The sequence below is a fragment of the Photorhabdus akhurstii genome (assembly GCF_018448925.1).
Taxonomy (GTDB): domain Bacteria; phylum Pseudomonadota; class Gammaproteobacteria; order Enterobacterales; family Enterobacteriaceae; genus Photorhabdus; species Photorhabdus akhurstii.
The window spans coordinates 115,344-173,014 of record NZ_RCWE01000006.1 but is presented as its reverse complement, the minus strand read 5'-3'; the positions used below and the strand labels follow the sequence as shown (position 1 = coordinate 173,014).

Below are 57,671 nucleotides of genomic sequence, written 5' to 3'. Positions count from 1 at the left end.
CGTTCAGGTGAATTGCTGGCAGAAGAGCTGCGTCTGGCACAGCAAGCGCTGAGCGAGATAACGGGTGAGTTTACTTCCGATGATCTGTTAGGAAGGATTTTTTCGAGTTTTTGTATTGGGAAGTGAGTGGTCATTTTTAAAGTGTAACGCTTCAAAAACCATCGTAACATATCAAGCATAACGCACTGTTATATATAAATTTTTACATATACAACAGTGCTTTCTTTTTTACTTCGCTTTGATCTGCTTTACCAGAATTACATCGCGCATTGCAAAGTCATTTTCCGATTACTTTTAAAAAAATGGTGTTGTTTTAAAAGCGTCAAATACAGCGCGGTATACGTTGTTCCAACAGCCACAACATCTATTACCGGAACAAGATTGTTTTTAAATGATCGTCTGTCAAATCAAACTCAGGATCTTTACCTGTTAACGCTTTCGTTAATGGCATAATTTTGGTCCTCACACCCATTCCTCGGTAATCGACATAGCCATAATCACGTAATACTTCCATAACAATGGTATTTCTGGGTGAACGCTGCCCTGCTTTCATTTTTTCTACCGTCATGGAGTTTGGTAACGAACCTGGGCTAATGATTTCAAGCCGGTCGGAATAACTAGAGACCTCAATTTCAACAAAACGCGTCCAATCGCGGTGCGCCAGCGCATTGACCAATGCTTCTCTAACGGCCTCAAGTGGATAAAACCACTGTGTCTCTCGCCTTAACTCTTCATTCACTTGATCAGACTCTTGAGAAATAAAGGGACTCATAGCCTCCATAAATCTCTCAATAACTCCGCCATCGATTAGCCGTTTATCACCATTTTCAAGATCCCAGCGTCCGACCATTGGGCCATCAATGATGTCATCCAATGCAGCTTGGTATTCCTTATCTTCACCATGAAATACCATGACCCGTAAACCCGCTTGTTTGAGATAGCGTCTCGGGCTTTTACCAAATAACACCAAGCCAGCTATTGTGCAGCAAACGCTGCCTGCGGCTTCGGTTAAAAAACCCAGTCCAAGTAGCCTTGTTTGCCATTCATCAGGCGTTTTAGGTACATCGGGATCTCGTAAGATGTCTTTTACATAATTGGTTAAGCGGGCGTCATCCAAACAACTCATATCTGTACGAGGCACAGGCATTACTTCGGTATGCAGCATTCCACCCAATTCAAACAATCGCATCTGCTGTTCTCTAGTTGCTAGCCTCGATGTTGTCCCAACACGAATATAGATTTCCTCTTTTCCGCTATGGCGAACGACGTAGGGCTTCGAAATGCCGATGGGAAAGCTAATGACAGCAACCAGTTTGCCATCATCCAATTTCACCTCTTCGTAAAACGGCAGCATCATCGGATGAATTTTGCCCTGAAAGACATTCATAACCCACTCTTCAAGATCATGCCTTTGCACGCCACTAATAGTGCCGTCATCTTCCACACCCAGCAGTATTCGTCCTCCTTGAAAGTTGGTCATGGCAACAACTTCTTTGGCTAATTGCTCAGGACGTATATCATCTCGCTTAAATTCCACACCTGAGTTTTCGCCATTGGCAATAATTTCCAACAATTCTGTTTTTAACATCGTTCTCTCCCAAGGAAGTAAAGCATTCAGTTAAAGCCGTACTTTTCACGGCGTTGATTAAACGCACTCTTACCACCTTCCAATATATCTGCCGCTAGTTTTTGCACTTCTGGCATATCGATCGCACCCTGTTGTTCTGGCAGGATCAACCCTTTGTTATCTTCCACACTCAGCACACCAATCCATTCCGCGTCACCAAATACCGGAATATTGGCGTTGTGGGTTGCGAACAAGAACTGTCGGCTTAGTTTGGCTCTGCGCAGCTCAGCAACTATACGTTCAGCAATAAAGGCGTTATCAAGGTTATCCTCTGGCTGATCAAGGATAAGCGGATCTTGGTTGTCCAATAGCAACAGGTGCAAAATCGCCGTACATTGTTGGCCGGTCGATAGTTCCCCAATTGGGCGGAAAACGGTCTCGCGTTCACCGTGAGTGATATTCAGCTCAATCGCGATTGTATCGGGAAGCAGCAACTCTTCTAGCTCAAGCAGTTTACTCTCAGGCAAACGGCTTAACGCTCGTACAACGGAATTAGATATACCGAAATTAGAGGTTAATTCAGCCTCACCTTGGCGAATAGTGGCAGCAAGATTAGCTGGTGTGAACTCACCCTCTAAAACCCACGCTAGTCTTTCCTGCCCAACACCTTCCAAGTTGCAATCACTCAAGAAATTCACTAATTCTTGGCGGTTACCTTCAGAATTCAGACTAAGGCGTACCTTCTGATCCAACTTGCGATTGAGCCGTTTAACCGACTTCTGCATGGCGCTAGCATGTGCACTGGTCTGCTGATCTAACTCAAGTAATAGTTTCTTCCGCTGACTATAGAGCTCGTTGAGTTGGGTTTGTCGGTTTTGCAAGGCAGTTTCTTTTGGGCGAATCTGTTCAATTTGCTTTAGTAAGGTTTGATATTCAGTACCAATCTGCCGACCCGTTTTACCCTGACTTGTAGGTATGTCTTTAAACTCATTTTCAAGTTGTTGTTCTTCCGCTTGTAACCTTTCCGACAGTTGTTGCTGTAGAGGAAGTAAATCACTCGAGGCTTTACTGGAGAGCTCTTCAACCCGGATTAAACATTGAGTTAAAGAGCTCTTTAACATTTCTAAAACTTGACGCTTTTGTTTTAAAAGATCTAAGTGTGGCAATCCTTCTAAGCTGGCATCGCTTAAAAATACCGTATCTGGCAAACTGTCTTTTAAGATGTTGATAGCTTCTTTTACTCGAGCAATTTCTTCATTAACTCTCCCACTCAGTTGTTTTTCCTTTTCCAGCTTTGGAATCATTTTCAACTTTTCATCAATACCCAGCGCTTGGAATTGTTTAGCCTGATCCAATAACTTGGGTAAGCGCTCAACTTCTGCTTCAACATCTGCTTTTTGGCTAAGCGCACGAATAATGGTTTCACGATTATCCTTAAGGCTCACTAGCACTTTGGCTATGGCCTTATCAAACTGTTCGTGCTCACCTTCCAAGAATCGTTTAATAAGTAGGTTTCGGCTTTGCTCATCCCGAGTCATTTCATAAATTTCATTCTGACCGTACAGCTCAACGCCAGGCAGTAAATCTTTGGGGTGATAAGGTGAAATTCTGCCGTTTTCATTCACCACTGGCTGGTTTCCATATTTGCGGCTTACCGTAAATACGCGGCCATGCATGGTTGCAGAGCGAATACTTACTTCAACTATACCTTTTTCGATACCTAAGTTATTTTTTACAATAGCGTCATGCTGAGCTTTTGATGCTTTACCAAAAGGTTCTAAATCAAAAGCATAGCGAATACACTCCAGCAGGGTTGATTTGCCCGTACCTCTACCACCAATCACCGTGTTTAAGTGATCCGATAATTCAATATCCATACCATCAAGATAGCCACCGACAAAACGAATACGTTCGATAGCTGACGCATAGTTTTCCGGTTTGTCTGAATTTAGCCGCACTCTGGAGCCAGCATCTAAAAAAGCTTGCTTGAAAGAAGTGAAGCAGGGCTTGGTCATTTTAATTAAACAAGAAGCGCCATTAGCTTTAATCTCTCCAGGCTTTGCCACATCAGCGGCATTGATGGCAGCCATTTCCCGCTCGCGGCGATAGTCATCATTCTTATTCAGGAAAACTTTACGGTAAAAGTCGCTCTCTACGCCCTTTAAGTCCTCAACTGAACCTGGGATCTGAGCAGCCAACAGCCCTTTATGTTGCCAAACATGATTCATCCGCTGCTTTAACACGCCATCATCATTGGTACAGTGGGCCGCGAAAATGAAACCACCCTTATCGTTTACGTAATTAATAATATCCGTGGCAGATTTCTGCACTGGGGCTTCCGGCTGGTTTATATCTACCCCCAGTGCCCCCAAATGCATTTTTATCAAATCAGATGAATCTGATTCATCAAACAGGCAAACGAAGTGAATTTTCTCACTGGAAGCAACTTTAAAGCCGGGGAACACCACGATTCCATGTTGTGCAAAGAGATCTCTGATCTTTTCAAAACCATTCACCGATCCATGATCAGCTAGGCCAATGACTTTAATTCTCATCTCTAGCGAAGCATTTAATAATTGCTGGTTATAGTCATCTTCAGAAAGAGTCGGTTGCTGCCCCCGATGTTTTATGTAGTCTGAAGAATTTACCTGCAATGCACACTTGAAAAAACGTGCTTTAGTGTACTTATTGGTCTGGATAGTCATACTTATACTCCACTTATACAGGCATATTCATCGTTTAGGTCTTGGCAATTTACATCGACAAAATTGTCTTAAAGCAGATCCGTATTAAGTCCTGCGGTTTTCAAACGCTGCGTCAAATTGCGCATTTTACTGAACTCGGTGCCAAAACTTTGGCTAAGCCCAACACCTTCACAAAAATCTTTAGCTGTAATGTTCTTCAACTCATCAGCATACTTAATCATTTGTAGATGTAGCTCAGCCGTGTACTGATTGCGTGGCGCATTTGCTAAAACCTGCTTGATCCTTTCGTAAATATCTTGTTCGTTTATCATAACCTTTACCATTGAACATCTAGCTAATTTAGCTAAATTATATAATTTATATGCGTACCGCAAGGAAACTGTAGTTGCGTTGGTAAACGTTCTAGGCTATTTGCAAATAGATGGGGGATGGTTTTTTATTGATAGCAAGCTATGAGATAATGCTACCATTTAGTTACAAAATCAAAATTCACATAACAAATTGTTTTAATTATATTTTTTACATTCTGTATTGGCAAGTGAATGGGTAAAAGGCAAGAGTGGAACTTTTTTACCGGTTATAACAGGTGAAATTATATTTACCTGCTATAGCGTGTAACAATGAGGTTAACTGTTCAAATTGGTTGACCTCAATATGAAAGTGACTAACTCGAAACAACTCAGCGCATATTTAAAAGATATCAGGCTTAATCTTATCGAACAGATTAAAACAGAGTGTCAATCCTCAACAGGGAAATTTGATCCAGCTCCCAATAATTCAGAAAAATTAAAGAAAAAATAGCTAAGACCGATAAAATATGAAATAAAACTTCAATAAACTATATAATATAGATGGAGTTATAAAATGAAGTATGATCCACGGTTAAAAACATTTGTTGATAATGATTACAGATTAGAAGAACATCTTAATTTTAAAAAACAAATAGAAGATCAAAAATATAACCGTATGTTATTGGAATTGGAGCATCAATTTAAACTAAACCAATAAGTTATTGCTTTATTGACAAAAGATGAAGCCATAGATTATATGGAAATACTAGATCATAATTTCTATAATTCATGGAGAAATAATATTAAAACTATCTACTCATATACTGATCCAGCTTCATCATTTGCTGGTAATATCTATGATTCTTTTGGGATAGCAAGAATAATAAATGATTTAAGAAGTTTCGGTGTGGAAGCAACAGAGTATTTTGGTAAGGATGGAAGAAGATATATAAAGTTATCAGGTTACCCTGGTGTAAGAAACTATTTAAACGCCACAAGATATCTTACTAATAATCCACGTATAGTGTCTTTTGGGGTAGGTACGTTAGGTATTGAAGCTGGAATTGCCCAAGGTGCTAGATTCGGTATAGTATTCTCAGCCGCATATAGACTAGTTGAGTTAATATTTAAAGATGAATATGGATTGGTTGATTTGTTCGTTAATTTAACAATGGATGGTGCAAAATTAGCTATTTCAATAGGTATTGCTACGGCTGCTAATACTCTAATAGTTTCTCCACTCTTAGCTGTAGGAGGAAGTCTTATGCTTGTAGCTCTTGGCGTTTTTGCTATTGGGTTTCTAACTTATCTTTCTTTATATTGGTTAGATGACCACTTTAAAATTAGTGAAACGATAATTAAAAACATAAAGAATAAAAAAACAAATCCGACACCATACCATCCGGATCAGTTTTTTAATATGTGGGGAAGGTTTAGTCGTGGATAATATAAATAAAAATAAAGCAAAATTATATTCTGGAATTTTATTGCTTATTTTTATGGTAGTATTATCTATATTTTTTTCGTTGAATGATTATATCGATTTTTTTAAGCATGATAGTGTTATTACATTCTCATGGAAAAGCGCGGGAGCTATTTGGTTTAGTCCTGTGTTGATTTATATTTCTTTTATTTTATATAGAATCTCATTGGGTAAGGTGAAACGTCTTAATAGTAAAATTGGGGATTATATTTCATGTGTATCAATAATAGGATTTATTCTTACTTTATTTGTATCTTTTTATGTTGATGATAAATTAAAGTTGGAAGGGTATATAACATGTAGTAAATCATCATGGATGGCTCCAAATAAGTATGTTAAGGATATTTCTCTTTGTCACTAAGCATATATTTTTATATGCTTAGTGTTTTATTTTTATTTAATAATTTCTATCTTCCCATATGCTATAAGCAGATGTGCCGACGGTTATATGATTCCGTGATATAGATTTATAATTTAATAAAACTCTTTCATATATTGTACTCTGACATGTAGCAGAATAGCTCACAATAAATAGAGAAAATTCACAATGAAAAAGTAAATAAAAAAATTACAGAAAAAACTCAATACGTTAGGGCTGATTGAAAACTATATCTTTTTGAAAAAACTTATAAAGCACAAGCTGATTGTGGATGAATGGGAACGTATCCAGTATATAGTCTGTTCATTGAGCTGAAAGGCAACAAACCAGAGTACAGTGATCAGGAAACTTCCAAACGCCAGAAGAAACAATCTTACGTTGTCTGCGCTATGTGAGTATAACTGGCCAGTCAAATGTATCTATGCGCTTGAGTACGTGGATAACCAGACATTGAGACAGGTTTGTGCAACAGGCATTGAACCGACTGTACCCGTCTGATAGCCAATTATCTACTGCAACTCGGCACTTGGAGTCATTTACAGTGCCATATAAATATGGCACCTACTCACATGATGATTTTATAACTTACTTTTTACCTGCAACATCTAATTGCTGATAAATATAGTGTTTATAACTTTCCACTAGCGCTTTATCCTGACAATCATCCAACGCTCCCCGGCAGAGATGACGCATTGTCATATTTGCTCGATAAAAAGGTGAAGCATCCAGTTTAGCTCTCTCCATAATCATGCCGCCAAGGAATGAAATATCCGTCAGTTCATCAGTCTGAATAGATTCTCCCTGTTGCAAGTTATCTCGCATAGTAAACTGGGTGATATGACCCGGATTTGAAAATACGCCATTGTACTGGTTTAGGCTGATATTGGGTTGATGATCACCGAAATAGAGGAACATGGTTGGCTTTTCCCGCTTAGCAACAAACTCACTGAAATCTTTAATTGCCGGATCAGAAGCTTTGATTTTCTCCATATAGTGACTGAATTTACCCACTGCCTGTGAATTTTTCACATGTCCGGTAAGCCCGTAATCATCAGAATGATCTTCATCATATGGGCCATGTTCATACATGGTCAGTGAGAAAATAAAGAGCGGCTTATCCGTTTCCTGCGCCAAAATTTCTTTCACATAACCCAACATCTCTTGCGTAGAGATAGTCCACAGATTTTTATCGAGACTGGCGGGATATCCCAATTCCTGTGGCTGAATAATGCGATCAACGCCGAGAGTTTGATAAGCATGACCAGAATGATAAGAGGATTTATTAAATGGCGTCAAAACAACCGTGTAATAACCATTCTGTTTCATTTCATGGAACAAGCTGTATTTCAGGTGATCAACAATAAAATAAAAAACCGCATTCTTACGTGAGCCAAAATCGTCTGTATTTAAGCCGGTCAGAGCGGAAAATTCAGATAACCAGGTACCACCACCGAAAGTTTGCACTCGCATTGGGCTTTGTGCGCTGACACCAGAATCCCGCTGAAACATATAAAGATCGGGTAAATGGGTATCATCAGGCAACTGATAGATATGTGGAGTCACGGTAGATTCTTGTAATAACATCACCACGTCAGGTTTAATCGCTGACTGCGGCACAGGCAGCACGATACTTTTAGCCTGTTGCAGAAAATAATCGGCTGATTGCCCAAATTGAGGCGCATGATATTTGGCATCTTTAGCCGACATCACCATATTAGTGACGGTACCACGTCCTTTTGGTAGTGAAGATTCCCACTGCTCTCTAAATGCATTGGCAGTAGCGCTCACTTCCCATGTACAGAACGCCGCCAGAACCAAGCCGACAGTACGCCATTTGAAGCCACGAAGGGGAGATGATTTTTTCCAGCTCAGCATCATGTTAAAAATCAACCAGATAAACATAGCGACAACGCCCAAACCGGCCAGCCAATAGTGGTGTAATGTTTCCTGATTGGCAGGATCAAACATCAAGTTCAGATCGGAGAACATCAACTGCTCTTTGTAGTAATGAACTTTTATCTGATTGAGGAACTTAAAGATAATAAACAGTGTTCCGGTAAAGGCCGTAGAAAACAGTAACCGGGCAGATACAAAAAACACCAAGCCAAATATCACACCAAACACGCCGACAGCGATCAGTGCCGGGTAAATGTCTTCACTTTTTTCAAAAACCAGTATTAAAGTTGCAATGAACAATAATCCCAGATAAACACCTGATATTATTTTCTTTTTCATATTGTATTCAATCCAGTTAATAGATGGTTCACGGTTGGCAAAAATAGCACAGATCAGTTAAATCGATGAAACAGGGCGGTGATTTTGCTGAAATCATCTATATTTTAAATAAACAAATCATCAGAATAGCCCATTATCTCTGAGAATATGTGACTCAGCCTGACGACGAGTAAAACCACTGCGATCAAAAAATTCCAATATCTGAATAGCCAGTTTACGACCGATACCGAGTTGATCGCGAAAATCCGCAGCGGTAATTGCACCACAATCTTGATTAAATTGGCGAATCAATTCCGCGAACTGCTGAATTCGTTGGCTGCAATAATAACGATCAGGAACAATCGCGATAATATGCCCCAATTGGGCAGATTTTTTCAACAAATTGCGAACGGTTGCCTCTTCTTCTTTTAAGTCAGCAGCCAGATCACGTACCCACCACGGATCATCTGTGAAATAGGGGACTATTCGTTGCCACAATTTTGCCTGTTCATCACTAAAAGACAAACTGTGCTCAGGAAGGTATAACCAACCTCGTAATTGCTTTAGCTGTCCATCACTGAGCAATGCATCTATCAGAGTATAAACCAGTGCTTCATCCAGCGTTGGCATCGCCATCCGTTTCAGACGTGCCCTTCCCAAACCCAATTGGTCAACATGTTGCCGGTGATATTCGGCCAAAACTTGTAGTAACTTCTGCTTTGCTAACCTGGCATTGTTCTGTGACAACATCATCCCATTGGCAATAATCACATCCTTATCAACGATTAGCTGGTGGAGAGTTGCTTCTGTTAACTGACGCGCCCAAGAAAAGCGGTCGAGAGAAAGTGCACCTCGTGGCAGATAAAGAGCTAAATTAGCCGCATGATCTGATGTTTTGGCAAGCTGAGTGAGCCAATGCAAAAATTCTGGCTGGCGTTTACCACGGCGGGGAGAATTTAGGTTTATCACCCGCGCGCCAGCCAGTGTTTTTCTGGCGCTGATATCTCGCAGTATTAGCCGATCATTCTCAACCAACCACAATGGGCTATCAAGTACCAATTCAGCCAGCAGAGGCTTATCAGAAAGCTGATTTAGTAATGAAATCCGCCCCGTTATATGGCTGGCAGCATGATGAATATGAAGTGGTTGCCAGTTTCGCAAAGGTTCATCAGTTTCTACTTCCACCAATACCTTTTCTACATGCTCAAAGGGTTTGTGGGAAAGTAGCCAATCACCACGGGAAACCTGTTCTTTACTGACATCACCAGTAATATTCAGTGCAATACGTTGCCCGGCCTGAGCCGTATCGGTTTGTTGATTCTGAGCATGCAAGCCACGTACTCTGACTTGTTGATCCCGGCCGGTCAGCCAGAGAATATCTCCCACACTGACCCGGCCAGACAATGCTGTTCCCGTTACTACCAGACCCGCTCCTTTTACACTGAAAGCGCGATCTATCGCCAGACGAAAACGTTGATGTAATTTTTCATGTTGCTTATTTTGCTGATGTAACTGCAACAGATGTTGTCTCAAAGGGGCAATGCTTTCTTCATCCGTTGTAGCCGTTACGAATAGAGAAGGGAGGCCCCAACCCTGTGTTGCCAGCTCATATTCAATTTGCTGGCGGACTTCAACTATTCGTTGTGATTCCACGCGATCGGCTTTAGTGAGTGCAACGGTTATGGACGGACAGCCAATCAAACGCAGAATAGCTAAATGTTCTCTTGTTTGAGCCATTACCCCGTCGTCACAGGCAACCACCAATAAAACATGATCGATACCCCCGATCCCTGCCAACATATTGGCGAGGAATTTTTCATGTCCGGGCACATCGATAAAACCAACCGAGGAGCTATCTGGTTGCGGCCAATAGGCATAACCCAAATCGATGGTCATCCCGCGTTTTTTCTCTTCCGGCAAATGGGCTGTATTAACACCGGTAATCGCTTGAATGAGTGTGGTTTTACCATGATCAACATGGCCCGCGGCGGCAAAAATCATAATAGTTTCAGGAGATTATTGTATTTCGGTAAATTATTGTATTTCAGAAAATTACAGTAATAGTGCCTGCAATAGCGCTTTTTCATCTTCGAGACAACGTAAATCCAGCCACAAACGTCCGTCGGAGATACGGCCAATAACGGGTTTGGCTAATTTACGCCAACGCCGGGCTAACCGTTCTAACGAACCCCCCTGACCATCAATAGCGGCGAAAGTCAAAGCCCAACTTGGCAGACGATCGACCGGCAGTGAGCCACTGCCAATCTGTGAATAACATGGCTCATCACGAACAATAAACAGGTCACTGTAACGTGCTTGAAGCTGAGGTAATAATCGTTGTGCCATATCATGCACTTGTTGTTGTGAACGAGTTAATAAACGTAACGTTGGCAACTGCTGGCGAAGCTGTTCGGGGCGCTGATATAACCGCAATGTGGCTTCCAAAGCGGCCAACGTCATCTTATCTGCCCGCAAAGCACGTTTCAGCGGGTGACGCTGGATTGCTTCTATCCAGCGCTTTTTACCGAGAATAATGCCGGCTTGTGGTCCTCCCAGTAATTTATCACCAGAGAAAGTGACCAGATCGATGCCTTGATTCAGATAATCTTGGGGCATAGGTTCGGCTGGCAACCCATATTGCGCCATATTGATCATGGAACCACTGCCCAGATCAATTGCAGTAGGGATTTGCGAGGCTATTCCCAGAGCGGCCAATTCACGGCCGGATACTTCTGCGGTAAAACCTTCAATATTGTAGTTACTGGTATGCACTTTCATGAGGAGAGCGGTCTCTTCATTAATCGCTTGTTGGTAATCTTTCAGGTGAGTGCGGTTCGTGGTGCCGACTTCAACTAGTCGGCATCCTGCTTGAACCATCACATCAGGAATACGGAATGCGCCACCAATTTCCACTAGTTCGCCACGAGAGACCACAACTTGCTTACCGGATGCCACGGTTGCCAATAATAACAGCACAGCCGCTGCATTATTATTAACGATACAGGCATCTTCCGTCCCGGTTAATTCACGCAGTAAATCCGCCAAAGCGTGGTCTCGGTGTCCACGCCCAGCGTCATTGAGGGAATATTCCAATGTTACGGGTGAACGCATCACTTGTGTCACCGCCTCAATAGCCGATTCTGCCATTAATGCTCGGCCAAGATTGGTATGAATCACCGTACCACTGAGATTGAACACTGGCTTTAAAGCCAAAGTTTGTTTCTGTTCCAGTTGCTGACCGAGAGCCAAGGCCCAGTTATCACACCAATCAGGCAGTGCTTGATGCTGCTTGATATAGATTCTGGCCTGCTCCTGCATCCCTCTTAATGTTGCCGTTACCAGCGTCTGTCCATATTGTTCCACGAATGGGGTGATTTGTGGCTCACGCAATAGACGATCAATGGCGGGGAGCTGGCTGTACAACGGGCACGGTTTATATGTCATGGCAATTCCGTCAACTCACTGTTACTCATTTGGGAACAAAAACGGGTTGATACTACTGCGGGCAAAACCTTCCTCTTCCATTTTGGCGTCGAGGATCAGTGAAGCTAAATCGTCAGCAACGGCCTCAACTTTCGGGTCTTTCTCTTGATAGAGGATTTTCAAATAACTACCACAATCGCCGCAACTTTCCGCTTTCACGGCGGCGTGCTCACTATCCAGCGACCAATAATTAAGATCGCGTGTCTGTTCGCAGTTACTGCATTTTACCCGTACCACATGCCATTCACTTTCACACAAACTACAATGCAGATAACGCAGCCCGTTGGTCGTGCCAATCTGAACAACACTTGAGACCGGCATACTGCTGCAAACTGGGCAGAACTGACGATGTTCACCATATTCCGCTTTCGCTTTTCCTGGGATTTGATTTGCCATTTGCGCCCAATAGAGGGAGAGTGCCGCCCAGATAAAAAGTGCTTTTTCAGGGCTGACTTTACTGAATTCATTTTTCAACAAAGCATCGGCCATCTGTTCTAGCTCCTGTTCCGACGCCTTTGCTAGATTATCCAGAGCGGCATGAACATGTTCCGACGCATCCGGCAGTAATTCTGCTATCAGAGAGTGAAGCAATTTCTGCCAGTGTTTAGTGCGTTGGAAGGTTTTGCAATCCAGAGGCGGCTTATCTTCAATAACAGATTTTTCTAAGATATCTGCTATCTCCATTTTCAATGGATTGTCATGCGACGCTTTTTGCTGAGCTTGGGCAACTTGTGCTGAAAAGTTAAGATAATCAATGAACGGACTCTTTTCTGCCAGTTGCTGCAAGCGTTCTGTCCGGCGCTGATAAAGGTTTCTCAGATTAGCAAAAAGCAATGGCGGGATATAATCTGCTGCTTTTTCATTGCTACGATCTTTGCTTAGTTGTTCTTTAGGAACGATGCGAATACTCATTAAGTTCTATCTTCCTGCTATCTGCTTTAGGGCTTTCAGGTTAATAATAATCTTAAGCTTGTTCTTAGCGCTCAGCATAGATCAAAAGAGGTTTCTGAGCTACAGAGATAATGCTGGAAATGATGTGGTCAGAGCAATAACCAATATATTCATGAAATGGTTGCGATTTTTTATAACCATTCACTCTTTATGTGAATTTTTTTCTGAAAGAAAAATATTGTTAAGAAATTTCTTTCAATTTAATGTTAAAAATCCCTAAAAAGAGTTAATTGTGATTTTTAACATTTCTTTCTATCATATTTAATATGGCCTAATGATTAATTGACTCATGCCTAAAAACATATAATTAAAGTGAATAATTAATTGTAAAAAGAGAATTAATTATTCATTACCTCATAAGGAAAAGATAGCAAAGTTAATAATTACATTTTGGTTTAAATGCGTTTCAACTGTATATAGTTAGTCATAGTGGTACTATCTATATTCTATATAATAACCTCATTTAAAGATAAAGAAAGGGTAATTCCATGCTAATTAATCTCATTACGTCATATAGAAAAACAGCCGCAATCTACACTTTTGTTGAGGCGGGTTTATCTATTCACTTTAAAAATGGAACCTATGTAGATATTAACAAACTTGCTGATCAATATGGTATTGATTATTCTAGACTTAATCGACTATGTGATTTCTTAACTGAAATAGGTGTATTGGTTAGCGGCAACGATGGGGTTGCACTTTCTGAAGAATGCAGTGCACTTGCTGATCCTGATAGTTTTGAATTCTTGACAATAAAATATGAAATCAATCGAGAACATTGGGATTCTTGGTTAATGTACCCAAAATCCTTACTGGAAAACAATGGTAAACCGGCATTTGATATGGCGCATGGAAAATCATTCTATGAGATTTGGGATAATGATAAAGTACTAAAATCAAATTTTGACGCTTTAATGTCAAAATATACAAATAAAATAATTAAAGAATTGCTTGTTGTGTATGATTTTAATAAATATAACAGAATATTGGATCTGGGAGGTGGAGATGGAGAGCTTTTGATCAGAATCAGTGAAAAATTCAAAAGAAAAGATTATGCTGTATTGGACAGATATAATGAAATTCCTATTTATGAAGGTATAGATTTCATAAATGGCGATTTTTTTGAGTCAATTCCGTCAGGTTATGATTTATATATTTTAAAGAATGTCCTCCATAACTGGCCTGATAATGACGCAATATCCCTTTTGAAGAATTGCCGAGAAGTGATGGATGATAATGCAAACATCCTGATAATAACCTTAATGAAAAAAACAAAATCCCCAATGGTTAAATCTGTCGATTTATTAATGGATATGCTATATTTAGGGCAAGAGCGTTATTTAAGTGAATTCGAACATCTAGCTAACCAGGCGGGACTCATCGTTCGATATTCTAAAGATATAGATGGAATGTTTTCACTTATCGAATTAGGGGTGAAATAAATTATAGGGATTCATAATCATTTCCAAAGATGATTATATTCATATCCCATCGTTAGGGAATATATATGTGGCATCAATATATTTGATGCCAATTTTTGTTTTATGATAATTAAATATATATATGTAGTAAAATAAAAAGCAGAATTACTCTCTGGCAATAAAACGATTAAAAACCATATTAAACAATCCTATTTGATTTTCGGGATTTATGAGAAGAGTTAATTGTGATCTTTGTCATTTCTTTTTGTCTAATTTAATATAGTCTGATAGTTAAAAATTTTGTCCTAAAAATGCGTTATTAAAGTAAGTGGAGCAATGGGAAAATAAGGAGAATGAAATCTTTATTATCTCACCAAGAAAAGGTAACAAAGCTAATAATCACATATTAGTTGTTGGAATACCCAATTAATCATCATGGTATTTCATGCATTTTAGGTAAAATACTTCATCTCTTTATAAGATAAAGACATAAAGGATAACTCAATGCTAGCCGAACTTATTACGTCATATAGAAAATCAGCTGCAATCTACGCTTTTGTTGATACAGGTTTATCTATTCACTTTAAAAATGGAGCTTATGTAGATATAGACGAACTTTCCCGTCAATGTGGTATTGATTATTCCCGACTTGATCGATTATGTGATTTTTTAATTGAAATTGGGATATTGGTTAATCACGGCCATAGAGTCACTCTTTCTGAAGAATGTAGTGCACTTGCCGATCCTGAAAGTATGGAGTCATTAATTGTAAAATGGGAACTAAGCCCGGATTGCTGGAATGCTTGGTCAATATATTCAAGATCTTTACTTGAAGGTGATGGAAAATCCACATTTGAAATAATGCATGGAAAATCATTCTTTGATTATCTGGCTAGTAATAAATTACTAAAATCAAATTTTGATTCTGCAATGTCAAAAAACTCAGATAAAATCATTGAAAAGCTACTTGATATTTATGATTTTAATCAATACAACAGGATATTAGATGTTGGAGGCGGGGAGGGAAATCTTCTGGTAAGAATCAGTGAGAAGGTAAAAGGAAAACATTACGCTGTATTGGACAGGTATAATGAAATTCCTGTTTTGGAAAATATATATTTTATGAATGGAGATTTTTTTAAATCAATTCCATCAGGTTATGATTTATATATTTTAAAGAATATTCTTCACGATTGGCCCGATGATAAAGCCATATTGATTTTAGAAAATTGCCGTAAGGCAATGGATAGTGGTGCAAAGGTTTTATTGGTGAGTTGTATGAAAAAACCACAATCTAAAGCGGTGCTATATTTAGATATGTTAATGGATGTACTATTTTCAGGAAAAGAACGTAATTTGACGGAATTTGAACGTTTGGCTAACCAGGCAGGATTGGTTATTCAAGATGTTAAGGATATTGATGAGTTATTTTCAATTATCCAATTGGGAATAAAATAACGTAAAGATAATTATATGGATATTACTCTTCTGAGAAAATATGTAATAATCATGGCATCAAAATATTTGATGCCATATTTTTTATATTAATGAAATATATATGGATTAAAACAGAGAGAAAATTTATTCTCCGGGGATGAAAATTATTTAAATAGCAAGAATAAATATATTAAATCATTTTGTTTTGTTTTTAAAACCCCTTTAAAGAGTTAATTGTAATCTTCATTATTTTTCTCTATTATATTTAATATAGTCTGATAAGTAACAATTTGAATCTCTAAAACACAGAATCAAGGTGAGTTAACAAATTGTAAGATAAGGAGAATGATATCAAGTTAATGATTATATTTTAGTTATCAGAATACCTAATAAATCATCATGTATTTTCTGATTTTTAAATCAAACGATTCATCTTTTTATAAAATAAATATAAAGGATAACTAATGCTAGTTGAACTTATTGCGTCATATAGAAAATCAATTGCCATCTATGCTTTTGTTGATACAGGTTTGTCTGTTTACTTTAAAGATGGGGCCTATATGGATATCAATGAACTTGCCAGTCAATATGATATTGATTATTCGCGACTTAATAGATTATGTGATTTATTAATTGAAATTGGAGTATTGGTTAGCAGTAATGATAAAGTTGCACTTTCTGATGGATGCCGTGCGCTTGCCGATCCTGAAAGTATAGAATCGTTAATGATAAAGTGGGAATTTGATTCGGATTTCTGGAACGCTTGGTTAATGTATCCAAAATCCTTGCTTGAAAATAATGGTAGATCGGCATTTGAAATAGCTCATGGAAAACCAATCTTTGAATATTTGGATAGCAATGAATTGCTCAGAGCAAAATTTAATTCTTTAATGTCAAAAAACTCGAATAAAATGATTGAAAAATTATTTGATATTTATGATTTTAGCCAACACGATAAAATATTAGATGTTGGAGGAGGAAGAGGGAATCTTTTGATAAAAATAAGTGAAAGGGTAAAAGGGAAACATTACGCTGTATTGGATAGATATAATAAGAGTCCTACTTACGAAAATATAGATTTTATAGATGGAGATTTTTTCAAATCAATTCCATTAGGTTACGATTTATATATCTTAAAGAATATTATTCATGATTGGTCTGATAATGAATCAATACTCATTTTAGAAAATTGCCGAAAGGCAATGGATAATAATGCAACTATTTTATTAATAACTTTAATGAAAAAACCACAATCTAAATTTGTTAAATATTTAGATATATTGATGGATATGACATCTTTAGGGCAAGAGCGTAACTTAACGGAATTTGAATGTTTGGCTAAACGAGCAGGGTTGATCATTCAAGATGTTAAAGATATCGATGAATCATATTCAATTATTCAACTAGGCGTAAAATAAATTATAGATAATAGGAAGCTTAATTAAATATAATGATATGGATATTGTATTTTTGATAAATATATGGAAAATATGGCGTCGAGATATTTGATGCCATATTTTTACTTTATATCAATAAAATGTTTAAATAGAATGTGGATTTAAATTTTATAATAATCGTGGTTTAATATCAAAATTAAATTATATTTCCTTGTTTAATTTTCAAATATCCAGGAAAGTGTTAATTGTGATCTTTATCATTTATTTTTATCAAATTTAATATAGTATAATAAGTTACGACTAGAAATGGATAATTAAATTGAGTTAACTTGTTGGAAAATAATGGGAATAAAAATTTATTATTTCATGATGAAAAGGTAACAAAACTAATAATCGCAATTTGGTGAAAATATGTTGTTAAAATACTTAATCAATCATCACGGTATTTCTTGGGTTTTATATAAAATACTTCATTTCTTTATGATATAAAGGATAACGCTATGCTAATCGAACTTATTACATCATGTAGGAAATCAACCGCAATTTATGCTTTTGTTGATATGGGGTTGTCTGTTCACTTTAAAGATGGGGCCTGCGTAAATATTAGCGAAATTTCCCGTCAATATGGTCTTGATCATGCTCGCTTTAGCCGGTTATGTGAGTATTTAATCAAAATAGGGGTATTGGTTAACAGCGGTGAAGGAGTTGCACTTTCTGAGGAGTGCCGTGCACTTGCAGACCCGGAAAGTATGGAATCATTAATGATAAGGTGCGAAGTTAGCCCAGAATTCTGGAGCGCTTGGTCAATGTATTCAAAATCCTTATCTGAGAATAATAGTAAAACGGCATTTGAAATAGCGCATGGAAAACCGTTTTTTGAATATTTGGACAATCATGAATTGTTCAGATCAAATTTTGATTCTTTTATGTCAAAAAACTCGGACAAAATAATAGATAAAATACTCGATATTTATGATTTTAGTCAATACAACAGAATATTAGATGTTGGAGGGGGAGAAGGAAAGCTTTTGATAAGAATGAATGAAAAAGTAAAAGGAAAACATTACGCTGTATTGGACAGGTATAATGAAACCCCTGTTTTAGAAGATATTGAATTTATAAATGGAGATTTTTTTAAATCAGTTCCATCTGGTTATGATTTATATATTTTAAAAAATATTATCCATAATTGGTCTGATAATAATGCAGTATTAATTTTGCAGAGCTGTAGAAAAGCTATGGATGATAATGCAACTGTTTTATTGATAAGCACAGTGAAGAAACCACGATTAGAAATAATTGACTCTACGGATATATTAATGGATGTATTATTATTAGGAAAAGAGCGTTATTTGAGTGAATTAGAGGAGTTAGCTTGCCAGGCAGGATTTGTCGTTAAAGGTATTAAAGAGATAAATGAGAAATATTCAATTATAGAACTAGGGGTAAAATAAATTATAGATAATCATGGAACTCCGTAAGAATAATCATATGGATATTGTGCATCTGAAAATAGGTATAACAAGTATGGCATCAAAATATCTGATGCCATATTTTTATCTTATTTTATAAAAACATATAGATATTTGAAATGTAATTCAGATATTTATAATGAACGTAATTTTCATAAGCATTATATTTTTAATATTGGAATTAATTAGTAATAGGTAGGATGTCACTACCCTTCATTGATGATCTTTAGGGTGGAACATCATTGATGTTTCTTTTCCTATTGCCTAAATAACACATTCAAAAAATACCTGTAATTTCTCAGGTTTTATAATTATCATTTTTTTTATAAATGAATGTAAATGGCAATATATGCACTGCGTTATTTTCTGCTATTTAATTTTTAAGGGTTCTGAGAAGAGTTAATTGTGATCTTTGTCATTTCTTTTTATCAAATTTAATATAATCTGATAATTAACATCTTATGCTCAAAAATGCGGATGTAAGATGAATTGAATCTTTGCATGAAAAGATAACAAAGCTAATAATTACATTTTAGTTCAAATGGGTTGTCAGGATATCCAATCTATCATCATGGTATTTCTTGGATTTTTGATAAAATATTTAATTTATTAATAATATATACCCTATGGATTTCAAGATGCATCGCGACGGCAAGGGAGCGAATCCCCGGGAGCATAGATAACTATGTGACTGGGGTGAGTGAGTGCAGCCAACAAAGGGGCAACTTGAAAGATAAGGGTATACAGATATAAAGGATGGCTCAATGCTAACTGAACTGATTGCGTCAAATAGAAGATCAGCTGCAATTCATGCTTTTGTTGATACCGGATTATCTACTCACTTTAAAGATGGAATTTATGTTGATATAAGCGAGCTTTCCCGTAAATCTGGTGTTAATTATGCTCGGTTTAGTCGATTATGTGATTTCTTAGTTGAAATGGGGGTGTTGGTTAGTAAAGATAATAAATTCAGGCTTTCTGATGAGTGCCAGGTGTTTTCCAATCCTGAAAGTTTTGAGACATTCATGATAAAGCTTGAAATTTGCTCATATTACGGTAACGCTTGGTTAATGTATGGAAAATCCTTATTTGAAGATGATGGCAAATCGGCATTTGAAATGGCACATGGCAAGCCATTCTTTGAATATCTGGATGGTAACAAATTTCTCAAATCAAATTTTGATGCTTTAATGACAAGAGTCTCAAATTTAATCGTTGAGGAGTTACTTGGTATTTATGATTTTAATCAGCATAATAGAATATTAGATGTTGGAGGGGGAGAAGGGGAGCTTTTAGCAAGAATTAGTGAAAAGGTAAAAGGAAAACATTACGCTGTATTGGATAGATATAATGAACTTCCCATTTCTGACAATATAGAGTTTATCAATGGAAATTTTCTAAAGTCAATTCCATCCGGTTATGATTTGTATATTTTAAAAAATGTTCTCCATAATTGGTCCGATAGTGACTCAATACTTATTTTGGAGAATTTCCGCAAAGCAATGGATAAAAATTCATCTCTATTATTGATAAATATGGTGAAAGAGCCCGAATTTTCTAGATCTTTCGATATATTAATGGATATGTTATTTTTAGGGAAAGAACGTAGTTCTGCTGAATTCAAATATCTGGCTAACCAAGCTGGACTTGTCGTTCAAGATAATAAAATTGTAGATCAATCATATTCACCATATTCATTTATTGAACTACGGATAAAATAAATTGTAGGAATTACAGATTATTCCCAAAGATGGTTATATGGATATTTTTTTGAGGAATAAATAGATAAAATAAAGCATCAAAAATTTGATGCTTTATTTTATATCAAAGAAATATATAAATTAAAATAGAAAGTGAATTGAATTTAAAAATTGGTGATAAAAAAATAATTTAAACAAAAATAATAAACTTAAAGTCTAATCGTTCCCTGCACTATTCGTACTTAATCAACAATAAGCAGGATATGACTACCCTGCTTATAATTATATTCGAAACGTATTAACGTTTCTCTTCTTGCTGTTCCTGTTTCATCACTTCACGATACCAGCGTGGGTGATGTTTCTTCGCCCAACCACGGGTTACCCAACCTTCAACCATTGCCCGGAGAGATCCTTTCACCCAGAATGCCGCATAAGCGTGAATCATAATTGTCAAGATTAAACCAATAGCTGACATTGAATGAATTAGAAGCGCAATTCGAATTATCGGAATAGAGAAGAGATCAGCAAAATAGGGGCGCCAAATAATAACACCACTGACAGCGAGTAATATCAAGCAAATACTGATAGACCAGTAGACTCCTTTCTGACCTAAGTTATATTGGCCAATATCGCCCGCTTCCTCATTTTTCATAATCTTATGGATGTTTTTCAGCCATACAATGTCATCTTTGTCGATAAAGTTATGTTTAAAATATCTGAAAAACATAAAGATAAATAAAATAAACATCGCTGAACCGACAAATGGATGCAAAATCCGTGACAATTGCGGCGTACCGAAGATATTCATCAGCCAGTTAAACGAGGGGAAAAAGAATCCTAATCCACTAATGGCGGTAAATAGAAAACAGAGAACTACCGCCCAGTGGTTTACTCGCTCAACCGGTGAGTGACGGATAATAATATCTTTCCTGCCTTTCATCGCGGTTCCTCCCCATTGGCTGATTGCTGTGAAGGCTCGGTATCACGACGCGCATTTTCTTCGTCTTCTTCCGTTACCCGGTTCGGACCAATACCCACATAATGGAAGAGGCTGGCAGCGAATGTGGCTGCAAATCCCACTGCGGCCAGCGGTTTCCAAATACCTTTCCAGAAGGTGACGGTCGGGCTAATAGAGGGATTGTCCGGTAGGCCATGATATAGTTGTGGTTTGTTAGCATGGTGCAGTACATACATCACATGGGTACCACCAACACCATCAGGATCGTACAAACCCGCATTCTCATAACCGCGGCCTTTCAACTCACTCACCCGTTCAGCCGCCAAATCCTTCATGGCTTTTTTACTGCCAAAATGGATTGCACCGGTCGGACAGGTTTTCACGCAGGCCGGCTCCTGACCGACGTTAACGCGGTCAACGCACAGAGTGCATTTATATACCCGGTTATCTTCTTTGTTGAGTCGTGGCACATTGAATGGACAACCGGCGATACAGTAGCCACAGCCAATACAGTGTTCCGACTGGAAATCAACAATCCCGTTGGCATACTGAATGATCGCCCCTTCTGCTGGACAAGCCTTCAAGCAACCGGGATCAGCACAGTGCATACAACCATCTTTACGAATCAACCATTCCAGTTTGCCGTTCTCTTCAACCTCTGAGAAGCGCATCACGGTCCATGATTTGGCGGTTAAATCAGCCGGGTTATCATAAACACCAACGTTATAACCGATCTCATCACGGATATCGTTCCACTCAGAACAGGCCACCTGACAAGCTTTACAACCGATACAGGTTGTCACATCAATCAGTTTCGCAACGCCCTCCTGGTCATCCCGCACCCGTGGCGCAGGAGTAAAAGAATTTGTGGCAGAGCGGCGAATGATGTCTTGAGTTTGCAATGACATAATTTTTCCCTTTACACTTTTTCCACATTGACCAAGAACGCTTTGAATTCGGGCGTTTGTGTGTTCGCATCACCAACAAATGGTGTCAAAGTATTGGCAATAAAGCCTTTCTTCGCTGCCCCTTCAAAGCCCCAATGAATCGGAATACCGATAGTATCCACTTCACGACCATGTACATTCAGGGTACGAATACGTTTTGTGACAACCGCTTTCGCTTTGATGTAACCGCGATTAGAGCTAACTTTGACGGTATCACCGTGCTTGATGCCTTTCTTTTCTGCCAGTTTTTCACCGATTTCCACAAACTGTTCAGGTTGGATAATCGAGTTCAACAATGCGTGTTTTGTCCAATAGTGGAAATGTTCTGTCAAACGGTAAGTGGTTCCCACATAAGGGAATTTATCTGCCTTACCCATTGCTTCAAAGTCGCTTTTGAACACTCGGGCAGCCGGGTTGGATACCACATTCGGATGCAATGGATTGGTCCCCAATGGTGTTTCAAAGGGTTCATAGTGTTCAGGGAATGGCCCTTCCGCCATCTTATCAATAGCAAACAGACGTGCCATACCTTCCGGTTGCATGATAAATGGTCCAACATCCGTTTCTGGCGCAGCCACACTATAATCAGCAGTATCGACGCCACCCCACTTAATACCATCCCACGTCAGTAACTGACGTTTCTCATCCCAAGGTTTGCCCTGCGGATCGGCCGATGCGCGATTGTACAAAATACGACGATTTAACGGCCATGCCCATGCCCAACCGAGAGTATTGCCTAATCCTGACGGATCGGCGTTATCACGACGGGCCATCTGGTTACCTTCCGGCGTCCAGCTTCCGGCAAAGATCCAACAACCACTAGCGGTAGTACCATCATCACGTAGCTGCGCAAAAGAGGTTAATTGCTGACCTTGTGTCACTATGACGTTGCCATCAGCATCAATCAGATCAATCAGCGCCCGGCCATTACTCTCTTGGGCCACTTCTTCCGATGTAGGGCTGTCCGGGTTGAAGTAATTCCAGGTCATGCTCAGCAGCGGCTCTGGTGATGCTCCCCCTTCCGCACGGTACATATCCCGCATGCGTTTGAAGATACCGGAGAGGATTTCTCCATCACCGATGGCTTCTCCCGGCGCATCCGCACCTTTCCAGTGCCATTGCAACCAGCGACCAGAGTTAACAATTGAACCGTTTTCCTCTGCGAAGCAGCAGCACGGCAGGCGGAAAACTTCTGTCTGAATTTTGGATGAATCGACATCGTTAAATTCACCGTGGTTCTGCCAGAAAGTTGACGTTTCAGTGTTAAGCGGATCGATAGTGATCAGGAATTTCAGTTTCGACAGGGCGTCAACAACTTTGTTTTTATTCGGAAAAGAAGCTACCGGATTAAAGCCCTGGCAAATATAGCCATTGACTTCACCTTTCGACATCATGTTAAAAAATTGCAGGACGTCATAACTTTTGTCCCACTTCGGCAGCCAATCAAAACCCCAGTCGTTATCTTTACGGGCATTATCACCGTAGAAACTCTTCATCAGGCTGATAAAGAATTTTGGGTAATTCCCCCAATAGTTAACCTGACCCGGCAGCATCGGTTTGGGGGTATTTGCCTGGAGATAAGTTTGTAGATCAGCCTGCTTCTCTGAGGGAAGTGTCAGATATCCCGGCAAGCTTTGCGACAACAACCCTAAGTCAGTCAATCCCTGAATATTCGAGTGACCACGCAATGCATTAACACCGCCACCTGCCATACCCATGTTGCCCAATAGCAGTTGGATCATCGCCATAGTTCGAATGTTCTGTGCACCCACTGAGTGTTGAGTCCAACCCAGTGCGTACAGGAAAGAAGTGGTCTTATCCTTAACACAAGTCTCTGCAATATATTCGCAGACTTTCAGGAAATCCTCTTTTGGCGTACCGCAAATATTACTGACGACATCGGGCGTATAACGGCTAACGTGCTCTTTTAACAAATTCCACACACAACGTGGGTGCTTAAGTGTGATATCACGTTGAGCAAAGCCGTTTTCATCCAGTGCATAGTTCCAACTGGTTTTGTCGTATTGACGTTTTTCTGCGTCATAACCACTGAACAGACCATCATTGAACGAATAATCTTCACGCACGATAAGACTGGCGTTGGTATACGCCTCAACATATTCATGGTTAATCTTATTGTTGGTTAGTAGGTATAAGATTACACCTGACAAGAAAGCAATATCGGTACCAGAACGGATTGGAGTATAGAAATCCGCTACAGATGCTGTACGGGTAAAACGTGGATCAATCACAATTAACTTAGCGTTATTATGGATTTTGGCTTCCATTGCCCAACGGAATCCCACAGGATGCGCTTCGGCAGCGTTACCACCCATAACGACGATCAGATTCGCGTTCTTAATATCAACCCAGTGGTTGGTCATCGCACCGCGACCAAATGTTGGAGCAAGACTTGCTACCGTTGGTCCGTGTCAGACACGTGCTTGGTTGTCTACGGCGAGCATGCCGAGAGCGCGACTAAATTTTTGCGACAGATAACCTGTTTCGTTACTGGAAGCCGATGCACACAGCATGCCGGTTGTCAGCCAGCGATTGACTGTCACGCCTTCTTGATTGGTTTTAATGAAATTGGCGTCACGGTCTGCTTTCATTAACTTAGCGATGCGATCAAATGCCTCATCCCAAGTAATACGTTGCCATTTGTCAGAACCCGCTGCGCGATATTCCGGGTATTTCAGGCGGCTTTCGCTATGGATAAAATCAACTAAGCCAGCCCCTTTAGGACAAAGTGCGCCGCGGTTTACCGGATGATCAGGATCACCTTCAATATGGAAAATAGTTGCTTTCGCGTTTTTTGCGCCATCGCCAAGGCTGTACATCAACAGCCCACAACCGACAGAGCAGTACGTACAGGTATTTCGGGTTTCACGCGCACGCAACAATTTATAGTTACGTGTTTGTGCAAGGGCTGCGGCTGGCGCAAAGCCCAACGCGGCTACCGTTGTACCCGCCATACCGCCAGCGCAGATCTTAAAGAACTGCCTTCTGCTGACTTGCATGGGAATCTCCTCACTCACATTGTCTTAAACAGTATCCATTCCATCATGGGAAAAATTTTGAATGTGTTCTTTTTTATTAAAACCACTTTCCGTAGTGGGATCAGATTTATTGCCTGACAAATAGTATAGACTCTTTTTTCCACACGATTATTATGTCGTAACACTATTAGGAACTCATCTAATGTATAACGTAAAATCAGGGAAGTTGTTACCATTTGGTGTGATCAAGGGGGTAACACGAACGAACGTGCAACAAAAGCACCATCTTGATACATTAAAAGCTGATTGGATTGCAGAAGAAGTTCCTGTTGCTTTAGTTTACAACGGTATTTCACATGTCGTAATGATGGCAAGCCCTAAAGATCTCGAATATTTTGCTATTGGGTTTTCGCTTTCCGAAGGCATTATTGAATCTCAACACGAGATTCGCGGCATTGATATTATCGCTAATTGTAATGGCGGTATTGAGTTGCAAATCGAACTTTCTAGCCGCCGTTTTGCGAGTTTGAAAGAGCGCAGACGTAATCTGTCTGGACGAACAGGCTGTGGCATCTGTGGAACAGAACAACTTTCTGATGTTTTTCGCCCGATTTCCCCGTTGCCTTTTACTCAAACCTTTTCGTTAAGCCAGCTTGATCACGCTCTCTCTCAACTGACTAATGTTCAGGATGTTGGGGCATTGACAGGTTGCACTCATGTGGCAAGTTGGATTGATCCGGAAGGTAAATTATTGGGGGGATGTGAGGATGTAGGTCGTCACGTTGCACTGGATAAAATGCTAGGCATGAAGGCGAAAACAGGTTGGCAGCAAGGCGCTGTTTTGGTATCTAGTCGTGCTAGTTATGAGATGGTACAAAAATCAGCCGTTTGTGGTGTTGAGATTCTGTTTGCGGTTTCAGCAGCAACTTCATTGGCTGTAGAAATCGCTGACCGATGTCATTTGACCTTGGTTGGTTTTTGTAAACCCGGTAAAGCGACTATTTATACCCATGCTGAGAGATTAATAAGTTAAATGCGCATAAAAATAGGCATATCAAGAACGCTCGCATTTTCCTACTGTGATTAATATGAAAAGTTGATTTTTATATTAATCAACCGAGGTTATCGCAATAATTCTGCATCATGCAAGCTGTGAAACATCCATAGGTTGGGTTCAATGTAATAAGCCATTTGCTGTTGTATATCCACCACCAGTGGTACTAAACCACCAGGAATAATATATTGACCACTTTCGGGGAGTTTCATTCCTAGCCATTCCTGCCATTTATCAAGTGTGGCATCTATATGCATTGAGTGTATCGCCGGTCGAATAATCTTCGCTCCCAGACGCCAGTGTGCCCGAATCCAGGGATCAAAAGGTTCATTGTTATCATTTTTCCATTCACAGTATTGTACAAAATCCTGCAATGGATAGTTTTTTTTCAACGTCGGCCTCACGGGAACAACTAATGCTTTAAACCCTGCCTCGATAGCCGCTTGTTTTAAGCTGCCAATAAGCAATGCCGGTATATTCTTACCGCGAAATTCAGGCGCTACCGTTACTGATAATGCCGACAATATTTTTGTGACTATTTTTCCACGAGCAAGCATGCCTCTGCGAAAAACTTCATCCCAACCATTATCCGGCAGTTGCTCCAATGGATCGCCTTCCCAAGGGAAAGGTACCGAATTGGCTGCACCAATTAATTTCTGCTCTTCCCCTTGTTGCAAAATAGCAACTTTCTGAAAATGGCTGAAATCTGGCTCAAATAATTTATTCCAATGTTCATATGTCACAGGGGAGTTCTGCATAAACAAAGGCCAATTATTATAAATAAGCTCATCAGTGGCATTTTTTAAATCAGGTCGTTGTTTGGCGGATTGAATAATGATGTGTGTTTTCAAAGTAGGATTTCCTGTAAAGGTAATTTGTAATATTGATAAGTACTTCATTAGTGGAAAATTTTAATTGTATAGAATAGCAGTAATATTTATGGACATAAATAGATAATATTTTTTAAGTAATTGCTACTAAGAGCCAATTAAATAAATTTTATATTTTTGATTAATTGTTTAACTTGAATTTTTATTTATCTTGCACTGATAATACGCCGTTGGAAATACAATGGAATCAACTCACTGTTTGTCCCAATAGAGTTATTTTATTTGCCGTTGTTGATCATAAAAGTGTTCTTGGGCAGTAATCAGATAAAAATGTTAGCTTTTGAATGCATTTCGCATTTAAATACGGCCGGACGGAAAAGTGATAATACTTTTACCTATTAAATAACTTGTTATAATATTGGGACACTTGGCTTTTTCATTCATTTTGGCTCTCCTCATGAGGCTAATTTCATGAATTAATCAACTTTTTCTATGAGTTTTTATATATTTTGGCAACAATGATTATATGTCACTATTTCACACAGGAATTATTATCGTCCTATGACCGATAAATTGGAAATCAATCACGTTGGTATCACATAATTGATACAGGTTGACTTTTATTGAACCCGATTAATGTTAAAGTATAAGTACTTATTATGTATGTGAATTCGGCAATAATTGCTGCAAGTTTTCTTTCCTAAGTGATTTATCTGTTTCTTTTCCAATTTGATGTGACTATGGCTGATATTTAGGCCGGTAAGAGGAGAGCCTGATGGCGGGTTTACTACCGATTACTGTAATTGGTGCGGCGGCAGGAGATATTGTTCTTAGTTTACCGAGGCTTCCTCGCAGTGGGGCAGATCAGGAAGCTAAAGAAATTGATCGACAGATTGGCGGTTCTGGTTTTAATGTTGCTCGGGCCTTGGTCCGCCTGCAAGTCCCTGTGATCAATGGCATACCCATTGGTAACGGATACTGGGGTAAGCAAGTCACCAAAGAGATGCAAGCCCTTGGGCTTGAGGTCACATTGACCCATTCCTATCTTGATAATGGTTGGTGTTTGGCTATGGTTGAACCGGATGGGGAAAGAAGTTTTGTCTCCGTAAGTGGTTGTGAAGTTGACTGGAATACGGCCATGCTCTCTTCTATTGCTTTGCCGGAAAGGGGATATATCTACTCCAGTGGTTATGTCATGGCGGGTAAATCAACGGCGATTTTATGTGACTGGTTACTGGCGTCACCATCCGGGCAGACGTTATTGCTGGATTTTGGCCCACGTTTACCAGAAATAGATCCTACTTTCCTTGATGCATTACCTGTTGACCGGACCATTCTGACACTGAGTCGTAATGAAGTTGCTATATTGTGCGGGGAAGGCGATCCTGTCGTCCAAGCTAGCCGTTATTCCAGTAAAAGAAAAATCACTATTATTTGTCGGTTAGGTTCACAGGGTACGTGGATATGTCTGCCTGATCGTGAGCCAGAATATGTCGTGGCTTATAAAGTGAAAGTGGTGGATACCATCGGTGCTGGTGATGCTCATAGTAGTGGCATGCTTGCAGGTTTATCGCAGGGAATGTCGTTAAGAGATGCTGTTGAGCTTGGCAATCGTGTTGCTGCCATTGTTGTTAACCGTACTGGTGCTGCGGGCGCACCAACAATCAAAGAACTAGAGGAGTTTGTGTTTGAATAATTATTTCCAGACACTACGCCTCCTAGGCTTTAAGGGGCATAGTTAAAATGAGTGCATTACTTCCAGGTTGGAAAAGTAAAACGGCTTTATTTTTATCAGCTCAAACCATTTCTCTACTGGGGTCTTCCATTGTCCAGTTCTCTATCGTCTGGTATATCACCTTAAATACGTCATCGGGAGAAATGTTGGCTATTTCGGTACTCTGTGCATTTCTTCCTCAGGTATTGATCTCCTTATTTGCTGGTGTCTGGGCGGATACTTATAGCCGTAAGTTGCTCAGTATTGCCTCTGATGCAGCAATTGCATTAGTCACTCTTGGTTTAGCTATCTCTTTTATGCTCGGATTTAAGAGCATTGAGTTGTTATTTGTCGCGTTGATTGTCCGCTCATTCGGGACGGGCATCCAGATGCCGGCTGTTAGTGCTATTATTCCGCAACTTGTGCCGAAAGAGAAATTATTGCGGGTCAATGGTATTAATACGTCTCTGACTTCACTGATGATGTTGGCATCTCCTGCTATTGGCGGCTTTTTATATTCTCAAACTTCAATTGAAAATATTTTTTTGGTGGACGTAACGACTGCCATTATCGGCATCAGTATTGTTGCGTTTATTCCTATTCCTAAAATTGCTTCTGATTCCATACCGGATAATAAATTTCAGGCGATTTTAGCGGGCTTCCGTTATCTGCAAGAGAATAAATTGATCAGAAATCTTTTGATTTTTCTGATTTGTGTCTGCTTTCTGATTAGTCCGGCTGCATTTTTGACGCCTTTATTAGTTAATCGGACATTTGGAGAAGAGCCGTGGCGTTTAGCCGTTAATGAAATGACATTTAGTGCTGGCGCGGTTTTGGGGGGATTGCTGATCTCTTTCTGGAGTGAATATAAAAATAAAATGCGTATAACGGCGGTAGCTTGCGCATTTTTTGGTATATTTATGGTCGCTCTTGGTAATGCCTATTGGTTCCCACTTTATCTCGTACTCAATGTCTTTTTAGGTGTGGTAACACCTTGTTTTAACGCACCGATAACAGCGGTTTTTCAGGAAAGAATAGAACCTGAAATGATGGGTAGGGTATTTAGTTTAGTTCAAATTGCTCTGTCCTGCTCTCTGCCATTGGGTATGGTGCTGTTTGGTCCAATTGCTGACTATATTAGTATTCAATCTCTTTTAATGATATCTGGCGGGTTGATATTACTGACTGGCGCACTGTTTTTTATGTTTAACGGAGAAGACAGCCGAGAAAGTAGCAGAGCAATTTAATCAGGCTTAATGTTGCCAGTTATGCGATAAGCGCAGCGCCGTGAATTGGTGAGCATATACTCCACGCGTTCTACCTGAGCCTGGAGTATATCCCGAAATACGTTGAGTTCAGCGCGGCAAAAGCCTTGGCAAGCGGTGGCGGCAGCACAAATTGGGCAATGATTTTCTACCAGCAAAATGGCGCCATCTTCGGTAGATGACCACTGAGCCATGTAACCTTCACGGCATCGTATGGCAACCAGCCGTTCGACTCGCTCTTGTAGACTGGCTGCGCCATTCATTGCTTGCTGATAATTGATACGGGTTTCCTGCTCGCGGGTATCAATTAATAGATCTACTGCTTTCTCACCTAACTGTTTGCGAATAGTGTCGAGTAATTGTACCGTCAATTCAGCATGTGCATCTGGGAAATGATTATGACCTGCGGCTGTCAGGTGCCAAAGTTGTATTGGACGACCAACGCCTCGTGCTTCTGCAATAGCTTCCACTAGCCCTTCCTTAGCTAACTTCACAAATTGTTGCCGGGCAGCTTCCCCGGTTGTGCCTAGTATTTTTCCGGCGTCGGAAGCTTGTTGAGGACCACGGGTTTTCAATAACATCAGTAACCTTTCACCTACTGATTGGGTTATATTTGTGCTATTTTCAAAGCTTTTTCTTGACATAATCCCTTTCCTCACCTTAATTTATTCCAAGATAATTCTTGTTTAATTTAACGTAAGACTCATATTAACTCAATGCTAATGCAGGATAATGACTGTGATAACAAATGATGAAAGCCGCTGGAGCGATTTGTTCTCCGGTAAAAATGCGGCCAGCGCCTTGGTTTTATCGCTAGGCGTTGCGTTACATGCGATTAATATCTTAATTGCCACCACTATCTTACCTTCGGTTGTACAGGATATTGGGGGCTTGAACCTTTATGCTTGGAATACGACTTTGTTCGTCGTTGCTTCTATTATTGGTTCAGTATTATCTGCATGTCTGCTTAATGCACAGGGGGCACGTAATGCCTATCTGGTTGCTGCGTTGCTGTTCTTCTTTGGCAGCTTGTTATGTGCACTTGCCCCAACAATGGCGGTGATGCTTATTGGGCGAACTGTTCAAGGCTTTGGCGGTGGACTGCTGTTTGCACTCTCCTATGCCATGATCAATCTGGTATTTGAACAGGCGCTTTGGCCGCGGGCGATGGCTCTGATATCCGGTATGTGGGGAGTTGCGACGTTAGTTGGCCCTGCTGTAGGTGGTGTTTTTGCTGAGATGCATGCCTGGCGTTATGCTTTTGGCATCATGCTGCCAATAATGTTGCTGTATGCGGTTTTCACTTGTTTAACTTTGCCAAAAGGTAAACTTCAGGAGCGGAATAAAACAGCGTTACCGTTGGTACAGCTAGTTTTATTGGCAGGAGCTGTATTGATGGTTTCTGCTGGTAGTGTATCCGAAAGTGTGAAGCTGAATTTTGCAGGCATTATGCTGGCATTAGTATTAATAATATTGCTAATTTGTCATGAACGGCGTTCTGTCATACGCCTATTGCCTCATGGCGCATTGCATTGGGGATCACCTCATGCTGTGTTATTTGCCACAATTTCATTATTGGTGGTCGGCATGACTAGCGAAGTGTTTGTTCCGTATTTCCTGCAAATATTGCATGGTCAGTCACCGCTAATTTCTGGTTATATGGCTGCGGCAATGGCAGCCGGTTGGACAATTGCGGAGATAATCAGCGCCGGTTGGCGTGGAGCGGGTATTCGCCGGGCAATTATCATTGGGCCGATATTGGTATTAATCGGTATGCTGATATTGTCATTGATATTATCACAGCCCTCAGTTGGACATTGGCAAGTGATGACACCCATTGTGATTGCACTGACTTTGGTGGGATTTGGTATCGGTTTTGGCTGGCCCCATTTGCTCACTCGCATATTGCAGGTCTCGTCAGATAGAGATAAAGATATTGCTGGCGCTTCAATTACAACTGTGCAGCTATTCGCTACTGCTTTTGGAGCTGCGTTGGCGGGAATGGTGGTGAACCTTTCAGGATTTAATGAACCGGGCGGTGTAATGGGGACAGCTTCCGCTGCATACTGGTTATTCCTGCTATTTGCTATTGCACCCTTGCTGGCGCTGTTTACCGCGTGGAGAGCGGCGAAGATTAGGTTGGTGGCTGAGTAGTTCTGTTTTATGGTGTGAGGGATGGATTATGATATCGACGCTTGTTGATAACACGTCGATATTTTTTGCCTTTTCGACGCACGATTTCCATATGTCGACATGATCGACATATCGCCAAAACGTGTCGAAATTTTTCGATTTTATCGACATGAGATCTTCACGTGTCGATGCCGTCAACATATACTCGCAACGTGTCGAAAAAAATAGGAAATATAAACATGACATGGCAGCCCGATGCGCCTTTTAATGCTATTCCCTTATTGCCGCCAGCCATAAAGGTGATGGAGTCCATTGCGGTACTAAAAGCCTGTATACCTGCCAGAGCTGCACTGGCTGCGCTTAAGCAAGCTGGTGAATTGTTGCCTAATCAGGGGTTACTCATTAACTTGTTGCCATTGCTGGAAGCAAAAGACAGCTCAGAAATCGAAAATATTGTTACTACTTCAGACAAACTGTTCCAATATGCACAAGAAGACAGTCTGGCTGATCCTGCAACGAAAGAAGCACTACGCTACCGCACCGCACTTTATGAAGGGTTTATACAATTAACTCGGCGGCCATTATGCACCAATACAGCTATTGAAGTTTGTAGCCGACTAAAAGCTGTTGATATGAATATTCGCAAAGTTCCCGGTACAACGCTTAGTAATCAGGCAACGGGTGAAATTATTTATACACCGCCAGAAGGGGAATCTCAGATACGTGATTTACTCAGCAATTGGGAACAATTTCTTCATGCAGAAGATGGAATCGATCCATTAATCAAAATGGCCATTGCTCACTACCAGTTTGAAGCTATTCATCCGTTTACTGATGGTAATGGACGTACTGGCCGTATCATTAATATTCTCTATCTTATTGAACAACAGCTTTTGACGCTGCCAATTCTCTATTTAAGTCGTTACATCGTACAACATAAGAGTGATTATTATCGGTTGCTCACTCAAGTCACTGCCGCTGGTAAATGGGAAGAGTGGGTCATCTATATGTTAACCGCAGTAGAGCAAACCGCTAAATGGACTACGGATAAAATTGCTGCGGTAAGAGAACTGATTGAACATACCAGCGAGTATATCAAACAAAGCCTACCTAAGATTTACAGCCATGAGCTGGTGCAGGTGATATTTGAACAACCTTATTGCCGTATTACCAATTTGGTTGAATGTGATATTGCTAAACGTCAAACTGCTTCCGTCTATTTAAAACAGTTGGTCGACATCGGGGTATTACAAGAGAAAGTTGTTGGTAAAGAGAAACTGTTTATCCATCCAAAGTTGATGCGTTTGATGACGCAAGACAACAATGGTTTTACGCATTATGTAAATGGCTAATAGAGGAGGATTAGACTAATAAGTACAATTTTTAATAACGTTTCATTGCTCAATCACTCAATTAAAGCCCATCAACCGTTAGCTGGGAGTTGAAAAGAAATCAGGAAGTAAAAGAATATTGCTCGGAACAGGATCATCTTTTCTGAACTGCATCCAAAAGATGCACATATTCATAATGTTTTTACTACTTAGTACCATGGAAAAATAAAACTGAGGCAGTTGAAATTCAAATACTCCAGTTTTGATAACAATCAAGGCTTAGTAGCTAATAGTTCATAATTTAGTAGTTTTCTGGGCGTAAAACTCTGACAGTCCCAACTAGGCACTTTAAATTCACTATTGTCATATTTTTTTAATAATATTTGAAGATCTTCTTTTCTATCGATACCAAGTAGTATTTTTGCTCTATTAAAATATTTTTTCGATACAGATCTAGAAAACACTTCGAATGCGCTTTCGAAATGTCCAAGATACAATAATAATTCAGGATACCAATTTCTATCGTATATGCTTTCAGATTGAAGATCATCTCTAATAAATGCAATAAAATCAGCTTGCATTAACTGTCTGAATTCAATGCCAATACCAGAGCATCGTTCCTTTAAAATGTCAGCCCGTATAGATAATCTACGTAATCCTAACCGTTGATTCCTATGTCTAAGAGAATCCAGATGCTCCCTGAAAACACTAAAAGTTGATAACTTATTTTTTTCAGAGAATCCATTTTCTGCAATAAAATATTGTTGTTCCAATAAAACATTGGCAACAGAGAATTTTTCATATTTTATAAATATTGCAAGACAATAGATAAAAAGTTCATGAATGATAAATTTGAAATTATCAAAATCGTACTTTGTACATTGATTCATATTTTCTGGCCTTTTTTTGTAATAAATTAGGCTTTCAAAAAATCGATGTATTCTTAACGAAAACTGTTCTGTAGCAGAATACTGAGCTATACATATAAACAACTGAATAATTTCATTGCGATAAGGTTTAAATGATTCGATGTTGTTAATTAGATGTCCGTCGTAGTCACCTTCATAATCGGATATTCTAAAGCGTTCTAAGTTAGAGGAAAAATATGAGCAATATTCATCAAATGCACCATACGCGTAAGATCTATCATTTCTTATTGCATCGATACATCGTTTATATAATGCCGTAGTTCCTAAACTAATTTGAGGCTCATCAGAAAGAAAATTGGGTTTCTTGCCTAGTTCAGGTTTTACATATAGCGGTTTATCAAATACCCATCGAAGTAACTTTTCGAAATTTTCAACATATCGATCTGGTTTACTTAAATCGATATACATTCTTGAACTATAGTAGACTGGTAGATATGGCTTTCCATTGCAATCTTTTTCTGGTGGTAAGACGGCAACAAATTTTTCTTGCTTTTGTTTCTCATATACCTCTTTAGAAATAATTTGTGTTTCAGTACCTACGCCACCTGAACGTCCGTTCGCTTTCTCTGCATAAAACTTATCCGATATAATGGCAACTTTATTGACTTCAGGATTTGTTACCATTTGCTCCATGAATGAAATGGTGTCATGACCTTCTTTTAGATCCCATTTATCTAAAATGACATCAACCCCAGATTCCCGTAGTTCTGTAGCGAGATCCATGACCCATTGTTCGTGATCAATACTCGACCAACTATATGAAATAAATAGTTTCGGTGCACTCATTGAAGTTATACCTCATTGATAGACAATAGGTATATAGTATTACGTTTGTTTCAGTTTAGCTATGTGGAATCTACTATCTTATAAATTAATGACTTGGATTCACATAATAAGTGCAACATCGTTAATCCGGAAGTAAACATGTTCGTATTCCTTTAAATAATTCATTCGGTGTTTTCCCTCCCCGTGTTTTTCGGGGGCGATTATTTAATCGGTTTACCACAAAATTTATTTCCTGATCAGAGACTTCATTAAAATCCGTTCCCTTTGGAAAGTATTGTCTGATGAGTCCATTGATATTCTCATTTATCCCTCTTTCCCAAGGCGAGTAAGGGTGAGCAAAATAAATTTGGGTTTCTAATTTTTTACTCATGATTTCATGCTCTGCGAATTCCAAACCGTTATCGAATGTGATGGTCTTAACCCTTTGTTTTAACGGGTATAATACTTTCACTACCGCTTTTGCGACTTCTCATGCCCGCTTGCTATCAAGTTTAACAATTATGGTATACAACGTTTTGCGGTCAACCAGGGTTAATAAGACACTTTTTTTATCTTTCCCCATTATCGTATCACCTTCCCAGTCGCCAATACGTTCTTTTTTATCAACGAATTCCGGGCGCTCATCAATACTGACTCGATTTTTAATTTTGCCTCTTTTTTCATAGCGACCATAGCGTTTACGATAGGGTTTTCTGGCAATTCGCAGATGTTGCCATAAGTCACCCCCCTCTATTTTATCTTGATAAATCAGCCTATAAATCGTCTCATGATGCAAAAATATCCCTTTATGCCGCTTCAAATAATCAACCACCTGTTCAGGACTTAAATCTTGCCAAATTAACCGTTTTATCCATTTTTTGACTTCCGGCGTTATTTTTACGGCTTTTTTAGCAAAATGACGACGAGCTAATCCCTTCAAATGAGCCTGTTCAGGGCAATAGGTTTGAACTTCTTGATTTCTCTTCAATTCTCTGCTGATGGTCGACGGGCTTCGATTAAGTGACTCAGCAATGAAACGCTGTGAAAAACCTGCTTTTTTTAAACTGGAAATCTGGTATCTTTCTGTTTCGGTCAGTTGTATATAGGTCATTGTGCATTTTCCTGTGGTGGGAAAGATGCCTACTATAGCAACTGACCGCCCTTCTGAAAAATTGCACTTATTAGTAGTCGAATCCGCCATGTATTATTTACATGATAGCTTGCTTTATCGGCATCACATTATACTTCACCACGCTCCAGCGATACCAACAGCGCCACCCATTGTTCCAGGGCTGCTTTACGTTCCTTGAAGTATTCATAACGGTTATAGATACCTTCAACACCTTTGATACGGTGGCTTAAGCAACGTTCAGCGACCACGGTCAACTCCTAATGCGGCCAAATGTGAGCGTCCTGTGCGGCGGAAATCATGGATAGTAAAGTTTGGTACGTCAGGGCGATTACCGCGCACTTTGGATAGTGTTCGGGGAGAGTGCTTTCCTGAATATGGGGGATCATCTTGTGTTGCATCTTACGCGCTGGTAAAACCCACTGGCTATTGAGGGACATTTGGCGTAGTTCTAAAAGTCATTCAACGGTTACGGCTGGCAAGGGAATATCAATAGCATCGCCATTTTTTACCCGTTCAGCGGGTAAAAAATGGCAGTATCTAAATCAAATTCAGCCCACAGAGCGCCGCGCAACTCCATTTTCCTACAGCAGAGTGCAAGCAGTAGCTTCATTGTCAGCTCGTTTTGACGGGAAAACCCTTTAGTAATATGCATGGCCTGAATGGTCAACCAGTGCTCACGGGATTTTTCTTTACTGCCTGCGTCCGCAATCTCAAAAGCAGTTGTTGGATTGGTTTCTAGCATATGGCGTTTGATGCCGTAGTTGAAAATGCGTTGTGTCCAACGAAGGACATCGTTGGCAACTGTAGGGGCATTACGAGCAATAATCTTCTGGAGTATTTCGTCAACATGATGGAGGACGAATGTCCTCAACTTTAAGATGTCGAATGTTGGGGTTGATATCTTTTTCTATTCGGCGGCGTAGGATATCGGGATGTTTCCAGTTACCTAATATCTGACTCTAAAAGTACTCTTGTGCCAGCTTGGATACCTTTAACGCATTCTTTTCTTCTTCTATTTTTTTGATGGCTTCAGTTTTGTGCTCCTGCTTTTTGCCCGCCACGTCATAACTTAATGCAACTCGGGCTGAAAGTGCTTTAGCAGTTTCGTGCGTTTTAGCGAGTGAAAGTTCAGCATAGGTGCCAATTACCATTGCTCGCTGTTTACCAACAAACCGACAGCGAAAACACCAGAATGGGATGGTATAGTTCTTGGGAAAGCATAAATACAAGCTATTGCCATCAGAACGGCTATCAAATCGTTCCCCTGATTTTATCCATGCTTTGCTCTGTATATCCGTTAATTTCGCCATACTTCACCCCAATAATATCTTTGCTGTGTACATAATCCATGTGTACATAAAACTCATTATGTAACAGTAAACATGCTCTGTAGTGATATTGTATGAGACTTTGTGGTATTAAAAGAGTCCGCAATTACGCGGACTTAGTGGTGATGGTAAGATGTTGTGAGAAGTTATGCAACGCTATTCAATATTCTGAATCTGCTCCCTCATCTGCTCAATTAATACCTTCAATTCAATAGCGGAGTTAGTGATATCGGCATTGATGGATTTAGAGGCAAGCGTATTAGATTCGCGGTTGAATTCCTGCATCATAAAATCCAGACGGCGGCCGACGGCTTCTTTTTTCTTCAGGATATTACGGGTTTCTTTGACGTGGGCATCGAGGCGATCTAACTCTTCTGCCACATCAAGACGTTGGGCCAATAAAACCAACTCTTGCTCAAGGCGGTTATTTTCAAGCTGTACCTGTGCTTCTTCCAGTTTGGTTTGCAGGCGTTCCCGTTGCCATTGCATGATTTCAGGCATTTGTTGGCGAACTTTACTGACTTCTTCGGTTACTGCGTCCAAACGTTGTTCAATCATCATCTTGAGTGCATTGCCTTCGGCTTCACGGCTTTGAATAAAGGCATCCAGTGCTGTATCCAGTTCTTGCAATAATTGAGTGCTGATAGCATCCAGGTCTTGCTCTTCTGCTGCCATAACGCCAGGCCAACGTAGAATATCAACAGGGTTGATTTCACCTTCGTTGCTCTGCTGTTTGACCCAGTTCGCTGCATTGACTAGTTGCTTTGCTAAGGTTTCATTCAGAATAAGTTCGCCTTGAGCGCGTGAATCTAGTTCAAAACGCAGGTTGCACTCAACTTTTCCACGAGTCAGACGGGAACGAATACGTTCACGGATCACTGGCTCCAAACTTCTGAATTGTTCTGGTAGGCGAATATAAGTTTCTAAATAACGCTGATTAACGGAGCGTAGTTCCCAGGCCGCATTTCCCCATTCACTTTTGATATCTCGCCGTGCAAAAGCCGTCATACTACGGATCATGATTCGTTCCCATTTAAACAAAAGATTAAGAGATTATAACGCTCGTTGTAGATGCAGGATAGGCATTAGCCCGGTTAGGCCGTATAATGCGCCCCCAATAATGATCTAACAACGGAGATAACACTATGCGCCCAACAGGAAGAGCGGCAGAACAAGTGCGTCCTATCACTATAACCCGTCATTATACTAAGCACGCTGAAGGCTCGGTTCTAGTAGAGTTTGGCGAGACGAAAGTGTTATGTAATGCGTCCGTTGAAGAAGGGGTTCCGCGTTTCTTGAAAGGTCAGGGGCAAGGTTGGGTTACCGCTGAATATGGCATGTTACCGCGTTCTACTCATACCCGAAATGCTCGTGAAGCGGCTAAAGGCAAACAGGGCGGACGTACGATGGAAATCCAACGTTTAATTGCCCGTTCGTTGCGCGCCGCGGTTGATCTGAAAAAACTGGGCGAACACACCATTACGCTAGATTGTGATGTTATTCAGGCTGATGGCGGTACTCGTACAGCTTCTATTACGGGTGCTTGTGTCGCGTTAGCTGATGCGTTGAATAAAATGGTTGAAGCAGGCAAGCTGAAAGAGAGTCCTCTGAAATCAATGGTTGCCGCAGTCTCTGTTGGCATTGTGGATGGCGAAGGCCGTTGTGATCTGGAATATGTGGAAGATTCCGCCGCTGAAACTGATATGAATGTCGTGATGATGGAAGATGGTCGGATGATTGAAGTGCAAGGCACTGCGGAAGGCGAGCCATTTAGTCATGATGAGTTGTTATCCTTATTGGCCCTTGCCAAGGGAGGATTAGAGGATATTTTTGCAGCTCAGAGAAATGCATTAAAATAATAAGTTGATAAAGGCGACGGAGTAGTCGCCTTTTTTGTGCCTGTTGTATGGCGATAACTTTGACTAAAAGAGAGGAGAGGCACCAATGAAAGCCTATCAGCGCGAATTTATCGAGCTTGCGCTAAAAAAACAGGTACTGAAATTTGGGGAATTTACCCTGAAATCAGGACGTAAAAGCCCGTATTTTTTTAATGCCGGGCTGTTTAATACTGGGCGTGATTTGGCGTTAATCGGGCGTTTTTATGCAGCAGCATTGTTGGATAGCGGTATTCAGTGCGATTTGTTATTCGGACCCGCTTACAAGGGTATTCCAATTGCAACGACAACGGCAGTTGCACTGGCAGAGCATCATGATATTGATATGCCATATTGTTTTAACCGTAAGGAAGCTAAAGATCATGGCGAAGGCGGTACTTTGGTTGGTAGCTCACTTAAAGGCAATGTTGTTCTGGTTGATGATGTTATTACCGCAGGCACAGCTATCCGTGAATCTATGGAGATTATCAAGCAGCATAATGCGACACTTGCCGGCGTGATGATTTGTCTTGATCGTCAGGAGCGTGGGAATGGTGAAATCTCGGCAATTCAGGAAGTGGAAAGAGATTATGGTTGCAAAGTGTTTTCTATCATTACCTTAAATGATTTGATTAATTATTTGAGTGGTCAGCCAGAGATGAAAGATCATCTGGATGCAGTAAAAGCCTATCGTGCGCAGTACGGTATCTGATAGATAAGCTTTAAAAAAAGCCCTCGCCCAATAACGGGCGGGGTGAGTAGTAGAACAACTTATTGTAACTGAGCCAATAATAATGGCCAGCGCGCTTCAAATTCCTGCGTTGGACGATAGTGGAACTCAGAGCGTACAAAACGTGATAGCATCCCTTCACAAAACGCGAGTAACTGAGAAGCTAATAGCGACTCATCATAACTGAAACCTTGCCCATCACGTAATTTTTTCTCTTTTAAAACTTGACGGATCTGTACTTCAATTCGTTCAAATAACTGATTTATGCGCCCTTGCAGCCGATTTTGTTCAAACATTAGAGCATGACCGGTCATGATGCGGGTCAAACCGGGATTTTTTTCTGAAAAACCTAGAATCAGGATTAATATCAGGCGAATACGAGTCGTGGTATCTTTTTCGTCTTGCAGAATCAGGTTAATCCGTGAAATTAATGAGTCTTCAATGAACTCGATCAAACTGTCAAACATCCGGGTTTTACTAGGAAAATGCCGGTATAGGGCAGCTTCGGAAACGCCTACGTTGGCGGCCAGTTTGGCGGTAGTGATTCGATGACTACCATCACTGGATTGCAACATATGCGCCAGCGCCTGTAAGATTTCCTCGCGCCTGTTTCTTTTCTTTGTATTTTCGTTTTCTGCCATGTCTGACAAGACCTTTGTTAAGAACAGCAAAACAAATAGATCAGTAATTCTCCGCTCAACGGCATGTTGAGCAAAGAATATGATAATAGGTTAAATGGTATTAGGTTTTACGGGGACTTATTGGCGACCGGAATGACCAAAACCACCACTGCCTCTTTCGCTGGCTTCAAAATCTTCTACCAGATTGAATTCAGCCTGGACGACGGGTACAAAAACCATTTGAGCGATACGTTCGCCTGGCTGGATGGTGAAAGTTTTATCACCACGATTCCAGACGGAGACCATTAGTTGACCTTGGTAATCAGAATCGATCAAACCCACCAGATTACCCAGAACGACGCCATGCTTATGTCCAAGGCCGGAGCGGGGCAGAATAACGGCTGCCAATTGTTCATCGCCAATATGAATAGCAAGCCCGGTTGGAAGCAGTTCTGTTTGGCCTGGAGCCAATTCTACCGCATTATCCAGGCAAGCCCGCAAATCTAAACCTGCGGAGCCGGGTGTTGCGTAAGTTGGCAAAGGAAATTCTTTCCCGATACGTGGGTCAAGAATTTTAACGTCGATTTTTTTCATCATAGCGTCTGACTATCTCGTCTAATAAATGGTGGCTAAGTAATAACTTATTACTATGAGGTAAGCGGATTTCTCCCTCATGCCAGAACAAATGTAATGCATTAGTATCACTGTTAAAGCCGTGGCCGATAAGGGATACATCATTTGCACAAATCAGATCCAAATGTTTTTGGTTCAGTTTTTTTCGTGCGTATTCTTCCACATTCTGGGTTTCAGCCGCAAATCCAACCACAAAAGGGCGGTTTTCTTGCATTGCGGCTACATTGGCAACAATATCCGGGTTTTTGATCAGGGTAAAAGTGATCTCATCACTCTGTTTTTTAATTTTTTCTGCGGCAATCTGTTTAGCGCGATAGTCTGCAACCGCAGCACAACCAATGAAGATATGCTGTGAATCTGCTACTGCCTGTACTTGTTCATTCATTTCCAGTGCGCTGGTAACGTCGATTCGTTTGACTCCTGGTGGTGTCGGTAAATTAACGGGGCCTGTGATAAGGGTGACTTCTGCACCACGTGTTGCCGCAGCCTGAGCGATAGCAAACCCCATTTTGCCGGAGCTGTGATTGCTGATAAAGCGAACGGGGTCCAATGCTTCCCGGGTTGGTCCAGCGGTAATAGCAAGCTTTAGGTGAGCTAAGTCTTGGCTGGATTGAAAATGTTGTTCAGCGAGTTCAACAATCGCTGTAGGGTTTAACATTCTGCCGGGACCAACATCACCACAAGCTTGGCTGCCGTTATCCGGTCCCCACAGAAGAACCCCCCGTTCTTCAAGAAGCTTGAGATTATATTGTGTTGCCTGAGCTCGAAACATCTGTTGATTCATTGCGGGCACTGCGGCAATTGGGGCTGAGGAGGCTAGGCAGACAGTGGTTATGAGATCATTCGCCATACCGACTACCAGGCGCGCCAGTAAATCAGCAGTAGCAGGGGCGAGAATAATTAGATCGGCCCATTTGCCAAGTTCAATATGCCCCATAGCCGCTTCTGCTGCCGGATCTAACAAGTCATTAGAAACAGGATAACCAGAAACTGCCTGCAACGTCATTGGTGTAATAAACGCTTTTGCTGCTGGTGTCATCACTACACGTACTTGTGCGCCGCGATCACGCAGGCGACGTACCAGCTCGGGAGTTTTGTAAGCGGCTATCCCTCCGCTGATACCGAGCACAATCTGTTTGCCGGAAAGTCCTGCCATCATGAGTGTCCGAATATTAAGTTGCAAGGGGACAAGATTTTATCACAAGAGATTACAGAGTTGAGCAGAGTCTGAACTTTGATTGTAAAAAAGGATAAATTTGCGAGCGGCTACGCAGCTCCTAAATATGATATTCGCCCTGATGTTTAAGGCATGGAATACTGTTTGTATCAGGTAAAACAGAGCAGGGAGATGAATATATGGAATTTAATGTTGCTGAAAATACAGGAGAAATATATTCAAATTTAGCTCCCAGAGAAAAGTTGTTGGCTTATGGTTCGGTTTCTCTGACAGATGCTGAGTTACTGGCTATTTTTTTACGTACCGGGACCAGAGGACTTCCTGTTTTACGAATGGCTGAATTTCTATTGAAAGAATTTGGGTCTTTGTACCATTTACTCTCTGCTGATTATGACACTTTTTGTTCTCATAAAGGAATGGGATTAGCCAAGTATGCACAATTACAGGCTATTGCAGAACTGGCAAAACGTTTTTTTTCCAGCCAGTTCATGCATGAAGATATTATGAGTAGTCCAAGTGTGACTCAAGAGTATTTGCAAAATCTATTATCGGGGCGTGATAGGGAAATATTTGTTGTGTTGTTTCTCAATAACCAAAATAGAGTTATCTGTCATGAGGAGATGTTTAAAGGCACAATCAATAAAGTTGAAGTTCATCCTCGTGAAATTATCCGATCAGCGATAAAGGTGAATGCTTCATCCGTCATTTTGGCTCATAATCATCCATCAGGTCATGCAGAGCCGAGTTTGGCAGATAAGATTGTTACAGATAAAGTGATTGATGCCTGTAATTTGGTTGGTATAAAAGTGCTGGATCATCTGGTTATTGGCCGGCAATGTTGTGTCTCATTTGCGGAGCGAGGATGGATTTAAGCTAACTTTTTCAAGATCCTTGTGGATCTTTGGTTGTGCGGGACTTGAGCGTCAGCGATTGAGGGCGTATACTACGCCACCTTTGAGGATCTTTGGTTTGGCGAGAAGAGCCTATCTCAGCACATTTTCTGAGTAAATGTGAGTCTTTTCAGTAGAATTTGCTGAGATGGGCTCCTAAGCCTGACGAGGCGGCCATACCCAATACAAAGCTCGAGCTGATTTGATTTTTGGAGAATAGACATGTCCCGAGTCTGCCAAGTTACTGGCAAACGCCCGATGAGTGGTAATAACCGCTCTCATGCATTGAATGCGACTAAGCGTCGTTTTCTGCCTAACCTGCATTCCCACCGTTTCTGGGTTGAGTCCGAGAAGCGCTTTGTGACTCTGCGTGTATCTGTTAAAGGTATGCGTGTGATTGATAAGAAGGGTATTGACGCAGTTTTGGCTGAGCTTCGTACCCGCGGTGAGAAGTACTAAGGAGCTGAAAAATGGCTAAAGGTATTCGCGATAAAATTAAGCTAGTTTCTTCGGCTGGTACTGGTCACTTCTATACCACTACGAAGAACAAGCGTACTATGCCTGAGAAACTGGAAATGAAAAAATTTGATCCAGTTGTTCGTCAGCATGTTATGTATAAAGAAGCCAAGATTAAATAAAATTTTGGTTGATTTGATAAAAACCCGGCTTAGGCCGGGTTTTTTGTTGTCATCCTTAAACCACCTCCTAGGGAGGTGGTCTTTTACTGTCTGAAGAGTTTTAACAAATACTCACTGATTCTTCTCTGCATTTCATATATATCCTGTTATTCGTAGACGTAAAATGTTGTTTCGCTATACTAACGCCTTCCGGTAGGCTGGATATGAAACCGAAATGGCTAAAGAAAAACTAAATATTTTACATACAGAATCTTCTTGTGGTTGGGGTGGTCAGGAAATCCGTATCCTGACGGAATCCCAAGGAATGATAAGACGTGGACACAAAGTGGTTATTGTCTGTTGTCCCGGTTCTAATATCTACCGTGAAGCAAAATCTTATGGTGTGCCGGTAGTAGCCCTGCCTATTGAGAAAAAGCGGTTGTCCTGCTTCCTCGCTATGCGTCGTTGGTTGAAAAAAGAAGGTCGTCAATTTGACGTTATTAATACACATAGCTCGACAGATGCATGGTTGGTTGCTGCGGCTTGCACGACGTTAAGGCATATGCCGCCAATGGTCAGAACCAGGCATGTTTCTACCCATGTTTCTAATTCAATATCAACTCGTTGGTTGTATTTGAGAGCGTGCCGACATATTGCGACTACAGGTGAAAAATTACGTCAACATCTGCATGCTAATAATCGTTATCCATTACAGCATATGACATCAGTGCCTACCGGCATCGATTTAGAGCGTTTTCGACCGGAAGATAAGAAAGTTTGCCGTCAGCGGATTGGGATTCAAGATAAACCGACATTAGGTGTCGTTGCGACCATGAGAACTTGGAAAGGGCATCGCTATCTGTTAGAAAGTTGGAAAGTTCTGCACCAGAAATATCCTGATTGGCAACTTTTGTTTGTGGGTGATGGTCCACAACGTAAGTCATTGGAACCATTAGTAAAGCGAGAAGGCTTGTCAAACAGTGTCATTTTTTTAGGCAACCGTCAGGATGTTCCTGATTGTTTGAATGCGATGGATTTATTTGCATTACCTTCTTTTGGTAATGAAGGCGTGCCACAAGGCATTATGCAAGCAATGGCGTGTGGAATACCTGTGGTATCAACCTCTGTTGGTGCAATTGCCGAAGCGGTAATTGATGGTGAAACGGGTTATATCGTGGAACCTAGAAATACAGAGTTATTGACGAAATGTTTAGATTTGTTGATTCATAATAATGAACTGCGCTTGCAATTCGGTCATTCTTCATTAAAGCGGGCAATGGCTTTATTTGGCATAGATAATATGTTGGATAAAATGGAAAATATCTTTTTTCACAGCATTAAAGGTAAGAAACGTTAACATTTTTTAAGATTTATTCTGGTCCTTTTTCTTTGATTTATGGTTTTGGGTAATATCAACTTATTGATATTAAATTACTTTAAGGTTGATTATTAGTTAAATCACTCTGTTGCGATCAATTGTATACAAGATGGTTTTTTTGTATATTTTGTTGAATTTTATAGCGGATTAATCAGATAATTGTCTTATGCAGATCAAGAATATTCTGGTCATTATTATAGCTCGTTTCGGTGATACCTTACTGGTAACGCCGGTAATCCGTGCTTTAAAACAGAAATGGCCTGGTGCGAATATTGATGTTATGGCTCATAAAAGGACTAAACAGATCCTTGAAAATATAAATGATATCAATAAATTGACTGCTTTTTCGAAAGGTAAGGCAAAATGGTGTGGTTGGTTTACCTGTAAACATTATGACTTGGCTTTAGTCTATAGTGACGATAAACCTTTATTACAGTATGCAAAACGTAAATCGTGCTTAACAGTTTCGTTTTCAGATAAGTCCACGTTGCAATCTGATTGGCTAACTGTGGAAAAGCCAAAGGTGCTGATGCCAGCTCAACAGGAACGGGCCATGCTTGCTGGTGCGGTAGATGTTGAGGTAAGTGACTGGCGGTTGAATTATTGTGTGAGTGAAAAGGAGTTACGTTTTGCTGATGGTTTTATGCGGCAGTATCATTTAGAGAATAAACTCCTGATTGGTTTTCAGTTACAAAGCTTCCCGGCAAAAGCTTATCGTGATTGGCCGGTTGAACATTTTTACCAATTAGCGCAACACATTTATAGCCGTTATCCCCAGTCGCATATTATGCTATTAGGCAGTACTGACGGTAAAATTGCTGCACAGTCACTGGCAAAAAGATTAGGGGCTGAAAAGTGTACTTCATTGGTTGGTAGACTAACAATGCGACAGAATGCAGCAATAATGAGTAGACTTGATTTGTATGTTGGTGTTGATACAGGGCCGACACACTTAGCTGGTGCATTGGGTATCCCGATGGTTGCTATGTATCATAGTTTTCATCCAGGCCGTTTTTTAGCGCCTCAACAGCATTCACATTTGGCGGTTATTGAACATCCGGTTCACTATATGCAAGCCACCCGCAAAGACTCGATGTCTGCAATATCTGTTGAACAAGTCTGGCAGGCAACGCAAAAGTTACTAGAAACTACGTCGTCAGGAAGAAAAGATGAAAATAGGTTTAGTTGATGTCACTGTAACTATGTCTTACGGTGGTATTCAGACGGCAGTCTGGGAACTTGCGAAAGCGTTGACTGATGCCGGGCATGAGATCCATATTTTTGGCGGCAAGGGTGATGTCCAGCCAGAGCTCAATGGAAGAGCAATCCAAGTTCATACTTTTCCATTTATTCCCAGAGAGAAAGTAATTAATATTGGTCGACGTTTCCAGCGTATTATTGAACGCTACTCATTTGCTCGCCATGCTTGCGATATGGTTGTTGCTGGAGATTTTGACTGGGTTATTCTGACTAAGCCATTTGATTTTTTCTGGCCTCGAATGATGCCAAAAGAGAGTCGCACTAAATTTTGCTATATGAGCGGCGGCACCAGTTTTTTCAAGGGCGACAGAAAGCTGAGTAAGCGAATTTCAGCTTGGGTGGCATGCAGCCATTTTAATGCCTGGCAGATTCAGCACCATTTTAAACAATTTCCGAAGGTGATTTACAATGGTGTTGATATTAATAAATTCAGGCCGATAGACTCTTCTGTCAGAACTCGTCTTGGGATCAGCGATAAAACATTTTTGCTGACCTTTGCTGGGCGGTTGGTTGGCTGGAAAGGCATACATGTGGCTATTGATGCAATGGCTCAACTACAGGATAAAGACGTTAAATTGCTGATTATCGGATCAGGTGAAGATCTGAAACGCTTGGAAAAGCGGGTTGCAGCACTGCGGCTGGAAAAACAGGTCATCTTCCATCCACCTGTAGGGCACGATCAGTTGCCTGAATATTATGCTGCTGGTGATGCGGGGATTTTCCCCAGTATTGGTGACGAAGCGTTTGGGATTACGATTGCGGAAGCGATGGCGTGTGGCAGGCCGGTTATTGCCAGTTATATCGGAGGCATACCGGAAGTTGTCGGTAATGAAAGTAATTCAGGTATTTTGGTTACGCCAGGAGATGTTTCAGCAATTGTCGATGCGGTTAATTTTTTATTGTCTCAACCAGACAGGAGGCAAAAAATGGGAAAAGCGGCTCGTCAACGGATTGAAACAATGTATACCTGGGAGCATTCAGCAAATCGTTTACTAAAAGCGATAAATAATGAAAATTGCCTATATTGATCCCTATCCGGTTCCTGATTATCGGGTGGCATCACTGCAAATTTTGCAGAATGTTGATGCATTTGCTCGCCAGGGAGCTTGCGTATATCTGGTTACACCGGAAGGTAAAAATACCGCAGAAGAGATACTGGGGCGTTCATTATCACCATCAGCTAAGTTGATATCTTTACGCAATATTCGGCGTAAATGGTATTTTCCATTCAATACCCAAAAAATGTTCTATTTCCAGGTTTCCCATTGGTTGAAGAGAAATGAGGTAGATGCCGTTTTTACCCGTAATCTGAAAATGGCAAAGTATTTATTATGTGAACATCCAGAAATTCCGCTGTTTTTTGAGAGTCATGAGATTTTTGCCCAATCATTTAAAGAATCTCATGATTTAAGTAAAAATAAAAATCAGCGTAAGTATCAGAAGCTGAGAGAAATCGAGCACTTTGTTTATCGTCAGTCCAGGATTGTTTTCGCTCTGACGTCGTTACTCCGTGATGATATTATTAGTGAATACAATGTCAGCATACCAATAGTTGTTGCGCCGGATGGTGTGGATCTGCGGGCAGTCGAATCGGTGTCATTAGATAAACGTATATCAGACGACGGTGAATTACCAACCCAGATCCTTTATTTGGGCAGTTTGCATCATTGGAAAGGTGTTCCTACGGCGATCAAAGCGATGGCTTACCTTGAGAATGCAATATTGAATATTGCTGGTGGCGAACCAGAGCAAATTCAGCAATTACGACAGATTGCTCAGCAAATGGGGGTTGGCGATAAAATCAATTTTCTTGGATTTATTCAACCTAAATTACGTTTTCAGATAATTGCAGATAATGATATTTGTCTGTTGCCATTAACTAAAACTAGCATTGGCAGTCGCTATACTTCGCCACTGAAACTATTTGAATATATGGCGATGGATAAGCCGGTGGTTATCTCCGATTTTCCTTCGATTCGTGATGTGGTTGATGAAAATGCGGTCAGTTTTGCTGACAGTGAGAATGCGGAGAGTTTTGCTCAGCAGATTCAGTTAATAAGAGATAATCCAGAGAAAGTTAAGTCACAAGTCAGTTATGCGAAAATGTTGGTGACAGTGCGTTTTAATTGGGAACAGCGAGCGAAGCTTATTATGCAGACAATATCAAGGGATATTTCTGCATAATAATCGGTTTGATAGTATAGCCGTGAGATCTGGTTAATCGTTTTTCTGCTGATATAGAGCAATCATCAGACCGAATAGAATACCTATCTCATTGATATAGGTATTTTCAAAGGCTCCTCGGACGATAAATAATCCGATAAATCCCGTCAGTAGAATAATACTGGCCTGCTTTATTACGCCATTGTTACGGCTAATAATATGGCTACCCGTGTATAGCGCTGAAAAGGTCATCAGCAAAGTGGTAATCAAACCAATGATTCCACCGGCAAACCAGAGTGCCAGAAAGATATTATGGGGGCCGATAGATGTGCGATATATCCAGTCTGGATAGTCAACAGCTCGTTCATTGTAGACCTTGTGATAGACTTTATTGCCAAAACCGTAGCCTTTAATCGGGTTTTCTAGAATCAACTCCAAAGCAGCCCCTTGTGTGCCATTTTTATAACGATGGCTGCTATCAGTTTGAGTCAGCTTCCAAAATAATAATTTAGTATTTTCATTAGCTATGATCGTAGTTTGAGAAAGTACAACTGAAAAACTAAGGATTAAACTCGCTATTATGGTCAGTTTCCATTCACGATTAATGATGATGATAAAAGCAGTGATGACGGCAACGGCGACCCAAGCGCCACGGGCTAAGGTACCTAATAGCAAAAACAGACTGATAGCGGAAGCAACAGCCAGTATTAGCCAACTCACTAAGGTATGTTTCTTCCACAATGCCCAAGTACACAGTAAGATGGGGAAATAGAAAATAAAGCCGTAAGAAAATTCTCGATGGTTGAAGTTGGTAAAAGGCATTTCACCTTTATTGTAGTTAATAATGTATTTACCAATATCAGTGAGGCATATTGCCAGCATACCAATGGCAAATGAGTACAAAATCATCTTGGCAATACTTTCTTTGTTTTCTTTGTACAGGACAATAGGAAAAGTAAAACTGAACAATAACAGCCCATTCAGGATGGGTTTATTCATATCCTTAAAACTCAATGCCAGATCGACGGAAATCGCCACTGAATAGAACATGGCTAAAACGAATAACAAAATGGACAGAAATAGTGAACTGCGCATGGAACGCATCACTTGACGAAAATCTGTCACCAGATAGGTTAGTGCTGTAATGCCAATAAGAGCGATAACCAGGTTTTTATATCTCGTTATATCGGGCAGATAAACAAGGGCTATATAAATCCCAATGATGGATAGATTCCATAATGATCTTTTATCACGACTTTTAATATTAAACATATTCATCAATCTGCTTTCGTTTCTGTTGAGTTTGGTTGGAAATAATACATGAAAAGATTATCTTAATCTGCTCAGATGCAATAGAGTTGAAACAATATACATAGTTAGGAGTTATTACCATGCCAGAACTACCAGAAGTAGAAACCAGCCGGAGAGGAATAGAGCCACATCTGGTAGGGAATGTGATCCAGTATGCGGTAGTCAGGAATGGTCGGTTACGTTGGCCGGTGGCGGAAGAAATTATGAAGTTGAGTGACCGGCTTGTGCTTAGCGTTCAACGCCGGGCCAAATATTTGCTGATTGAATTGGCAAATGGTTGGATTATTGTCCATTTGGGAATGTCGGGCAGCTTGCGTATCTTGCCAGAGGAGCGCCCTGCTGAGAAACACGATCATGTGGATTTAGTGATGGCAGATGGTAAGGTTTTGCGTTATACCGATCCCAGACGATTTGGGGCGTGGTTATGGAGCGATGATCTTGAACGGTGCTCGGTATTGGCTCATTTGGGGCCGGAGCCACTTTCTAATGATTTTAACGGCTCTTATCTTTACACCCAATCAAGTAAGAAAAAAACCTTGATTAAGCCCTGGCTAATGGATAACAAACTGGTTGTTGGAGTCGGTAATATTTATGCAAATGAAGCGTTGTTTACTGCCCATATTCAGCCTGATCGTCCCGCGCAGACTTTAACTGAGCGTGAAGCCAACTTACTGGCGGAAACGATTAAGAAGGTTCTACAACGATCTATTGAGCAGGGTGGTACGACACTCAGAGATTTCCTGCAATCGGATGGTAAACCGGGCTATTTTGCTCAGGAATTGTTTGTTTATGGTAGAGCAGGAGAGCCATGCCGAATTTGTGGTGAAAAAATAGAGAGTATTAAGCTTGGGCAGCGCAGTACTTTCTTTTGCCGTCACTGTCAGTATTAGTTGATATGATATCGGATAGTTAGGGGAGGCGTTGCATAGGGAATATCCGCCTCCAGTGAATAGAGTAAATTACTTGCCCAGCTTTTTTAGCATGGCTTGGGCGATAGGTTCTGGCAGGAATGATGAGATATCGCCATCGTGGAGAGCGACATCTTTAATCAAGGATGAAGAGACAAACGAGAGATTTTGTGATGGCAGCAGAAAAACGCTCTCTAATTCGGGCATAAAGTGGCGGTTCATATTAGCAAGCTGCCATTCATACTCAAAATCAGATACTGAACGAAGGCCACGGATAAGGATATTGGCTTGCTGTTTTTTGGCGAAATTAGCCATCAATTCACAGAAACCTACCACTTCCACATTATCCAGATGTGAGGTCACCTCTTTTGCCAGAGTAATGCGCTCATCCAGAGTAAACATAGGATTCTTTCTGGCACTATTGGCGATAGCAAGTAGAACGTGGTCAAACATATCCGCGGCTCGGGTGACAATATCAATATGACCGTAGGTGACAGGATCAAATGTTCCGGGATAAATGGCTTTGGTTTTCATCAATTTTTACCCTTCTGTTGTCTCTTTTCCCACAACGCGACGTATTTATTAAACGTATATTGAGCATTGACAATAGCCAGTACTAATCCTTGTTTACCATCAAGAAAGCCAGCTCGCAACAACCAGGTTTTAAAAAAAGCCCCAAAAGTGTGACTGAAAATTGAGAAATAACCGCACTGTTTACCTTGTTCATAGCGCTGTTCTGCCCAGGCTTTAGCATAATTTAGTTGTTTTCTCTGAAATTCCATCAGATCACGGCAAGTAAGATGAAGTAAATCCCCTTGCAAAGTGACAACCGGCGAACCATTGGTTTCAAGGGATTCATGAACCTGATTGTTATTGTATTGATAACGGTCACGGGCATAGAGGCGGATGACGCGATCCGGGTACCAGCCACTGTGTTTCATGAAACGGCCAAGAAATAGATTCCGGCGGGCGCAACTGTAGACTTTACTGTTATCAGCATGTGTTAGAGCTTGTTCTATGGATGCTCTGAGTTCTGGTGTTACACGCTCATCAGTATCGATCATAAAAATATAATCGCCAGAGGCATATTGCTGAGCTAGCTGACGCTGACGACCAAACCCGTGCCATTCTGTGTTGGAAAATACTTTTGCACCCATTGCCTGTGCTATCTGGCAAGTATCGTCTGAACTACCAGAATCGAGCACGATGATTTCATCAGCCCAATGGACTGAGGTCAGACAATCTGCTATCAGATCCGCTGAATTCTTGGCGATCATGACAACGGAAAGACGTTTTTTGTCACTCATTCAGTGGCTCCGAGGCGGGAGATAGGGTTCCAGCAGTTTAAGCAGGCGTTGAAGAGCGCCTTGATTTTCATGCAGCACTTCTGCTGCGTGGCGACCATAATACAGGCGATAATCTTCGTCAGTCAGTAAGCTGTTGATCTCGGTGAACAAAGAGTGGCTGTCCGAAACGGTAATCAGACCATTAGCTTGATTCAGCTTGGCGCAGATATCTTTAAAGTTAAAGGTATGTGGACCCATTAGCACCGGAATAGCATGGGCTGCCGCTTCTAGCGGGTTGTGACCGCCACGTTCAACCAGACTGCCGCCAACAAAGGCCAGATCGGCAATACCATAAAGCAGCATCAGTTCACCCATCGTATCGCCGATAACAACCTGAATATTGGCGTCAGGGATTTTATCAGAACTGCGAAGAATATAGCTGAGTCCAGCTTTCTTGGTTAACTCTTCCGCTTTAATAAAACGTTCAGGATGACGAGGAACTAGGATCAATAACAGGCTTGGACACTGTTTCAGTAACTTGCAATGAGCATCTAGAATAATACTCTCTTCCCCATCATGGGTGCTGGTGGCTATCCAGACAGGCCGACGAGCAGCCCATTGGCGCCGTAATGTCACGGCTTTAGCGGCCAATTCAGGCGTTACTGAGATATCGAATTTCAAACTGCCGGTAATAGTCAGTTGAGAGCGTTTTAAACCCAGTTCAATAAAGCGTTCACCATCTTCTGGATTCTGAGCGGCAATCAAGGTAATGCTACGCAAAATTGTTTTTACGAAATTCCCTACTTTTTGGTATCCCGCAGCGGAACGTGCGGACAAACGGGCATTAGCAATGACCAGAGGAATGTTGCGTTGGTGAAGTTGGAAAATCAGATTAGGCCAAAGTTCTGTTTCCATGATAATGACTAACTTTGGATTAACTTGATTGAGGAAGCGCTCCATAGAACCGGGAAGATCGTATGGCAAATAGACATGATTAACATCATTTCCCAGAGCAGAAAGCACCCTTTCTGAGCCTGTTGGCGTCATCGTTGTCACGGTAATGGGTAAAAAAGGGTAGTGATGGCGCAAGGCTCTGACTAAAGGGATTGCGGCCAGCGTCTCACCCACGGAAACGGAATGGAGCAGGATGCCTCCAGCGGCAACTTTACCAGCACAGAAACCATAGCGTTCACCCCAGCGTTGACGGTAAGCCGGGGCTTGGCGACTGCGGAGCAATAAACGCAACCAAATCAGAGGTTGGATAAGGTAGAGAAGTACCTGATATAAACGCAGTAACATTCTATCAAATTCATTTACATAAATTAGCGCCAATAGTATCACATTGCTTCAAAGAAAGTATGAAAATGCGTATGGCTTCTAGAATCTGAACAGAATTAGAAAGGTAAATTAGGATTTTTAGGCAAGATCGTGCTTCTATTAATATGAAAGTAGCACGGATTTTTTGCAGCTTCTGCATATGGTCGCGGCAGCTTTTTCGTTTATCTTTATACTGGGAATGCAATGAGTAAATTACACGCTCAATTTGACCGTATTCTGATAATAAAGTTACGACATCATGGTGATGTATTATTAATTACACCAGTTATTAATACCCTTAAGGATAATTATCCTGAGGTGGAAATTGATGTTTTACTCTACAAAGAAACCGAACCAATATTGGCTGATTTTTCTTCTGTGGATAATCTATTTTCTATAGATAGACAATGGAAAAAACAAGGAACCAAAGCACATCTTGGTCATGAATGGAGATTGCTTAGACGATTAAGATATCGTCAATACGACTTGGTTATTAATCTAGCTGATCAATGGTATAGTGCATTTGTGGCACGATTTACTGGCGCAAAAGTGCGTATTGGGTTCGATTTAGTAAAACGACGCAGCCTGTTTTGGAAAAAATGTTTCACAAATCTTGTTCCGACAGAGCATAGCCAGTTTTTGCATATTGTTGAGCAGAATTTGTCAGCTCTTTCGTTGTTAAATCTTCCATTGATCAACACTAAAGTGACGATGAGTTACTGTAAGGAGGATAAAGAGATTGTTTTGGCGCTTCTTGGTAAGCATGGTGTGAATCAAAAATATATTGTTGTGCAACCAACATCCCGCTGGCTTTTTAAATGTTGGGATGAAAAAAAGATGAGTGAAACGATTAGTGCATTGCAGTCTGATGGTTGGGTAATTGTTGTTACCTCCGGGCCAGATCGTAAGGAGGAGGAGATGGTGGAGAAGATTTTAGCAAACTGTCCAAAAGAAAGAGTAGTTTCTTTTGCTGGCCAGTTAACTTTACCGCAACTTGCAGTGCTGATTGAGGGGGCTAATTTATTCATAGGGATGGATTCCGTTGCTATGCATATGGCTGCTGCGTTGAAAACACCGGCTATCGCTTTATTTGGGCCATCAAAGTTAGTATTCTGGCGTCCGTGGGAAGCGAAAGGTGAAGTTATTTGGGCTGGTGATTATGGTGATTTACCTGATCCTGATGATGTTGATACTAAAACGGATATACGTTATCTGAATGTCATTCCCAGTGATATGGTTATTGCTGCCGCCCGGAGAAATTTATTATGAAATTAGTACGTCTTGCGATTGTTCGGCAGAAATATCGTCCGGATGGTGGTGCAGAACGTTTTGTCTCCCGCGCCTTAGAAGCTTTGGGAAATGAAAATCTGGAGCTTAACGTTATTACACGTTCCTGGCAGGGAGATGTTAATCCTGATTGGCATGTGCATTTAGCAAATCCTCATAAATGGGGACGCATCAGCCGTGAGAGAGGATTTGCTAAAGCAGCCAAAGTAATATGGGAAAAAGAGCAGTTTGATCTTGTTCAAAGTCATGAACGTATTGCTGGTTGCGATATTTATCGTGCGGGTGATGGCGTTCATCAGCGCTGGCTACAGCAGCGTGCGCGTGTTTTATCTCCTTGGCGAAGCAAATTGCTTTTTACGAGTCGTTACCATCGTTATGTAATGGACGCTGAACAAAAGATGTATTCGGCGCCAGAGTTAAAAATGGTTATTTGTAACTCGGAAATGGTAAAAAGGGAGGTCATGACAGATTTTGGGCTTTCTGAGGGAAAAATATCGGTTATTTATAATTCGATAGACAATAAACAATTTTTTCCGGCAACTGAATCTCAGAGAATACAATTAAGGAAAGAATATAACCTTCCCGTACAGGCTAAATGTTTAGTTTATGTTGGTTCGGGGTTTGAGCGAAAAGGATTAAAAGCAGCGATTCAGGCAGTGAGTGCGACTGATGCCTATTTGATAGTTGTAGGGCAAGATAAAGAAGAAAAGAAATACAAGCAGTTAGCTAACTCGCTGGGATGCAATGGGCGAATTAGATTTATGGGTGTTCAAAAAAAGACGTTGCCCTTTTATCAGCTTGCAGATGGTTTATTGCTACCGACCTTATATGATCCGTTTCCAAATGTGATACTGGAGGCAATGGCTTGCGGGCTTCCGGTAATAACCAGTACGACATGTGGCGGCGCTGAATTTATTAACTCTGGGAGTAACGGGTTTGTATGTGATGCCTTGGCTATTTCAGATATTACGGAAGCGATTCAGAATACGCCTTCAAATCATTTGAATAATAAAATGTCAGAATTAGCGAGAACGGGAATACTCTGTTATACACCGGAACATTTATCACAACAGCTCATTGGATTATACGAAAGGGTGCTTTCATCATGAAAGGACATATATTATTTATCATTGATGGATTACCTGGTGGCGGTGCAGAAAATGTCACTATCCGGCTTTGTGATGGTCTGCAACAGAGGGGATATGACGTTACGCTGCTCTCTTTGGCGGAGAAGTGTGAATATTCGGTACCTGATGGTATTGAACTGATCATTGATGCTGATAGGTACAAAGGGCCTTTTAGAAGACAGACTGAGATTTGCCGTAGGGCTAAATCTATGGATAAGGTTTTAGAAAAAGTTTTTCTTCGCAAGGGCATCCCTGCATTGATTGTCTCAAACTTGCATAAAACTGATCGTATTGTCGTGCAATCAAAAGTGTTAGCGGGGTTAAATGTATGGTTTTGTATTCATGGGGTATTTTCAAATTCATATCTTGGTAATAAAACGGGATTATCTCGTTGGATCAAGAAACAAAAAATCAAGTGGACATATAATAACCGGAATTTAATTTGTGTATCTGATGCTGTAGGGAGAGATTTAAAAAATAATTTGTCACTTACGCCTAATGAAATGGTGACAATTTATAATCCTTTTAATATCCCAGATATTAAACAAAAATCACTGCAAAATAACCCTTATGCGGATGAAAACTATTTATTGCATGTTGGTAGATTTCACCGGGTTAAGCGGCATGATCGTTTATTAGAAGCGTTTGCGCAAGCAGATATTCCGTGTAAATTATTGATTGTTGGTCACGGAGATGAGGCTATTACTCAACAGATAAAGCAGAAGATTGTGGATTTAAACTTACAGTCTAAAGTGATTTTAACGGGATTCCTCGAAAATCCATTACCTGTTATCCGTGGAGCTAAAGCAGTTGTCTTGAGTTCTGATAGCGAGGGATTAGGTAACGTATTGATTGAATCATTGATTTGTGATACGCCAATTGTTAGCACGATGTGTCCTGGTGGAATCAATGAAATTATGGTTGGTGAGTTGGAAAAATATAAATCAGAGCTGACAGTTGATTCGCTTGCAGAGAAAATGAAGTTTGTCTGCTATGAGCCGCCTGTAATTACAGAGGATATGTATAAGAAGTTTGATTTAGATATTATTTTGGCAAAATATTTAACTTTGCTAAAGAAATAAACATTGTTGTATCAGATTTTTAAGCTTGGTTGTTGAGATAAGATAATGAATAAAAAAAAGTTCCAGAAATTAAGAGAACTGAATAGAAAAAGAAATTACTTTTTGAAATCTCTAAAATTTAATTTTT

50 protein-coding genes and 2 pseudogenes (2 of these 52 cut by a window edge) are annotated in these 57,671 nt (G+C 40.6%); 29 read left to right on the top strand and 23 right to left on the bottom strand.

Features of this window, described 5'->3' with window-relative positions:
• Positions 1-126, top strand: the 3' end of a protein-coding gene (gene mnmE / locus EAE93_RS10055; RefSeq protein ID WP_040149842.1) for a tRNA uridine-5-carboxymethylaminomethyl(34) synthesis GTPase MnmE. 1,239 nt of this gene lie to the left of the window's left edge; the window shows 126 of its 1,365 coding nt (coding positions 1,240-1,365); its start codon lies off the left edge, out of view; the stop codon is at positions 124-126.
• A 241-nt stretch (positions 127-367) separates the two neighbouring features.
• Here mnmE and EAE93_RS10050 read toward each other — a convergent pair whose 3' ends face one another.
• The 3 genes from EAE93_RS10050 to EAE93_RS10040 all read right to left on the bottom strand — a co-directional run bounded on the left by EAE93_RS10050 (position 368) and on the right by EAE93_RS10040 (position 4,580).
• Positions 368-1,537 carry an RNA-binding domain-containing protein gene (locus tag EAE93_RS10050; RefSeq protein ID WP_236545748.1) on the bottom strand — a complete coding sequence of 390 codons (1,170 nt, stop codon included), beginning with the start codon at positions 1,535-1,537 and terminating at the stop codon, positions 368-370.
• Between the two features lie 77 nt (positions 1,538-1,614).
• Entirely contained in the window at positions 1,615-4,272 is a 2,658-nt protein-coding gene (locus EAE93_RS10045) for a TrlF family AAA-like ATPase (RefSeq protein ID WP_214039605.1), read from the bottom strand.
• Positions 4,273-4,340: 68 nt separating this feature from the next.
• The gene (locus EAE93_RS10040) at positions 4,341-4,580 is read right to left on the bottom strand and encodes an HTH-like domain-containing protein (RefSeq protein WP_036811456.1); all 240 of its coding nucleotides are present in this window, start codon (positions 4,578-4,580) and stop codon (positions 4,341-4,343) included.
• A gap of 556 nt (positions 4,581-5,136) precedes the next feature.
• Between EAE93_RS10040 and EAE93_RS25300 the strand changes: the two genes are divergently transcribed.
• The 4 genes from EAE93_RS25300 to EAE93_RS10025 all read left to right on the top strand — a co-directional run bounded on the left by EAE93_RS25300 (position 5,137) and on the right by EAE93_RS10025 (position 6,922).
• Positions 5,137-5,280: a hypothetical protein gene (locus EAE93_RS25300; protein ID WP_321192238.1), complete on the top strand. Its 144-nt coding sequence runs from the start codon at positions 5,137-5,139 to the stop codon at positions 5,278-5,280.
• Positions 5,281-5,292: 12 nt separating this feature from the next.
• The gene (locus EAE93_RS10035; protein ID WP_321192239.1) at positions 5,293-6,009 is read left to right on the top strand and encodes a hypothetical protein; all 717 of its coding nucleotides are present in this window, start codon (positions 5,293-5,295) and stop codon (positions 6,007-6,009) included.
• Positions 6,002-6,406, top strand: coding sequence for a DUF1240 domain-containing protein (locus EAE93_RS10030; protein WP_040149824.1), 405 nt, complete (start codon positions 6,002-6,004; stop codon positions 6,404-6,406). Before EAE93_RS10035 ends, EAE93_RS10030 begins: the two co-directional genes overlap by 8 nt.
• 396 nt (positions 6,407-6,802) lie before the next feature.
• A complete protein-coding gene (locus EAE93_RS10025; RefSeq protein WP_238326584.1) occupies positions 6,803-6,922 on the top strand; it encodes a hypothetical protein in 120 nt (39 codons plus the stop codon).
• 87 nt (positions 6,923-7,009) lie between these two features.
• Here EAE93_RS10025 and EAE93_RS10020 read toward each other — a convergent pair whose 3' ends face one another.
• The 4 genes from EAE93_RS10020 to fdhE form a co-directional block, all read right to left on the bottom strand.
• Positions 7,010-8,659 carry an LTA synthase family protein gene (locus EAE93_RS10020; RefSeq protein WP_214039604.1) on the bottom strand — a complete coding sequence of 550 codons (1,650 nt, stop codon included), beginning with the start codon at positions 8,657-8,659 and terminating at the stop codon, positions 7,010-7,012.
• Between the two features lie 120 nt (positions 8,660-8,779).
• Positions 8,780-10,639 carry a selenocysteine-specific translation elongation factor gene (gene selB, locus EAE93_RS10015; protein ID WP_214039603.1) on the bottom strand — a complete coding sequence of 620 codons (1,860 nt, stop codon included), beginning with the start codon at positions 10,637-10,639 and terminating at the stop codon, positions 8,780-8,782.
• Between the two features lie 51 nt (positions 10,640-10,690).
• Positions 10,691-12,082, bottom strand: coding sequence for an L-seryl-tRNA(Sec) selenium transferase (selA, locus tag EAE93_RS10010; RefSeq protein ID WP_214039602.1), 1,392 nt, complete (start codon positions 12,080-12,082; stop codon positions 10,691-10,693).
• A gap of 21 nt (positions 12,083-12,103) precedes the next feature.
• Positions 12,104-13,033 (bottom strand): formate dehydrogenase accessory protein FdhE, encoded by a 930-nt coding sequence (gene fdhE / locus EAE93_RS10005; protein ID WP_214039601.1) that lies wholly within the window; start codon positions 13,031-13,033, stop codon positions 12,104-12,106.
• Positions 13,034-13,560: 527 nt separating this feature from the next.
• Here fdhE and EAE93_RS10000 point away from each other — a divergent pair.
• From EAE93_RS10000 to EAE93_RS09980, 5 genes are all read left to right on the top strand, one after another.
• Entirely contained in the window at positions 13,561-14,514 is a 954-nt protein-coding gene (locus tag EAE93_RS10000) for a methyltransferase (RefSeq protein WP_214039600.1), read from the top strand.
• Positions 14,515-14,997: 483 nt separating this feature from the next.
• The gene (locus EAE93_RS09995; RefSeq protein ID WP_036811130.1) at positions 14,998-15,951 is read left to right on the top strand and encodes a methyltransferase; all 954 of its coding nucleotides are present in this window, start codon (positions 14,998-15,000) and stop codon (positions 15,949-15,951) included.
• Positions 15,952-16,394: 443 nt separating this feature from the next.
• Positions 16,395-17,348, top strand: a complete 954-nt coding sequence (locus EAE93_RS09990) for a methyltransferase (protein WP_214039599.1) — start codon at positions 16,395-16,397, stop codon at positions 17,346-17,348.
• Positions 17,349-17,827: 479 nt separating this feature from the next.
• On the top strand, positions 17,828-18,781 hold the full coding sequence (locus EAE93_RS09985; RefSeq protein ID WP_036811136.1) for a methyltransferase: 954 nt from the start codon (positions 17,828-17,830) through the stop codon (positions 18,779-18,781).
• 782 nt (positions 18,782-19,563) lie between these two features.
• Complete coding sequence (locus EAE93_RS09980; protein WP_036811139.1) at positions 19,564-20,520, top strand: methyltransferase; 957 nt, start codon at positions 19,564-19,566, stop codon at positions 20,518-20,520.
• Between the two features lie 277 nt (positions 20,521-20,797).
• Here EAE93_RS09980 and fdoI read toward each other — a convergent pair whose 3' ends face one another.
• Genes fdoI through fdnG form a run of 3 tightly spaced genes read right to left on the bottom strand, consistent with a single transcriptional unit; the run spans position 20,798 to position 25,424 of the window.
• Positions 20,798-21,439, bottom strand: a complete 642-nt coding sequence (gene fdoI, locus EAE93_RS09975; RefSeq protein WP_214039598.1) for a formate dehydrogenase cytochrome b556 subunit — start codon at positions 21,437-21,439, stop codon at positions 20,798-20,800.
• Complete coding sequence (gene fdxH, locus EAE93_RS09970; RefSeq protein WP_036811145.1) at positions 21,436-22,365, bottom strand: formate dehydrogenase subunit beta; 930 nt, start codon at positions 22,363-22,365, stop codon at positions 21,436-21,438. The genes fdoI and fdxH overlap by 4 nt, the downstream gene beginning before the upstream one ends.
• An 11-nt stretch (positions 22,366-22,376) precedes the next feature.
• Complete coding sequence (gene fdnG, locus EAE93_RS09965; RefSeq protein ID WP_214039597.1) at positions 22,377-25,424, bottom strand: formate dehydrogenase-N subunit alpha; 3,048 nt, start codon at positions 25,422-25,424, stop codon at positions 22,377-22,379.
• Positions 25,425-25,605: 181 nt separating this feature from the next.
• On the opposite strand from fdnG, the gene fdhD reads away from it, so the two are divergent.
• The gene (gene fdhD, locus EAE93_RS09960; protein ID WP_036811151.1) at positions 25,606-26,436 is read left to right on the top strand and encodes a formate dehydrogenase accessory sulfurtransferase FdhD; all 831 of its coding nucleotides are present in this window, start codon (positions 25,606-25,608) and stop codon (positions 26,434-26,436) included.
• An 89-nt stretch (positions 26,437-26,525) separates the two neighbouring features.
• Here the strand turns inward: fdhD and EAE93_RS09955 are convergent, their stop codons facing one another.
• Positions 26,526-27,308, bottom strand: coding sequence for a transferase (locus EAE93_RS09955; RefSeq protein ID WP_214039596.1), 783 nt, complete (start codon positions 27,306-27,308; stop codon positions 26,526-26,528).
• A gap of 754 nt (positions 27,309-28,062) precedes the next feature.
• On the opposite strand from EAE93_RS09955, the gene EAE93_RS09950 reads away from it, so the two are divergent.
• Together EAE93_RS09950 and EAE93_RS09945 are read left to right on the top strand one after the other, a co-directional pair.
• A complete protein-coding gene (locus EAE93_RS09950) occupies positions 28,063-28,983 on the top strand; it encodes a PfkB family carbohydrate kinase (RefSeq protein ID WP_214039595.1) in 921 nt (306 codons plus the stop codon).
• A 47-nt stretch (positions 28,984-29,030) separates the two neighbouring features.
• A complete protein-coding gene (locus EAE93_RS09945) occupies positions 29,031-30,248 on the top strand; it encodes an MFS transporter (RefSeq protein ID WP_036811157.1) in 1,218 nt (405 codons plus the stop codon).
• On the opposite strand, the gene EAE93_RS09940 is transcribed toward EAE93_RS09945, so the two are convergent.
• Positions 30,245-30,910 (bottom strand): helix-turn-helix transcriptional regulator, encoded by a 666-nt coding sequence (locus EAE93_RS09940; RefSeq protein WP_214039594.1) that lies wholly within the window; start codon positions 30,908-30,910, stop codon positions 30,245-30,247. The two genes, EAE93_RS09945 and EAE93_RS09940, sit on opposite strands and share 4 nt — an antisense overlap.
• A gap of 94 nt (positions 30,911-31,004) precedes the next feature.
• Between EAE93_RS09940 and EAE93_RS09935 the strand changes: the two genes are divergently transcribed.
• Positions 31,005-32,420: an MFS transporter gene (locus EAE93_RS09935; protein ID WP_214039593.1), complete on the top strand. Its 1,416-nt coding sequence runs from the start codon at positions 31,005-31,007 to the stop codon at positions 32,418-32,420.
• A 218-nt stretch (positions 32,421-32,638) separates the two neighbouring features.
• Positions 32,639-33,751: a protein adenylyltransferase Fic gene (fic, locus tag EAE93_RS09930; protein WP_036811166.1), complete on the top strand. Its 1,113-nt coding sequence runs from the start codon at positions 32,639-32,641 to the stop codon at positions 33,749-33,751.
• 251 nt (positions 33,752-34,002) lie between these two features.
• Here the strand turns inward: fic and EAE93_RS09920 are convergent, their stop codons facing one another.
• The 4 genes and pseudogenes from EAE93_RS09920 to EAE93_RS09905 form a co-directional block, all read right to left on the bottom strand.
• A complete protein-coding gene (locus EAE93_RS09920; RefSeq protein ID WP_040149810.1) occupies positions 34,003-35,445 on the bottom strand; it encodes a toll/interleukin-1 receptor domain-containing protein in 1,443 nt (480 codons plus the stop codon).
• Between the two features lie 121 nt (positions 35,446-35,566).
• A pseudogene (locus tag EAE93_RS09915) lies at positions 35,567-36,535 on the bottom strand (IS30 family transposase).
• Positions 36,536-36,632: 97 nt separating this feature from the next.
• Positions 36,633-37,866: pseudogene (locus tag EAE93_RS09910) on the bottom strand (tyrosine-type recombinase/integrase).
• Positions 37,867-38,040: 174 nt separating this feature from the next.
• Positions 38,041-38,904: a YicC/YloC family endoribonuclease gene (locus tag EAE93_RS09905; RefSeq protein WP_040149809.1), complete on the bottom strand. Its 864-nt coding sequence runs from the start codon at positions 38,902-38,904 to the stop codon at positions 38,041-38,043.
• Positions 38,905-39,029: 125 nt separating this feature from the next.
• Here EAE93_RS09905 and rph point away from each other — a divergent pair, with 125 nt between their 5' ends.
• Positions 39,030-39,743, top strand: coding sequence for a ribonuclease PH (gene rph, locus EAE93_RS09900; protein ID WP_036811175.1), 714 nt, complete (start codon positions 39,030-39,032; stop codon positions 39,741-39,743).
• 85 nt (positions 39,744-39,828) lie between these two features.
• Entirely contained in the window at positions 39,829-40,470 is a 642-nt protein-coding gene (pyrE, locus tag EAE93_RS09895; RefSeq protein WP_105397455.1) for an orotate phosphoribosyltransferase, read from the top strand.
• A gap of 59 nt (positions 40,471-40,529) precedes the next feature.
• Here the strand turns inward: pyrE and slmA are convergent, their stop codons facing one another.
• The 3 genes from slmA to coaBC form a co-directional block, all read right to left on the bottom strand.
• Positions 40,530-41,129: a nucleoid occlusion factor SlmA gene (slmA, locus tag EAE93_RS09890; RefSeq protein ID WP_036778585.1), complete on the bottom strand. Its 600-nt coding sequence runs from the start codon at positions 41,127-41,129 to the stop codon at positions 40,530-40,532.
• 117 nt (positions 41,130-41,246) lie between these two features.
• Positions 41,247-41,705 carry a dUTP diphosphatase gene (dut, locus tag EAE93_RS09885; RefSeq protein WP_036811181.1) on the bottom strand — a complete coding sequence of 153 codons (459 nt, stop codon included), beginning with the start codon at positions 41,703-41,705 and terminating at the stop codon, positions 41,247-41,249.
• The gene (gene coaBC / locus EAE93_RS09880) at positions 41,683-42,900 is read right to left on the bottom strand and encodes a bifunctional phosphopantothenoylcysteine decarboxylase/phosphopantothenate--cysteine ligase CoaBC (protein WP_214039592.1); all 1,218 of its coding nucleotides are present in this window, start codon (positions 42,898-42,900) and stop codon (positions 41,683-41,685) included. Before coaBC ends, dut begins: the two co-directional genes overlap by 23 nt.
• A gap of 197 nt (positions 42,901-43,097) precedes the next feature.
• On the opposite strand from coaBC, the gene radC reads away from it, so the two are divergent.
• The 7 genes from radC (at position 43,098) to EAE93_RS09845 (ending at position 49,247) form a co-directional block, all read left to right on the top strand.
• The gene (gene radC / locus EAE93_RS09875; protein WP_046394896.1) at positions 43,098-43,790 is read left to right on the top strand and encodes a RadC family protein; all 693 of its coding nucleotides are present in this window, start codon (positions 43,098-43,100) and stop codon (positions 43,788-43,790) included.
• Between the two features lie 240 nt (positions 43,791-44,030).
• Positions 44,031-44,267, top strand: coding sequence for a 50S ribosomal protein L28 (rpmB, locus tag EAE93_RS09870; protein WP_011148921.1), 237 nt, complete (start codon positions 44,031-44,033; stop codon positions 44,265-44,267).
• Positions 44,268-44,278: 11 nt separating this feature from the next.
• Positions 44,279-44,446 (top strand): 50S ribosomal protein L33, encoded by a 168-nt coding sequence (gene rpmG, locus EAE93_RS09865; RefSeq protein ID WP_010847629.1) that lies wholly within the window; start codon positions 44,279-44,281, stop codon positions 44,444-44,446.
• A gap of 214 nt (positions 44,447-44,660) precedes the next feature.
• Entirely contained in the window at positions 44,661-45,782 is a 1,122-nt protein-coding gene (locus EAE93_RS09860; RefSeq protein WP_214039591.1) for a glycosyltransferase family 4 protein, read from the top strand.
• A gap of 187 nt (positions 45,783-45,969) precedes the next feature.
• The gene (locus EAE93_RS09855; RefSeq protein ID WP_105397458.1) at positions 45,970-46,992 is read left to right on the top strand and encodes a glycosyltransferase family 9 protein; all 1,023 of its coding nucleotides are present in this window, start codon (positions 45,970-45,972) and stop codon (positions 46,990-46,992) included.
• On the top strand, positions 46,973-48,091 hold the full coding sequence (locus EAE93_RS09850; RefSeq protein ID WP_214039590.1) for a glycosyltransferase family 4 protein: 1,119 nt from the start codon (positions 46,973-46,975) through the stop codon (positions 48,089-48,091). The genes EAE93_RS09855 and EAE93_RS09850 overlap by 20 nt, the downstream gene beginning before the upstream one ends.
• A complete protein-coding gene (locus EAE93_RS09845) occupies positions 48,072-49,247 on the top strand; it encodes a glycosyltransferase family 4 protein (RefSeq protein ID WP_214039589.1) in 1,176 nt (391 codons plus the stop codon). The genes EAE93_RS09850 and EAE93_RS09845 overlap by 20 nt, the downstream gene beginning before the upstream one ends.
• Positions 49,248-49,280: 33 nt before the next feature.
• On the opposite strand, the gene rfaL is transcribed toward EAE93_RS09845, so the two are convergent.
• Positions 49,281-50,498 carry an O-antigen ligase RfaL gene (gene rfaL / locus EAE93_RS09840; RefSeq protein ID WP_250150969.1) on the bottom strand — a complete coding sequence of 406 codons (1,218 nt, stop codon included), beginning with the start codon at positions 50,496-50,498 and terminating at the stop codon, positions 49,281-49,283.
• Positions 50,499-50,617: 119 nt separating this feature from the next.
• On the opposite strand from rfaL, the gene mutM reads away from it, so the two are divergent.
• The gene (gene mutM / locus EAE93_RS09835) at positions 50,618-51,427 is read left to right on the top strand and encodes a bifunctional DNA-formamidopyrimidine glycosylase/DNA-(apurinic or apyrimidinic site) lyase (protein WP_040149793.1); all 810 of its coding nucleotides are present in this window, start codon (positions 50,618-50,620) and stop codon (positions 51,425-51,427) included.
• 69 nt (positions 51,428-51,496) lie between these two features.
• On the opposite strand, the gene coaD is transcribed toward mutM, so the two are convergent.
• Genes coaD through waaA form a run of 3 tightly spaced genes read right to left on the bottom strand, consistent with a single transcriptional unit; the run spans position 51,497 to position 54,030 of the window.
• Positions 51,497-51,979: a pantetheine-phosphate adenylyltransferase gene (gene coaD / locus EAE93_RS09830; protein WP_214039587.1), complete on the bottom strand. Its 483-nt coding sequence runs from the start codon at positions 51,977-51,979 to the stop codon at positions 51,497-51,499.
• Positions 51,979-52,752: a glycosyltransferase family 2 protein gene (locus tag EAE93_RS09825; protein ID WP_110085727.1), complete on the bottom strand. Its 774-nt coding sequence runs from the start codon at positions 52,750-52,752 to the stop codon at positions 51,979-51,981. The genes coaD and EAE93_RS09825 overlap by 1 nt, the downstream gene beginning before the upstream one ends.
• The gene (waaA, locus tag EAE93_RS09820; RefSeq protein WP_036811212.1) at positions 52,753-54,030 is read right to left on the bottom strand and encodes a lipid IV(A) 3-deoxy-D-manno-octulosonic acid transferase; all 1,278 of its coding nucleotides are present in this window, start codon (positions 54,028-54,030) and stop codon (positions 52,753-52,755) included. It lies immediately after the preceding gene.
• A 222-nt stretch (positions 54,031-54,252) separates the two neighbouring features.
• Here waaA and rfaQ point away from each other — a divergent pair, with 222 nt between their 5' ends.
• The 4 genes in view from rfaQ to EAE93_RS09800 are tightly spaced (at most 45 nt apart) and all read left to right on the top strand, a layout consistent with a single transcriptional unit that may run on beyond the window.
• Entirely contained in the window at positions 54,253-55,317 is a 1,065-nt protein-coding gene (rfaQ, locus tag EAE93_RS09815) for a putative lipopolysaccharide heptosyltransferase III (RefSeq protein WP_036778524.1), read from the top strand.
• A complete protein-coding gene (locus EAE93_RS09810) occupies positions 55,314-56,444 on the top strand; it encodes a glycosyltransferase family 4 protein (protein ID WP_214039586.1) in 1,131 nt (376 codons plus the stop codon). Before rfaQ ends, EAE93_RS09810 begins: the two co-directional genes overlap by 4 nt.
• The gene (locus EAE93_RS09805; protein ID WP_214039585.1) at positions 56,441-57,544 is read left to right on the top strand and encodes a glycosyltransferase; all 1,104 of its coding nucleotides are present in this window, start codon (positions 56,441-56,443) and stop codon (positions 57,542-57,544) included. The genes EAE93_RS09810 and EAE93_RS09805 overlap by 4 nt, the downstream gene beginning before the upstream one ends.
• Before the next feature lie 45 nt (positions 57,545-57,589).
• A protein-coding gene (locus tag EAE93_RS09800; protein WP_214039584.1) for a glycosyltransferase family 9 protein crosses the window boundary here: on the top strand, positions 57,590-57,671 show its beginning. Its footprint extends 1,004 nt past the window's final position; the window shows 82 of its 1,086 coding nt (coding positions 1-82); it begins with the start codon at positions 57,590-57,592; the stop codon falls past the right edge of the window.

Excerpts from the sequence above, each read along its gene's own strand:
- selA (WP_214039602.1), bottom strand. The coding sequence starts at position 12,082 with ATGACATATAAACCGTGCCCGTTGTACAGCCAGCTCCCCGCCATTGAT.
- EAE93_RS09805 (WP_214039585.1), top strand. The coding sequence starts at position 56,441 with ATGAAAGGACATATATTATTTATCATTGATGGATTACCTGGTGGCGGT.
- coaBC (WP_214039592.1), bottom strand. The coding sequence starts at position 42,900 with ATGATGGCAGGACTTTCCGGCAAACAGATTGTGCTCGGTATCAGCGGA.
- selB (WP_214039603.1), bottom strand. The coding sequence starts at position 10,639 with ATGATTTTTGCCGCCGCGGGCCATGTTGATCATGGTAAAACCACACTC.
- EAE93_RS25300 (WP_321192238.1), top strand. The coding sequence starts at position 5,137 with ATGAAGTATGATCCACGGTTAAAAACATTTGTTGATAATGATTACAGA.
- fic (WP_036811166.1), top strand. The coding sequence starts at position 32,639 with ATGACATGGCAGCCCGATGCGCCTTTTAATGCTATTCCCTTATTGCCG.
- pyrE (WP_105397455.1), top strand. The coding sequence starts at position 39,829 with ATGAAAGCCTATCAGCGCGAATTTATCGAGCTTGCGCTAAAAAAACAG.
- fdoI (WP_214039598.1), bottom strand. The coding sequence starts at position 21,439 with ATGAAAGGCAGGAAAGATATTATTATCCGTCACTCACCGGTTGAGCGA.
- EAE93_RS09825 (WP_110085727.1), bottom strand. The coding sequence starts at position 52,752 with ATGAGTGACAAAAAACGTCTTTCCGTTGTCATGATCGCCAAGAATTCA.
- coaD (WP_214039587.1), bottom strand. The coding sequence starts at position 51,979 with ATGAAAACCAAAGCCATTTATCCCGGAACATTTGATCCTGTCACCTAC.
- radC (WP_046394896.1), top strand. The coding sequence starts at position 43,098 with ATGGAATTTAATGTTGCTGAAAATACAGGAGAAATATATTCAAATTTA.
- fdhE (WP_214039601.1), bottom strand. The coding sequence starts at position 13,033 with ATGAGTATTCGCATCGTTCCTAAAGAACAACTAAGCAAAGATCGTAGC.
- mutM (WP_040149793.1), top strand. The coding sequence starts at position 50,618 with ATGCCAGAACTACCAGAAGTAGAAACCAGCCGGAGAGGAATAGAGCCA.
- EAE93_RS09860 (WP_214039591.1), top strand. The coding sequence starts at position 44,661 with ATGGCTAAAGAAAAACTAAATATTTTACATACAGAATCTTCTTGTGGT.
- EAE93_RS09845 (WP_214039589.1), top strand. The coding sequence starts at position 48,072 with ATGAAAATTGCCTATATTGATCCCTATCCGGTTCCTGATTATCGGGTG.
- EAE93_RS10000 (WP_214039600.1), top strand. The coding sequence starts at position 13,561 with ATGCTAATTAATCTCATTACGTCATATAGAAAAACAGCCGCAATCTAC.
- EAE93_RS09855 (WP_105397458.1), top strand. The coding sequence starts at position 45,970 with ATGCAGATCAAGAATATTCTGGTCATTATTATAGCTCGTTTCGGTGAT.
- EAE93_RS09945 (WP_036811157.1), top strand. The coding sequence starts at position 29,031 with ATGAGTGCATTACTTCCAGGTTGGAAAAGTAAAACGGCTTTATTTTTA.
- EAE93_RS09950 (WP_214039595.1), top strand. The coding sequence starts at position 28,063 with ATGGCGGGTTTACTACCGATTACTGTAATTGGTGCGGCGGCAGGAGAT.
- rpmG (WP_010847629.1), top strand. The coding sequence starts at position 44,279 with ATGGCTAAAGGTATTCGCGATAAAATTAAGCTAGTTTCTTCGGCTGGT.
- rfaL (WP_250150969.1), bottom strand. The coding sequence starts at position 50,498 with ATGTTTAATATTAAAAGTCGTGATAAAAGATCATTATGGAATCTATCC.
- dut (WP_036811181.1), bottom strand. The coding sequence starts at position 41,705 with ATGATGAAAAAAATCGACGTTAAAATTCTTGACCCACGTATCGGGAAA.
- EAE93_RS10045 (WP_214039605.1), bottom strand. The coding sequence starts at position 4,272 with ATGACTATCCAGACCAATAAGTACACTAAAGCACGTTTTTTCAAGTGT.
- EAE93_RS09940 (WP_214039594.1), bottom strand. The coding sequence starts at position 30,910 with ATGTCAAGAAAAAGCTTTGAAAATAGCACAAATATAACCCAATCAGTA.
- EAE93_RS09920 (WP_040149810.1), bottom strand. The coding sequence starts at position 35,445 with ATGAGTGCACCGAAACTATTTATTTCATATAGTTGGTCGAGTATTGAT.
- EAE93_RS09990 (WP_214039599.1), top strand. The coding sequence starts at position 16,395 with ATGCTAGTTGAACTTATTGCGTCATATAGAAAATCAATTGCCATCTAT.
- EAE93_RS09810 (WP_214039586.1), top strand. The coding sequence starts at position 55,314 with ATGAAATTAGTACGTCTTGCGATTGTTCGGCAGAAATATCGTCCGGAT.
- fdhD (WP_036811151.1), top strand. The coding sequence starts at position 25,606 with ATGTATAACGTAAAATCAGGGAAGTTGTTACCATTTGGTGTGATCAAG.
- EAE93_RS09980 (WP_036811139.1), top strand. The coding sequence starts at position 19,564 with ATGCTAACTGAACTGATTGCGTCAAATAGAAGATCAGCTGCAATTCAT.
- EAE93_RS10020 (WP_214039604.1), bottom strand. The coding sequence starts at position 8,659 with ATGAAAAAGAAAATAATATCAGGTGTTTATCTGGGATTATTGTTCATT.
- EAE93_RS09985 (WP_036811136.1), top strand. The coding sequence starts at position 17,828 with ATGCTAATCGAACTTATTACATCATGTAGGAAATCAACCGCAATTTAT.
- waaA (WP_036811212.1), bottom strand. The coding sequence starts at position 54,030 with ATGTTACTGCGTTTATATCAGGTACTTCTCTACCTTATCCAACCTCTG.
- EAE93_RS09850 (WP_214039590.1), top strand. The coding sequence starts at position 46,973 with ATGAAAATAGGTTTAGTTGATGTCACTGTAACTATGTCTTACGGTGGT.
- fdxH (WP_036811145.1), bottom strand. The coding sequence starts at position 22,365 with ATGTCATTGCAAACTCAAGACATCATTCGCCGCTCTGCCACAAATTCT.
- rfaQ (WP_036778524.1), top strand. The coding sequence starts at position 54,253 with ATGAGTAAATTACACGCTCAATTTGACCGTATTCTGATAATAAAGTTA.
- rph (WP_036811175.1), top strand. The coding sequence starts at position 39,030 with ATGCGCCCAACAGGAAGAGCGGCAGAACAAGTGCGTCCTATCACTATA.
- EAE93_RS09995 (WP_036811130.1), top strand. The coding sequence starts at position 14,998 with ATGCTAGCCGAACTTATTACGTCATATAGAAAATCAGCTGCAATCTAC.
- EAE93_RS09905 (WP_040149809.1), bottom strand. The coding sequence starts at position 38,904 with ATGATCCGTAGTATGACGGCTTTTGCACGGCGAGATATCAAAAGTGAA.
- slmA (WP_036778585.1), bottom strand. The coding sequence starts at position 41,129 with ATGGCAGAAAACGAAAATACAAAGAAAAGAAACAGGCGCGAGGAAATC.
- rpmB (WP_011148921.1), top strand. The coding sequence starts at position 44,031 with ATGTCCCGAGTCTGCCAAGTTACTGGCAAACGCCCGATGAGTGGTAAT.